The following is a 55,495-nucleotide window of genomic DNA, read 5'->3' as shown; positions in this document are numbered from 1 at the left end:
CGCTGCGTCGATGCCGCGCGCTAGACCGGAGACCACGACATGGCCGGCCTCACCCAGTTGTTGCGACAGGCCGCGCGCGATGCGCTGGCCGCCCGCCGAGGCGATGCGGGCGCCGACCACGCCGATGCAGGGACGGGACAGAAGGGCGATGTCGCCGCGCGCCCACAGCAGGGGCGGAGGCGGGTCGACCGCCGCCAGCAGGTCGGGATAGTCGCAGTCGCCCAACAGGATCAGACGCGCGCCTCTACGCTCGCCCGCCGCCAGTTCGGCCTCGACGCGCTCGACGGGGGGCAGGGCGTAGCCGTCGCGGCCGCTGCGTCGCGCCAGATCAGGCAGGGCCTCGACCGCACGGACGGCCGAGCCGAACCTTTGCAGCAGTTGAGAAAACGCCACGGGACCGACGCGGTCGGTGCGGGCCAGCCGAAGCCGGGCGAAGCGCTCGGCGTCGGACAGCGGGGTCAAGCCTTCTTGGCCCCGATCTTGGGCTCGGCGCCCTTCAGCAGCCGGGCGATGTTCTCATGGTGACGAATATAGATCAGGACGGCGGTGAAGACGGCCAGGATCAGGATGGGCGCAGGGGCGGGCAGGCCCAGCATGGCCAGGGGCAGAAGCGCATAGAAGGGCGTCGCCGCGGCCGCGACCAGCGCCGCCAGCGAGGAGTAGCGCAGAGCGAAGGCTGTGATCAGCCAGGTCGCCGCCGCCATCAGGCCCAGAGGCCAGCAGGCGGCCAGGATCAAGCCGAAGAAGGTCGCGACCCCCTTGCCGCCCTTGAAGCCCAGCCAGACGGGGAAGAGGTGACCCATGAAGGCCGCCCCGCCGGCGATGGCGCCCGCAGCTTCGCCGAACAAATGCCGCGCGATCAGCAGGGCGACCGCGCCCTTGCCCGCGTCGAGGATCAGGGTGGCGATAGCCAGGTCCTTGCGTCCGGTGCGCAGCACATTGGTCGCGCCGATATTGCCGGAGCCGATATTGCGCACGTCCCCTGCGCCCGCAGCGCGGGTCAGGATGACCCCGAACGGGATTGAACCGAGCAGGTATCCGCCAATCGCGACAAGCCCGAGCGTGAGAAGCGCCGGTGCGGCTAGATCCTGCAAGTGATTCGCTCCCGTTTAGCGTGCGTCGTGGACGATGCGTCCACCAACGACCGTGAGCAAGACCTTCCCTTGCAGGCGGCGGCCATCGAAGGGAGAATTCTTCGATTTGGAACGCAGTGTGGCCGCATCGACCACAACCGGAGCGCCCGCGTCGAACAGGACCAGGTCCGCCGGCGCGCCAGCCGCGAGAACGCCGGCGTCCAGACCCAGCAGACCGGCGGGGCCCTGGGTCAGCGGGCGCAGCACGTCCAGCAGGTCCAGCCCGTGTTCGTGATGCAGCATCAGGGCGGCGGGCAGCAGGGTTTCCAGACCCACGGCGCCGGGCGCGGCCTCGGCGAAGGGGCGGCGCTTGTTCTCGGCGGGTTCGGGCGCATGGGCCGAGGTGATGGCGTCGATCAGACCGTCGCGTACGGCCTCGACCAGGGCCTGCCGGTCGCTCTCGGGGCGCAGCGGCGGGTCCAGCCGGTAGAAGGTTCGGTAGTCGCCGATGTCGATCTCATTGAAGCAGAGGTGGTTGATCGACACCGAGGCCGAAACCTCAAGGCCCCTAGCGCGAGCGCGGGCTAGGGTCTCCAGCGCGCCTTCGGTCGAGATCTGATCGACCAGGAAGCGTGCGCCGGTCTGTTCGACCAGGGCCAGGTCGCGCTCCAGCTGAATGCGCTCGGCGATGGCGGGGGCGCCGGACAGACCCAGGCGGGTGGCCAGTTCGCCCGAGGTCGCCACCGCACCCTCCGACAGCCAGGGCTCGGCGGGACGGCAGGCGATCAGGGCGTTGAAGGCGGCGGCGTAGCTCATCACCCTTTGCAGGGTGCGGGTGTTGACGATGACCCGGTCGCCGTCGGTGAAATAGAGGGCGCCGGCTTCGTGCATCAGGCCGATTTCGGCCATGCGCTGGCCGTCGCGGCCTTGCGTCGCGGCGCCCGCCGCGCGGACGTTGACCAGATCGAGGGCCGCGCCGCGTCGCTGGATGTGGTCGATCAGCGCGGGATCGTCGATGGCCGGGTCGGTGTCGGGCTGGACCACGATGGTGGTGACGCCGCCCGCCGCCGCCGACAGGCTGGCCGATTTCAGGGTTTCCTTGGGCTCGTTGCCCGGTTCGCCGGTCTTGACCCGGATGTCGATCAGGCCGGGGGCCAGGCAGCGGCCCTGGGCGTCGATGACGGTGACCCCGTCGGGACGCTGGATGGCCTGGCCGTGGACGACCTCGACGATGCGGCCGTTCTGGATCAGGACCGCCCCGGGGCCGTCATAGTCGCTGGCGGGATCGAGGAGGCGGGCGTTGATGATGGCCAGCGTGTTCGGAGCGGCGGTCATGCGGTGGCTCCCGCGCGGCGGTGGGCGAGGGCGGCCAGGACGGCCATGCGGGCGGCGACGCCCATCTCGACCTGATCCTGGATCAGGGAGACGGTCAGGTCGTCGGCCACGTCGGAATCGATCTCGACCCCCCGGTTCATCGGACCTGGGTGCATGACCCTGGCGCCCGGCGCGGCCCAAGCCAGTTTCTCGCGGTCCAGACCCCAGAAGCGGAAATACTCGCGCGTCGAAGGGATCAGGGCCCCGGTCATGCGTTCCAGTTGAAGGCGCAGCATCATGACCACGTCGCAGCCGGCCAGACCTTCCTTCATGTCGTGGAAGACCTCGCAGCCCCAGCGGTCGGCGTCGCCGGGGACAAGCGTGGGCGGGCCGATCAGGCGGACCCGCGCCCCCATCATCGACAGCAGGGCGACGTTGGAGCGGGCCACGCGGCTGTGGGCGATGTCGCCGCAGATGGCCACCGTCAGGCCGCCGACGTCACCGAATGCGCGCCGCAATGACAACAGGTCCAGCAGGGCTTGCGTCGGGTGTTCATGGCGACCGTCGCCGGCGTTGACGACCGCGCAGCCGACCTTTTGCGACAGCAGGTCCACGGCGCCCGACGACGAATGGCGAACCACCAGAATTTCCGGCTTCATGGCGTTCAGCGTCACCGCCGTGTCGATCAGGGTCTCGCCCTTGGCGACCGAGGAGGCCGAGACCGGCATGGTCACCACGTCGGCGCCCAGACGCTTGGCGGCGATCTCGAACGAGGAGCTGGTGCGGGTCGAGTTCTCGAAGAAGAGGTTCACGACCGTCTGGCCGCGCATCAGGTCGATGCCCTTGGCCGACTGTCGGTTGAAGTCGACGAAGGCGTCGGCGAGATCCAGCAGCGCCAGGGCGGCGGGCGGGTTCAGATCGCCGGCGGCGAGGAAGTGATCGCGGGGGAACGGCGTCAGTCGCTCCTCGATGGTTTCGGTGACGGAAGCGGCATGGGTCATCGAGACGCCGCTATAGAGCCGACTCTGCCTCAGGGGAAGATGAGGCAGGGAAGATCAGGCGGGGATCAGAGGCGCAGACGGTCCAGCGCGCCCTGCAAAATCCAGGCGGCGGCGGTGCGATCCACCACGTCAGCGCGGCGTTTGCGGCTCAGGTCCAGCTCGTCGATCAGGAAGCGCTCGACCGCCGTCGTGGACAGGCGCTCGTCCTGGAAGGCCACGTTGACGGGACGCAGGCGTTCCAGATTACGGGCGAAGGCGCGGCAGGACTGGGCGCGCGGGCCTTCGGAGCCGTCCATGTTCAGCGGCAGGCCGATGACCAGGGCGGAGACGTTGCGGCCGTTCATCAGCTTGACCAAATGCTCGGCGTCCTGGCTGAATTTCACCTTGCGGATCAGCTGCAGCGGGCTGGCGATCATGCGGCTGGTGTCAGACACGGCCACGCCAATGGTGTTCTCGCCCAGATCGAGCCCCATCCAGGGCGTGTCGGGCGGGCAGGCGGCGGGCAGGTCTGTCAGGTCGAATACGGGCACGGCCTCCCCATATTGCAATGCGGAACGCTTGTCGAAGCCGCATCGGGCGGTTAACCCACGACAGGAGTCAGTCGGGGCGACTCCCGCGCGCCCCGGCTGGATGAATTTCGGAGATTTCCATGGCTATCGACGCCGCGACGGTGCGCAAGGTCGCCCACCTCGCCCGCATCAAGACCCCCGAGGACCGCTTGGAGCCGCTGGCCCAGGAGCTGAACGGCATCCTGAACTGGATCGAGCAGCTGAACGAGGTCGACGTGCAGGGTGTCGAGCCGATGACCTCCAACGTCGCCCAGCCCCTGCGTCTGCGCGAAGACGTCGTCACTGACGGCGCCAAGGTGGATGCGGTCCTGTCGAACGCCCCGAAGTCGGCCGACGGCTTCTTCGTCGTGCCCAAGGTCGTGGATTAAGTCATGAGCGATCTGACCAAGCTTACCCTCAAAGACGCCGTTGACGGTCTGAAGGCCAAGACCTTCTCATCGGAAGAGCTGACCCGCGCCTTCCTGACTAATATCGAAGCCTCGAACCCGACGCTGAACGCCTATGTCGAAGTGACGGCGGACAAGGCGCTGGAACAGGCGCGCGGCTCCGACGCCAAACTGGCCAAGGGCGAGGGTGGCGACCTGGAAGGCGCTCCGCTGGGCATCAAGGACCTGTTCTGCACCGAGGGCGTGCAGACGACCGCCGGCTCGAACATGCTGCGCGGCTTCGTGCCGCCCTATGAATCCACCGTCACCGCCAATCTGTGGCGCGAAGGCGCGGTCATGCTGGGCAAGCTCAACATGGACGAGTTCGCCATGGGCTCGGCCAACGAGACCTCGGCCTTTGGTCCGGTGAAGAACCCCTGGAAGGCCAAGGGTTCGGACGCTGAACTGACGCCGGGCGGCTCGTCGGGCGGTTCGGCCTCGGCGGTGGCCTCTGATCTGTGCCTGGCCGCGACGGCCTCGGACACCGGCGGCTCGATCCGTCAGCCCGCCGCCTTCACCGGCACGGTCGGCATCAAGCCCACCTACGGCCGCGCCAGCCGTTTCGGCATGGTGGCCTTCGCCTCGTCGCTGGATCAGGCCGGCCCGATCACCAAGACGGTGACCGACGCCGCCATCCTGCTGAAGTCCATGTGCTCGTTCGACGCCAAGGATTCGACCAGCCTCGACATCCCGACCCCTGACTGGACCCAGTCGGTCGGCCAGTCGGTCAAGGGCCTGCGCATCGGCGTTCCGGCGGAATACCTGATCGACGGCATGTCCGAAGAGATCAAGGCGCTGTGGCAGCAGGGCGTGGCCTGGCTGAAGGCCGCAGGCTGCGAGATCGTCGAGATCAGCCTGCCGCACACCAAGTACGCCCTGCCGGCCTACTACATCGTGGCCCCGGCCGAGGCCTCGTCGAACCTGGCCCGCTATGACGGCATGCGTTTCGGCCACCGCGCCGAGGACTTCTCGTCGCTGGACGACCTCTACGCCGCCTCGCGCGCCGAGGGCTTCGGCAAGGAGGTTCAGCGCCGCCTGACCATCGGCACCTATGTCCTGTCGGCGGGCTTCTATGACGCCTACTATGTCAAGGCGCTGAAGGTGCGTCGCCGCATCGCCGAGGACTTCGACAATGTCTGGGGCAAGGTGGACGCCATCCTGACCCCGTCGACCCCAACGGCGGCGTTCAAGCTGGGCGACAAGCAGATCGACCCGCTGACCATGTACCTGAACGACGTCTTCACGGTGACGACCAATCTGGCCGGTCTGCCGGGCATCTCGGTGCCCGCTGGCTTGAGCAGCGATGGTCTGCCGCTGGGTCTTCAGGTTATCGGCAAGGCCCTTGATGAGGCGACCGTCTTCCAGGTCGCGGCCGCACTGGAAGACTCCGCCGGTTTCGTCGCCAAACCGGCCAAGTGGTGGTGAGCATGTCTGACAACAAAACACTGATCAAAGGTCGCACCGGCGACTGGGAAATCGTCATGGGGCTGGAAATCCACGCCCAGGTGGCGTCGAAGGCCAAGCTGTTCTCGGGCGCCGCTGTCGGTTTCGGCGCCGGGCCGAACGAGCAGGTGTCGCTGGTCGACGCCGGCTTCCCCGGCATGCTGCCGACCCTGAACAAGCACTGCGTCGAGCAGGCGGTGAAGTCGGGTCTGGGTCTGAAGGCGCAGATCAATCGGAAGAGCCAGTTCGACCGCAAGAACTACTTCTATCCCGACCTGCCGACCGGCTATCAGATCAGCCAGTTGTATCACCCCATCGTGGGCGAAGGCGTGGTCGAGGTGGAGGCCGAGGACGGCAGCTTCTTCAACGTCGGCATCGAGCGCCTGCACCTGGAGCAGGACGCGGGCAAGCTGATCCACGACCTGTCGCCGACGGAATCCTACGTCGATCTGAACCGGGCGGGCACGGCGCTGATGGAGATTGTCTCGCGCCCCGACATCCGCACGCCGGAAGAGGCGGTCGCCTATGTCAAGAAGATCCGCACCATCCTGATCTATCTCGGCACCTGCGACGGCGACATGGAGAAGGGCAACCTGCGCGCCGACGTCAACGTCTCGGTCTGCCGCGTGGGCAACTACGCCAAGTTCAAGGAAACCGGCGACTTCGGCTTCCTGGGCACGCGCTGCGAGATCAAGAACGTCAACAGCTTCCGCTTCATTTCTCAGGCGATCAATTACGAGGCGCGCCGCCAGGTCGAGATCCTCGAAGATGGCGGTTCGATCATTCAGGAAACCCGTCTGTACGATCCGACGGCGGGCGAAACGCGCTCAATGCGCTCCAAGGAAGAGGCGATGGACTATCGCTACTTCCCCGACCCCGACCTGCTGCCGCTGGAGCTGGACCAAGCCTGGATCGACGAGATCAAGGCCAACCTGCCCGAACTGCCGGACGAAAAGCGTCGTCGCCTGATGGCCGACTATGGCCTGTCGCAATACGACGCCGTGGTGCTGATCTCGGAGCAAGCCAAGGCCGACTACTTCGAGGCGGCGGCCAACGGGCGTGACGCCAAGCTGGTGTCCAACTGGGTGACGAACGAGGTCTCGGCGCGTCTGGCCGCCGACGGCAAGGACTTCAGCGAAAACCCGTTGCCGGCCGCGCACGTCGCCCAACTGGTCGAACTGATCGAGACCAACGTCATCTCGTCCAAGATCGCCAAGGAAGTGTTCGACTACGTCTGGAACGGCGAAGGCTCGCCCGCCGAAGTGGTCGAGAAGCACGGCCTGAAGCAGGTGACCGACACCGGCGCCATCGAGAAGGCCGTGGACGACATCATCGCCGCCAACCCGGACAAGGCGGCTGCGGTGGCGGAGAAGCCTCAGGCTCTCGGCTGGTTCGTCGGCCAGGTGATGAAGGCGACGGGCGGCAAGGCCAACCCGGCCGCCGTCAATGATATCCTTAAATCAAAGCTTGGGCTTTGATTTATGAGTCTCCCTGGGGGCTTTGGCCCCCAGACCCCCGGTTGTCGCTAACGCTCGCGACGCGGTCGCTCGATGCTTGAGCGACAGGATGTGCATGCATCGCAGCCCACTAAAAAGGCCCCGGGGATTGCTCCTCGGGGACCTTCTGCTTTTGTGACGCCTACCAGTTCCAGGCGTCGCGGACGACTTCGACGATGTAGCCGTCGCGGTCGTCGATCAGATAGATGGTGTTGTCGACATAGACCCAGCGGGTTCCCGGAGGCGGGTAGCCCAGGCCATAGGTCCGCCAGTCGTTGACCTGATAGCGCCAGAAGATCTCGGGCAGATACTGGCCGATCTGGTACTGTCGGTTCCAATAGGTCCGCGGCACGCTGTAGTAGCCGTAGCCGGGCGCGAAATAGAAGCCGAGCCGCACGCCGTTCCAACCCCGGAAGCGGCTGTCGTTGCGCCACCAGTCGCTGCGGTGGCGACGATCCCAGTCACGCCGCCACTGGTCGCGGTTCCAGCGATTGTGGAAGTCGCGATAGTCGCGGTCTTGGTTCCAGTTCGGCCGGTCGGGCCGATCCGGGCGGTTGGGTCGATCAGGTTGATCAGGACGGTTCGGGCGATCCGGTCTGTTCCAATCCGGGCGGTCGGGCCTGCCCGGACGGTTGGGCTGCTGGTTCCCGGGACGGTCGGGTCGATTCCAGTCAGGCCTTTCTGGCCGGTTCGGTTGATCCGGGCGATTGGGCCGAGCTGGTCGGTCGCTCTCAGGTCGGGCCGGCCGACCGGGCTGCTGGGCCCCGGGACGCTCCGGTCGCGTATCGGGGCGATCCGGCCGGTCAGGTCGGTCCGGGCGACCTGCCTGGTCCGGACGAGGCGTCTGCGGTCGCCCCTGATCTGTGGGTCGCGTCGGCCGGCCGGGACGCTCCCCGTCCGGGCGGCTGGGGCGCGACGGACGCGGCGCATCGGGGCGCTCGGCGCGAGGACTGTCGCGCCTCTGTTGAGGCGAGGCGAATTGCTCGCTGCGTTCTGCACGATGTTGAGGGCGCTGGCGCGGTCCGTCTTCGGACTGTGCCTGTTGCGGCTGCGCCAGGGCCGCCACTGGCGCGAGGGCCGGAAGGGCGAAGCTGGCGATGGCCGTGAACACCATCAGGGAACGTTTCATGGTCTTCTTCCTCGCACGCCGAGAGGGGCGGCTTGAGATTTAATCTGGCGCCGACGCCATGAACCACGGCTGAACGCTGATCGACAGGAACCTACAGAAAAAAGAACGAAAAGCCCCGCAAAGCTGAGCTTTGCGGGGCTGATCCTAGGTCCTGCGTCAGGTCTAGTAGACGTCGTGCAACACGCTGGCGATCAGACCGGTGGCGACCGCGATCAGGAGGATGTCGTTATTGGCGTGGACATAGCGATAACCGCGGGGCGCCGGACGCAGGTTGTAATAATAGGGGTCGCTGACGTAGTAACCGCGATAGGCAGAGGGCAGATAGGCGCCCTGACGCCAGCGGTAGCTCTGATAGCGCGGATCGACGCGGTAGTAGCCTCGGCCTGGCGCATACCAATAGCCGTTGCGGGCGCCGCGATAGTCGCGGAACTCGGGACGGCCACGCCACCAGTCGCGGTTGTTGCGGTCCCATCGGTCGGCGCGTTGGTCCTGACGCCAGTCGCGGCGGTCATCCCGGCGATCCTGACGCCACTCCCGGCGATCGTTGCGTTGATCCTGTCGCCATTCGCGACGATCGTTGCGGTCGTCCCTGCGATCATCGCGGCGATCCTGACGATATTCGCGATGATCGCGGTTCTGGGCCTGGGCCGCCAACGGCGCGGCCGTCGTGGTCAGCGCCAGGGCGACGATGGCGGCCTTGGTGAGGCGGTTCATCTGTACGTCTCCGTGGTCTGGGCGCCGAAGAAAAGCTGCGGACGCGCCGTTGAACAGGAGGGCAGGATCGATCGCAGCGCATGAACTCGTCCTGAACATTGGTGTCAGGTTTGCGCCTTGTCTGTTCATCTTGCGCGGGCCATGTCTGGCCTCTCACGCGAGCAGAAAGCGACAATGATGAACGCGCCCATCGAGCTCTGGTACTGGCCCACGCCGAACGGCTGGAAGATTTCCATTGCCCTAGAGGAAATGGGCTTGCCCTATGTGGTCAAGCCGGTGAACATCGGCGCTGGCGAACAGTTCGCGCCGGCGTTTCAGGCCCTCAGCCCCAATGGCCGGATGCCCGCCATCGTCGATCCCGAAGGCCCAGACGGGCAGCCGCTTTCGATCTTCGAGTCCGGCGCCATCCTGCAATATCTGGGCGTGAAGTCGGGACAGTTCTATCCGACCGATGCGCGCGCCCGGGTCGATGTCGATCAGTGGTTGTTCTGGCAGGTCGGAGGCCTGGGACCGATGGCCGGTCAGACGCATCATTTCCGTCAGTACGCCCCGGCTATGATCAAGGATCAGCGGCAGATCGCCTACGGTGTCCAGCGCTACACCAACGAGACGCACCGGCTCTACGGCGTGCTGGACCGGCGGCTGGCGGATCGGGACTATGTCGCGGGCGACTACTCTATCGCCGATATGGCGATCTGGCCGTGGATATTGCCGGCGCATCAAGGACAGGATCTGGCGGAGTTCCCGCATCTGGCGGCCTGGATGGATCGCGTGGGCGCGCGACCGGCGGTCAAGGCGGGCAGGGCGGTGGGCGAGGAATGGCGCGCCAACCTGGCCGCTTCCGGCAAGGCGGCCGAGGATGCGCGAAAGCTTCTGTTCGGCCAGCGGGCGCGTTAACTTTAACTTCAAACCGCTGGTATTTGAATGGCGTTCGAAAGGCAGGGTCAGAATGACCAACGCCCGGAGGACTGGCTATGATCGCGCATCACACCGCGCCTGAGGCTCTTGAGACTGCGGCCTTGCCGCTGCCCACCATTGATATGGACGGCGACGCCCTGTTCCGACTGGGACTGGCCTATTCCGCCGGTCTGGACGGATGCCCCATCGATCGGGTCTCGGCCCATATGATCTTCAACCTGGCGGCCATGAAGGGCTCGGTCGAGGCCCGCATCTATCGTCGTGAGATGAGCGAGGAGATGGAGCACGACGAGATCGCCGAGGCCCAGCGCGCAGCACGGCGCTGGATTGACGCAGGTTCGACTACGCTCGCCGCCTGAAGTCGTTGCGGACGGCTGGACCGGGCGACCACGTCGGGTTATGCACCCGGCAAGACAAGTCGCCGAAGGATTCCGCCATGCTCGCTCGCATCTATCGCCCGGCCAAGACCGCGATGCAGTCGGGCAAGGCCAAGACCAACGACTGGCGTCTGGAGTTCGAACCGGCGTCGGCGCGGACGCAGGACCCGCTGACGGGCTGGACCAGCACCACAGACATGAATGGTCAGGTGCGTCTGACGTTCGAGACCAAGGAAGAGGCGATTGAATACGCCGAACGCCACGGCATCGCCTTCCGCCTGCACGAACCGCAGGATGCCCCGCTGATCCTCAAGGCATACGCCGATAATTTCGCCGCCAACCGCAAGCAGTCCTGGACCCACTAGGTCCGATTGCGGCGGTCGCGGCCGAAGGCGCCCATAGCTCAACCGGATAGAGCACCCGCCTTCTAAGCGGGATGTTGCAGGTTCGAGTCCTGCTGGGCGCGCCATGCCTCAAGACCTTTTTCCAGATCCGCGATCAGGTCGGTGGGATCTTCCAGCCCCACGTGGAGCCGCAGCAACTGACCCGGCAGGGCGGTTTCATGCTGGCGATAGGCCAACTGCGGAGTCTCGTGGGTGATCAGGCTTTCGAAGCCGCCCCATGAATAGCCCATGCCAAACAGGCTGAGCGCGCTCATCAGAGCGTGGGCCCACGCCTTGTCGCCGCCCTTCATGACGACGCCCATCAGGGCCGCCCCGCCGGAATAGTCGCGTCGCCACAGGTCGTGGCCGACCGAGCCGGGCAGGGGCGGGAAAAGAACGCGCTCGACCTCTGGCCGGGTTTGCAGCCATTCGGCGACCTGCAGCGCGGACTTGAGCGCCTCATTGTAGCGCAGCGGCAGGGTGCGCAGGCCCCGCAGCGCCAGCCAGGCGTCGTCGGGCGAAACGTGCCAGCCCATGTCCTCGATGGTATGTAAAATGGCGCGGGCGACCTGGTCGTCCTCAACCGCAATAGCGCCCATCAGCAGGTCGGAATGGCCGGCCGCGTATTTGGTGACGGCCTGGACGCTGACGTCCACTCCATGCGCCAGCGGCTGGAAAGCCAGACCCGCCGCCCAGGTATTGTCCATCACCGTCAGTACGCCGCGGGCCTTGCAGGCCTGGGCAAGGGCGGGGACGTCGACGATCTCGAAGGTCAGGGACGAAGGGGATTCGATCAGCAACAGGCGGGTTTGTTCGCCACACAGCGACAGGATGTGCGAGGTGGAGGCGCCCGCAGGATGGAAATGGGTGGTGATCCCTCGCGCAGCCAGGTGACGGGTCAGGAAGCGGCGGGTGGGGCCATAGACGGCGTCGCTGGTCACCACCTCGTCGCCGGGGCGCAGCAGGGCCAGCAGGGGGACGGTCACGGCGGCGAGACCTGAGGGGACGAGGAAGACCTGGTTGGCCTCCTCCAGGTCGGCAAGCGCCGCTCGCAGTTCGCGGGCGGCGCTGGTCCCGTCCAGGCCGTAGATGGGCCCCGGCGTCGAATCCTGCATCGATGCCGGATCATCGCTGAGCATGGTGGAGGCGCGCTCGACCGGCGGATTGACGGGCCGACGCCCCTGACCGCGTCGCGTTGCGGAGGCGATCAGGCGGGTACGGTCGGAAAGGCGAGGCATAAGGGCTCCAGCGGGTTGCGGTTCTGGGCCCAGAGGGCTCTAAAGTAAGCGGGGGCGCAAGCGGACGAGGGCAACGGAATGCGGGCGGCGAGGATCGTGACGGGAATATCGCTGGCGCTATTGCTGGCGACAGCGGGCTGCGAGCGTCCAGCCGAAACCGATCAAGCCCCAACGACGCCTACCTCTCGGCCAACCACGACTGTCATGCCGGCCGACGTCGCCAGTCCGACCCTGGCCGCGATCAAGCAGCGCGGGCGTCTGAATTGCGGGGTGAATCAGGGGCTGGTGGGGTTCGCCTTCACGGATAATCGCGGCGCCTGGCGGGGCTTCGACGTCGACTTCTGTCGCGCAACGGCGGCGGCGATATTCGGCGATCCGAACGCGGTCAGATTTGTGCCCCTGACCGCCGAGCAGCGGTTCGAGGCCCTGCGCGACGGGCGCGTTGATGTCCTGTGGCGCAATACATCCTGGACCATGAGCCGCGACGCTGGCGGCGAACTGAGCTTCGCGGGCATCAACTACTATGACGGACAGGGCTTTCTGGTTCGCCGCGCGCTGAACCTCAACAGCGCCTCCGAGCTCAACGGCGCGAGGATATGCGTCCAGTCGGGGTCGACCACCGAACTGAACGTCGAGGACTATTTCCGCACACGCGGGATCGAGTTCCGTCCGGTTGTCGTCAAGACCGAGGAAGAGGCCCGGCAGGCCTATGCCCGTGAGGAATGCGACGCCTTTACCGCCGACATATCGGCCCTGGCGGCGGCGCGGACGACGCTTGCTAATCCGCAACAGCACGCCGTCCTGCCCGACGTCATTTCCAAGGAGCCGCTAGGCCCGGTCGTGCGGCGTGGCGATGACCAGTGGACGGCAGTGATCCGCTGGACCTTAAACGCGCTGATCCTTGGCGAGGAACTAGGCGTGACCAAGAGCAATGTGGCGGGGTTGCAGCGTGACAGTCAGGATGCACGCATCCGGCGGCTGTTGGGGGAAGAAGGCGAATTCGGTCCTTCGCTGGGCCTGCCTCGCAGTTGGGCGCGGGATGCTATCGCGGCCGGCGGCAACTATGGCGAGATTTTTGAGCGGAACCTTGGCCAGCAATCAGCGCTGAATCTGGCCCGGGGACTGAACGCCCAGTGGAGCGCAAGGCCGAGCGGGCTGATCTACGGCCTGCCCATTCGGTAGAGGCCTGTTGGGGAAAATGGGGGACGCATGACCACGACGACCAAGAAGAATCTGCCGCTTCACGTGCTGATGCTCATCGGCTTCGTCCTTGGATTGTTCGGCGGCCTGATGGTCAACCTGACCGTCGGCGGCGACGCACCCTGGGTTCTGTGGTTGACGTCCAACATCACCGGACCCGCGGGGCAGATTTTTCTTCGTCTGCTGTTCATGCTGGTTCTGCCCCTGCTGTTCTCGGCGCTGGTGGTCGGCGTGGCCGAGATGGGAGACCTGAAGACCCTGGGGCGGGCTGGGACCAAGAGCCTGCTGTTCACAGTCTTCATCTCCGCCATTGCGGTGCTGATCGGCATGGTGATGGTCAATGTCTTCCGCCCTGGCGACGGCGTGGACCCGGCTCTGGCTCAGCAATTGCTGGAGCAGGGCCGCAGCGGCGCGGCCTCGATCGTCGGCAGCGCCCCTGACGCCGTGCGGGCCGGCGACTTTTTTCTTGACCTAGTCCCGGCCAATGTCTTCACGGCGGCGGCGCAGAACGAGATTCTGCCGGTCATGGTCTTTGCCCTGCTGTTTGGCATCGGGCTGGTGTTGGCCAAGAGTCCGGCGACCGATCGACTGCAGCAGACGATCGAAGGCCTGTTCGAGGTCATGATGACGCTGATCAACCTGGTCATCAGACTGGCGCCAATCGCCATCGCCTGCCTGATGTTCAATCTGGCGGCGCTGTTCGGCTGGGAATTGCTGGTGCGGCTTGCCGCCTTTGTCGGCGTAGCGGTCGGGGCCATGGCGATTCACATGTTCGTCGTCTATCCGATCTGCATCGCGACTCTTGGCGGGATGTCTCCGCTGAAGTTCTTCCGGAACATCCGGGAGGCCATGGTGGTGTCCTTCTCTACCGCTTCATCCAACGCCAGCCTGCCGATATCCTTGCGTGTGGCGGAGCAGAACCTGGGCCTGCCCCGCAAGATCGCCCGTTTCGTCCTGACGGTGGGGGCTACCGCCAACCAGAACGGCACCGCCCTGTTTGAAGGCGTTACCGTGCTGTTCCTGGCGCAGTTCTTCGGAGTGGACCTGAGCCTCGGCCAGCAGTTCATCGTCATGCTGGTCTGTATCCTGGGCGGGGTTGGCACGGCGGGCGTGCCGGCGGGGAGCCTGCCGGTCATCGCCATGATCCTGGCCATGGTGGGCGTGCCGCCGGAAGGGATCGGTCTTATCCTGGGCGTGGATCGCTTCCTCGATATGTGCCGAACCTCGCTGAATGTGACCGGCGATCTGGTCGTGGCGACAGTGGTGTCGCGCGGCGAAAAGGATGAGGGAGCCGTCCAGCCGACGCCTGCGTGACGGGTCAGCCGACCTCGACAGCGACGTCTTCGCGTGAGCCCCATTCGGCCCATGAACCGTCATAGAGTCGTGACCGCAAGCCCAGCTCTTCCAAGGCCAGACTGAGGATGGCGGCGGTGACGCCCGATCCGCAGGTGGTGATGACCGGCGGGCCCAGATCAACGCCGGCGTCTCGGAATGCGGCTTCGAGGGGCGCACCACGCTTCATCGTTCCATCCGCGTTCAAGAGTTGTCCGAAGGGCAGGTTGAGCGCGCCGGGCATATGTCCAGATCGCACGCCGGCACGCGGTTCGGGCGCTTCGCCGCGAAAACGCGGCGCGCCGCGCGCGTCCACCACCTGAATGCGGCCGCCTAAAGCCTGCCTGACCTGTTCGAGATTGACGACAGCGTTCGCCTCGAAAACGGCGTGGAAGTTTGAGCTTTTTCCGGAAGCGATAGCGCCGCGTTCCAGAGGCCGCCCCTCGGCGCGCCATTTCGGCAAGCCGCCATCCAGCACCCGCACGCAGCCGGCGCCCATGATACGCAGCATCCACCAGACCCGCGCCGCCGAGAACAGGCCTTGGGCGTCATAGACAACGATGTGGTCGCTCTCGCCGATCCCCATCTCGCCCATGGTCTCGGCGAACGCCTGGGGGGTTGGCAGCATATGAGGGTAGGGGCTGGCAGGGTCTGAAACGGCCTCCAGATCGAGAAAGGCCGCGCCTGGCAACCGCTCCGCCTGGAAGTCTGCGTGGGCATTCCGGCCATCCAGCCACCAGCTGGCGTCGATGATCCGCAAGTCTGGCGCGCCGAGGCGATCCGCAAGGTCCTGGGTCGAGATGAGAGGGCTGGGTGAGGGTGTGCGCATGGGACCAAGATAACACAGGCTACGCAGCCGTGTGGTCAGGCGCTGAGTCGCCCTGTAGGTTGCGTAGCTGAGGGTTCGACGCCACCTGTCGGACGCAAAGTTGCGCCACAAACCGCGACTTTATCGATTCAAACAGCCGAAAGCGCCGCCGTGAACCATCCCAACGCCGTCATCGAACTGTCCGCTGGTCTGAAGAAGCCCGTCGTGATCGGCGGCGGCGGCCGCATCGTCTTTATCGCCGGCCCCTGCCAGATGGAAAGTCGTCAGCACGCGCTTGAGACGGCGCATCGGTTGAAGGAGATCGGCGAGCGGCTGAACGTCGGCATCATCTACAAGACCAGCTTCGACAAGGCGAACCGCACCAGCGCCACGGCCGCACGCGGCATCGGCCTGAAGGACGCCCTGCCGATCTTTGCTGAAATCCGCGAAGCCACCGGCCTGCCGACCCTGACCGACGTCCACTCCGAGGCCCAGTGCGAAGGCGTGGCCCAGGCCGTGGACGTGCTGCAGATCCCGGCCTTCCTGTCGCGTCAGACCGACCTGCTGCTGGCCGCCGCCGCCACCGGCAAGGCGATCAACATCAAGAAGGGGCAGTTCCTGGCCCCCTGGGACATGAAGAACGTCATCGCCAAGGTGGTCGGCGCGGGCAACCCCAACGTCATGGCCTGCGAGCGCGGCGCCAGCTTCGGCTACAACACCCTGGTCAGCGATATGCGGTCGCTGCCGATCATGCGCGAGATCGGCTGCCCCGTCGTCTTCGACGCGACCCACAGCGTGCAGCAGCCGGGCGGGCAGGGCACGTCCTCGGGCGGTCAACGCGAGTTCGTGCCGGTTCTGGCGCGCGCCGCCGTGGCCGTGGGCGTGGACGCCGTCTTCCTGGAAACGCACGAAGACCCCGACAACGCTCCGTCGGACGGCCCCAACATGGTGCCGCTGGACCAGTTCGAGGCCCTGGCCGCCGAACTGATCGCCTTCGATGACCTGGCTATCAAGGTCGGCGCCAAGGCGCCGATGGCGAACCTGGCCTGAATCCGGTAGTTCGGCGTCATGGCTGAACGATCACTGGATTTGGGCGCGCTGCAGGGTCTGCTGGCGCAGGTGCATGAGTTGAAGGTCGCCTGCGTGGGCGACCTGATGCTGGACCGCTATGTCTATGGCGAGGTCAGCCGCATCTCGCCCGAGGCGCCCATCCCTGTCCTGCGCGCGCGCCGCACCGTGGCCATGCCCGGCGGCGTGGGCAATGTGGCCCGTAACGTCGCCGCTCTGGGCGGGCAGGCCCGACTGGGCGCGGTCGTCGGTCAGGATGCGGCGGGCGCCGAGCTGTCCGATCTCATCGCCGCCGAGGACCGGGTCGAGGACGCCTTGGCCCGTCCCGAGGGCGCGGCCACCATCGTCAAGACGCGCTTTGTCGCCGCCGGTCAGCAACTGCTGCGGCTGGACGACGAGCCGCCCGCAGCCGGCGGCTATGGCGAGAAGGCGGTGTTCAAGGACGCCAAGGCCATCCTGCTGTCCGACTACGCCAAGGGCGTGGTGGACGACGCCCTGATCGCGGCGGCGCTGTGGGCCGGTCGGGAATACGGCGCGCCGGTCATCGTGGACCCCAAGGGGCGCGACTTCGCCCGTTATGGCGCGGTCGATCTGATCAAGCCCAACGCCAGCGAGCTGGCTGGGGCCACCGGCCTGCCGGTTGAGACGGACGCAGAGGTCGAGGCGGCGCTGGCGGCCCTGCTGGCGGCCACCACGGCCAAGGCGGTCGTCGTCACGCGGGCGGGCAAGGGCATGACCCTGGCCCGTCGCGGCGGGACTGTGGTGCATTTCCCTGGTCGGGCGCGCGAGGTCTATGACGTCTCCGGCGCCGGCGACACCTCGCTGGCGGCCCTGGGTCTGGCGCTGGGCGCGGGCGGGTCGCTGGAGACGGCGGTGCAGTTCGCCATCCTGGCCTCGGGAGTGGTGGTCGGCAAGAGCGGTACGGCGGTCGTCACGCCCGCCGAACTGATCGAGGCCGAGATGAGCCAGCACGCGGCCCTGGCCCAGGCCAAGGTCACGCCGCTGGACGAGCTGTCGGATCAGGTCGAGGCGTGGAAGCGTCAAGGACTGACGGTCGGCTTCACCAACGGCTGTTTCGACATCCTGCATCGCGGTCACGTGGCCTATCTGGCCCAGGCGCGCGGCTGGTGCGACCGGCTGGTGGTGGCGCTGAACACCGACGCCTCGGTGCGCCGCCTGAAGGGGGAGGGGCGGCCGGTCAATGATCTGGACAGCCGCGCCGCCGTGATCGGCGGTCTGGCCAGCGTGGATCGGGTGACGGCCTTTGACGATCCAACGCCCATGGCCCTGATCGAGCGGCTGCGGCCCGATGTCCTGATCAAGGGCGCGGACTACACCAAGGACAAGGTGGTCGGCGCGACCGAGGTCGAGAGCTGGGGCGGCGTCGTCCGTCTGGCCGATTTCGCCGACGGCTATTCCACCACGAAGACCATTGAAAAGATGACGACTGGAGCCGCCGAATGACCCCGCGTATGATCGTTGTGACTGGAGGCGCGGGCTTCATCGGTTCCAACATCGTGGCGCGCCTGTGCGAGAGCGACGCCTGGGACGTGGTGGTTTGCGACCGGCTGGAGACGGCCGATCTCGCCAAGTGGAAGAACATCGCCAAGCACCCGATCGCGGACCTCTGGGCGCCCGAGGAACTGTTCGAGCAACTGGAGCGTCACGCCGAGCGGATCGAGGCCGTGGTGCACATGGGCGCCATCTCCTCGACGACCGAGCCGGACGCAGACCTGATCCTGCGCACCAACTTCAGCCTGTCGCGCGAGATCTGGGACTGGTGTGCGCTTCGCGACGTGCGGATGATCTACGCCTCGTCGGCGGCCACCTATGGCGACGGTGAGACGGGCTTCGAGGACCGCGACGATCCTGAGAGCCTGAATGCGCTTCGTCCGCTAAACGCCTATGGTTATTCGAAATACCTGTTCGATCAGTACGCCGTGCGGCAGGCGGATCGTGGTCAGGCGCCGCGTCAGTGGGCGGGGCTGAAATTCTTCAACGTCTATGGTCCGAACGAGGGCCACAAGGGCGGGATGAAGTCGGTCGTGGCCCAGATCTGGCCCAAGGTGCAGGCAGGCGAGACGGTCAGCCTGTTCCGCTCGCACAACCCCAACTATCCCGACGGCGGCCAACTGCGCGACTTCGTCTATGTCGACGACGTGGTGAACATCATCGATTGGCTGCTACAGACGCCGGACGTGTCGGGCGTGTTCAACGCCGGCTCGGGTCAGGCGCGGTCCTTCGCCGAACTGGCGCGCGCCACCTTCGCGGCGGCGGGCAAGGAGGCGTCCATCGCCTATGTGGATATGCCCGAGGCGATCCGCGATCGGTATCAGTACTTTACCGAGGCCAGCATGGACCGCATCCGGGCGGTCGGATTCAACGGCCAGTCGACGCCTCTGGAAGAAGGCGTGCGTCGCTATGTTCAGGACTTCCTGTCGCAGTCGGATCCCTATCGATGAAGAGGCCTAGCCTGACCTTGCGCCAATGGGTCGGCTACACGGGCTTTGCGCTGGTCGTCATTCTGGTGGCCGCCGTAGCCGTCTGGCGCGGCGACATCCTCAAGGCCGGGCTGGACCCACAGGTTCCGTTCCAGACCTATGAACCGCCAGCCGCGCCGGACTACCGGCAAGCCGCTGCTTGGGCCCTGCGCGACGCACGGGCGCCTGGCGCCGGCGACGCCGCCATCTTCTTCCTCCAGTCGACCACCTATGACGGCGGGTCTGGCTGGAACGGTCCGATCGGGGACCGCAAGGCGGACGCCTATCTGAAACGGGTGGTGATCCCCAACTACGCCGGACCGTTCGCGCGCGCCGGCGCCATCAGCGCACCGCGCTATCGCCAGGCTAGCCTCTATACCCGCCTGACCCTGCGCGAGGACGCGCGCGAAGCCCGCGCCTTCGCCTACGGCGACGTGGAAAAGGCGTTGGATCAATGGCTGGCCGTCCACCCTCGCGAGCCGATCATTCTGGCGGGCGTGGAGCAGGGGGCGGATCTGATCGCCCGTCTGGTGCATGAGCGCGTGGCCAAGGATGCAGCGCTGCGCCAGCGTCTGGTCGCGGTCTATCTGATGGACGCCATCGTTGATTTGAAACAAACGGCGCCGATCGCAGCCTGCCATGTACGAGATCAAACGGGCTGCGTCGTCGGCTGGTCCCAGGTGGGCGAGGGCGATGAGGGCGCCGCACGTCGTCGGTTGCGTCGCGCCTTGGTCTGGAATGATCGCGGACAACTGGTCGAACTAGGCGACCGTCCGTCGCTTTGCGTGAACCCGGTGTCGGGCAGCGACGACGGCATGGTGGTTCCAGCGCGACGGCATCTGGGCGCCGCCAACGCCACGGGCCTTGAATGGGGCGTGCGACCGGCCTTTATCGACCGGCAGATCGCGACGCAGTGTCGGGACGGCCTGTTGCGCCATACCGTGTTGAAGTCGGAATCCTTCCGGGAGTTCAGCGGCTGGGCCGACCGTCGCAAGGCGCGCCCCTACAACCTGTTCTATGCTGACATCGAGGCCGATGCGGTGGCGCGGCTGGCGGCTTGGAAGGCGAAACAGACGCCCGCCGCCTAGTCGACGCCAAGTCTGTCGTTGCGCCAATCGAACAGAGCCTCCAGCACCCGCACGGCCTCGCCGCGCGGACTGGTCAGGTCGGGGTCGCGGGCCAGCATAAGGCGGGCGTCGTCGGACGCGGCCAGCATCAGCGAGCGATGCTTGATCGGATCAGCAAAGCGGTAGGCGGGGAAGCCGCTTTGTTTCAGCCCCAGAGGGTCGCCGCCGCCGCGCAGGCGGAAGTCCTCCTCGGCGATTTCAAAGCCGTCTTCGGTACGACGCAGGGTCTCCAGCCGCTCGCGTGCGGTTTCCCCAAGAGCGCCGTCCTGACCGCCATACAGCAGGATGCAGGAACTGGACTTGGCGCCGCGCCCGACGCGGCCCCGCAGTTGGTGCAACTGGGCCAGGCCGAAACGGTCGGCGTGTTCGATGACCATGATTGAGGCGTTGGGCACGTCCACGCCGACCTCGACGACCGTTGTGGCGACCAGCAGCGGGATGCGGCCCTCGGCAAACTCGGCCATCACCGCCTCGCGTTCGGCGCCGGGCATCTGGCCGTGAGCCAAGCCGACCTCGACCTGAAGGATGCGGCGCAGGTCGGCGGCGCGTTCCTCGGCGGCGGCCAGATCGATGGCTTCGGACTCGGCCACCAGAGGGCAGATCCAGTAGGCTTGCGCGCCGCTGTCGATGGCCGCCTTCAGCCGTTTGGCGACTTCACCGATGCGGACCAGAGGCACGACGGCGGTGGCGACGGGCGTGCGGCCCGGCGGTTTTTCCATCAGGCGGCTGACTTCCAGTTCGCCGTACTGGGTCAGCTCCAGCGTGCGCGGGATGGGGGTGGCCGACATGGTCAACAGGTGGACGCCGCCAAGGCTCGGGTCGCCCTTGGCCTGAAGTCGCTGGCGCTCGTTGACGCCGAAGCGGTGCTGTTCGTCGATGACGGCCAGGGCCAGGCGTTTGAACTGCACCGCGTCCTGGAACAGGGCGTGGGTGCCGATGGCGACCTGGGCCTCGCCCGAGGCCAAGGCGGCCAGGCGCTTGCGTCGCTCGGCTTGCGTGTCGCGGCCGGTCAGCAGAATGGTCGTGATCCCGGCGTCTGCCAGCATGGGCGCGAGCCGCTGATAGTGCTGACGCGCCAGGATTTCAGTCGGGGCCATCAGGGCGGACTGGAAGCCGCTGGAGGCCGCGTCGGCCAAGGCCAGGGCCGCGACGGCGGTCTTGCCCGAACCCACGTCGCCTTGCAGCAGCCGGCCCATCTGCTCGCCGGAGGCCAGGTCGGCGCGGATTTCCTCGATGGCGCGGGCCTGGGCGCCGGTCAGGGTGAAGGGCAGGGCGGCCAGCATCCGCTGCGAGGCCTCGCCTGCCGTGATCCGTGCGGCAGGTGTGACCTGACGCGCGCGGCGACGGCGCGCCAGGGCCAGTTGGTGGGCGAACAACTCGTCATAGGCCAGACGCTGACGCGCGGGGGCCTCGGGCGTCAGGTCCATTTCGGACGTGGGTGCGTGCAGGCTCTCCAGCGCCGCGCGCCAGCCCGGCCAGCGCCGCGCCGACAGCCAGGCGGCGTCTTGCCACTCGGCCAGCTCTGGAGCAGCGGCCAGCGCGCCCTGCGCCAGCTTCCTCACCACGCGCGAGGTCAGGCCCTGCGTCGCCGGATAGACAGGCTCGGACAGAGGTATTTCGTCCGCCTTGTCCAGCGGCAGGATGTAGTCGGGGTGCGCGATCTGCACCTCGTTGTTGAAGCGCTCGACCTTGCCCGTCACCAGCCGCCGCTCGCCGCGCGGCGCCAGGCTCTCGATATGGCGGGGCGAACCCGCAAACCAGATCAGATGGACGAAGCCGGTGTCGTCGGACGCCCGCATCTTCAGCGGGCCGCCAATCTTGTGCGGCGGGATCAGGCGGTCGATCAGAACGTCGAAGATGCCGATCTCGCCCTCGACGGCGGCGGCGGCGGTCGTGCGGCGGCGCTGTATGATCCCCGACGGCGGCAGGAACAGCACATCGCGCACCAACTGACCCGCCAGCTTGTGCACCAGAGGCGCGCTTCGAGGCCCCACGCCCTTGAGGGTGGAGACGTCCGCAAACAGGGGAAAGAGAATCTCGGGCCGCATTAGCCTCAGCATAGCTGGCGAAAACGGAACGGGAACGCTATCTGATCGAACTCTTCACATGAACGGACCGGGCAAGGAACCGCGTGGCCGAAATTGACGCACGTTCAGAGGATGCTCTGAAGCACCAACGCCTGGGCCGGATCTCGTATCGCGCGTGGCGACGCGGCTTCCGCGAAGCCGACATGGTGCTGGGCCCCTTCACCGATCAGGTCGGTCCGACGCTCAGCGATGAGGAACTGGATCAGCTCGAGACCCTGCTGGATGAAGAGGATCAGTACCTCTACGCCTGGATCATCGAGAAGGAGCCGACCCCGCCTGAGTTCGACGGGCCGATGCTGGCGCGCATCCGGACATTCATGCGCGAGCACGTTGCGGCGGAAGTGGCCAAGGGTATCGGTTGATGAGTGAGGCGATGGCGCGGCGTGACGTCGAACTGGGCGGCGCGCCCGAGGGGCTGGACGCGTTGGTCGTCGCCGAACGGCTGAGGGCCCAGGGCGGCGTCGGTCTGCTGGTGGCGCGCGATTATCAGCGCGCGGGTAATTTCACCCAGACACTCGGCTTCTTCGCTAAGGACATTGAAGTTCTTGAATATCCGGCCTGGGACTGTCTGCCTTACGACCGGCTGAGCCCGACCGCTTCGGTTGCGGCGCAGCGGATGGCGACCCTGACGCGGCTGGCCCAGCGCGATCCGTCGGACGCCAGGCCGCTGCTGGTTGTCGCCACCATCGCCGCCGTGACCCAGCGGACGCCGCCGCGACAGGCCGTGAACGGGGCCGGGTTCGAGGGCCGCGTGGGCCGGGATCTGGATACGGCGGCGCTGGAACGCTACGTCTCAGCCAACGGCTATGTCCGCGCCTCGACCGTGTCGGAACGCGGCGAATACGCCATCCGCGGCGGCGTGATCGACGTCTTCCCGCCGGGCTTCGAGGAGCCGGTGCGTCTGGACCTGTTCGGGTCCGAGCTGGAATCCATCCGCGCCTTTGATCCCGAGACCCAGCGGTCGACCAAGCAGCTGAAGCAGGTCTCGCTGCTGCCGGTGTCCGAGGTGCTGCTGGACGCGCAAAGCATATCCCGGTTCCGCAGCGGCTATCTGAACCTGTTCGGCGCCGCGGGTGATGAGCCGATGTACGCCGCCGTCAGCGAGGGGGCTCGCCGTCAGGGGCTGGAGCACTGGCTGCCGCTCTTCTACGATCGGCTCGACACCCTGTTCAACTTTCTGCCGGATACGGCTCCTGTCTTCCTCGACAGTCAGGTCGAGCAGGCCCGCGCCGAGCGTTGGAGCCTGACGACCGACGCCTATGAGGCGCGCAAGGAAGCGGCCAAGGGCAAGGGCGGGGCGGCCTATCGCGCCCCGGCGCCGCGCAGCCTCTATCTGGACGAAGGCGAATGGAACAGCGCCCTGGCCGGTCGCGCCGTGCGCCGTCTGTCGCCGCTGGCCGCCGATGCGACGCGGGGCGGCGAGGACGCCGGCGGGCGTCTGGGCCACAGCTTTGCCGCTGAGCGCACCCAGGACAGCGTCAACCTGTTCGCCGCCGTGGCCCAGCACGCCGAGCGGTTGAAGGCCGACGGCAAGCGGGTCCTGTTCGCCTCGTGGAGCGAGGGCTCTTCCGAACGTCTGGCGGCCATGCTGTTGGATCACGGGCTGGAACACGTCCTGCCGGTGCGAGATTGGGCCGATGTGCTGGCCTCGCCGAAAGACATCTATCTGCGCGCCGTCCTGCCGGTCGAGCACGGCTTCGTCACGGACGAGGTCGCGGTGATTTCCGAGACCGACATCCTGGGCGACCGCCTGGCGCGGCCCCGGCGCAAGCGGCGGGCCTCCAACTTCCTGGCCGAGGCCTCGGCCCTGACCGCGGGCGATCTGGTCGTCCACCTGGATCACGGCATCGGGCGCTATGAGGGCCTGAAGACGCTGGAGATCCAGGAGGCGCCGCACGACTGTCTGGAACTGCTCTACGCGGGCGACAGCAAGCTGTACCTGCCGGTCGAGAACATCGACCTGCTGACGCGCTACGGAACCGACGCCGACGGGGTGCAACTGGACCGTCTAGGCGGCGCGGGTTGGCAGGGCCGCAAGGCCAAGGCCAAGGAGCGCCTGCGGGCCATGGCTGAGGGCCTGATCGCTCTGGCCGCCAAGCGCGCCATGCGGGTGTCCGACGCCATCGTGCCGCCGTCCGGCCTGTTCGACGAGTTCTGCGCCCGCTTCCCCTATGAGGAGACGGACGACCAGTTGAACGCCATCGGCGACGTGCTGGAGGACCTGGGCAAGGGCACGCCTATGGATCGTCTGATCTGCGGCGATGTCGGCTTCGGCAAGACGGAAGTGGCCCTGCGCGCCGCCTTCGTCGTGGCCATGACGGGCCAACAGGTGGCCGTCGTCTGTCCGACGACCCTCCTGGCGCGTCAGCACTACAAGACCTTCAGCGAGCGCTTCGCGGGCTGGCCGATCACCGTGCGGCACCTGTCGCGCATGGTCACGGCCAAGGACGCCAACGAGACGCGCGCGGGCCTGAAGGACGGCACGTTCGAGATCGTCGTCGGCACCCACGCCGTGCTGGCCGAGCAGGTCGGTTTCCGCGATCTGGGCCTGGTGATCGTCGATGAGGAGCAGCACTTCGGCGTCAAGCACAAGGAGAAGCTGAAGTCCCTGCGGGCCGATGTGCACCTGCTGACCCTGACGGCGACGCCCATTCCGCGCACCTTGCAGATGGCGCTGTCGGGCATCCGCGAGATGTCGATCATCGCCACGCCGCCGGTCGATCGTCTGGCGGTGCGGACCTATGTCACGCCGTGGGATCCGGTTCTGGTGCGCGAGGCCCTGCTGCGCGAGAAATACCGCGGCGGTCAGGCCTTCTATGTCGCGCCGCGCCTGAAGGAACTGCCGGAAATCGAGAAGTTCCTGCGCGAGCAGGTGCCCGAAGTGAAGTTCGTCGTCGGCCACGGCCAGATGACCCCGACCCAGCTGGAAGACGTGATGAGCGCCTTCTACGACGGCAGCTATGACGTCCTGGTCTCGACCACCATTGTCGAGAGCGGCATCGACATTCCGACGGCCAACACCCTGATCGTGCACCGCGCCGACATGTTCGGCCTGGCCCAGTTGCACCAGATCAGAGGCCGTATCGGCCGGTCCAAGGCGCGGGCCTTCGCCTATCTGACGACAGATCCCAAGCGCCCCTTGAGCTTGTCGGCCGAGAAGCGTCTGCAGGTGCTGCAGTCGCTGGACAATCTGGGCGCCGGCTTCCAGCTGGCCAGCCACGATCTGGATCAGCGCGGCGGCGGCAACCTGCTGGGCGATGAACAGTCGGGCCATATCCGCGAGGTCGGGGTCGAGCTGTATCAGCAGATGCTGGAAGACGCCGTCGCCGAATTGCGTGAGCAGGGCGAGGCCGTGGCCGACCGGGGCTGGTCGCCATCCATCAACGTCGGTGCGGCGGTATTGATTCCCGAGGCCTATGTGCCGGATCTCAATGTTCGCCTCAGCCTGTACCGCCGTCTGTCGGACGCCGAACGCAGCGAGGACCGCGAAGCCCTGGCCGCCGAACTGATCGATCGGTTCGGCCCGCTGCCGAACGAGGCGCAGCAGCTTCTACGCATCGTCGGCATCAAGGCCAACTGTCGCACGGCCTGCATCGAACGCATCGACATCGGGCCCAAGGGCGCGGTTCTGACCCTGCGCAACAACAGCTTCCCCAACCCGATGGGGCTGGTCGGTCTGATCCAGAAGAACCAGGCCTTCTGGAAGATCCGCCCCGATCAGAAGATCGTGGTGAAGGGCGAGTGGCCCACGCCCGACGACCGTCTGAAGGTCGCCGAGCGGATCACCGCCGATCTGGCGCGCGTTGCGGGAGCCGCTTAACCGCGCCCCTTGATCTGCCGAATGAGGGCGCCGAACAGATTGACGTAGTCGTCGGTCCAGGGCCGAACCTCGGTCGGGGCCAACTTGCGCCAGCGGCCATCGGCCTTGAAGTCGGCCAGGCCTTCGGCGGTCGGAGAGATGACCAGGGCCTCGGTCGAGGCCTCGGCCATTTCAGCGGCATCAGGTCGTTCGACGTAGATCTGATGCAGGTCGGCCGCGCCCAGCTGACGGGCGGCGGCGACCGCCGGCATGGTGATCTCGAGGTTGCGGTTGGACAGGTGCAGCACCACCACGCCGTCGGGTTTCAGCAGGTCCAGATAGCCCCGTATGGCTTCTACTGTCAGCAGATGGGTCGGCACGGCGTCGGAAGAGAAGGCGTCGATGACCAGAAGGTCATAGGTGCCAGGCGCTTCTCTCGCCATCGTCAGGCGAGCGTCGCCGAGGACCGTGCGGATCGGGCCATCGGCGCAATTCGAGATAAATGTGAACCACGACGGATCGCGTGACACGCGGTCGACCATGGGGTCGATCTCGAAGAAGGTCATCTCATCGGCAACGCGTTTATAGGCCGCCATGGCTCCTGAGCCCTGACCCACGATGCCGATCTTGGCGGCAGGGGAACGCCCCTGGATGCGCTGGGCCGCCTGACCCAGCGGTGTCGATGTCGCGTAGTACATGGTGGGGCTGCAGGCGAAGCCGGGCGCGCGGGCCTGGGCGCCGTGCAGGGTGGTGCCATGCATCAGCACATGGACATCGCCGCCCATGGCGTCGTCGCGCGTGATCGCCACGCGCATGACGCCGAAGAAGCTGCGATCGGACAGGTTCCAGTCATAGCCCCGGCCAATATGATGGGCGGACATGGTCATGACGGCGATGATGGCCGTGAACATCACGACTCGATCCCGAATTAGAAATGCGCAGACCGCGCCGACGCCGAGGATGAGCTGGGCCGTCTTCGTCAGACCGAATTCTGTGAAGACGCCGCGCATGGAGGGGCTGTAGCGCATCATCTCGAACAGCAGGGGCACGGAGATGGCGATGGTGAGGGCGGCCGCCATGAGCCAGATCTCGCGCTTGGCGGGACGACTGCCGAGCCAGGGCCGCGCCAGACAGGCCAGGACCAGCACCAGTGGATATTCCAGCACTGTCTCGAACACCGCGGGTGCGATCAGAGCGGTGAAGGCGCCGCCCACGACGCCGCCGAACGACATCAGGAGGTAGAATTCCGTCAACCGATCCGGCGCCGGACGACGCGCAGCCATCTGCTGATGACACATCAGGGTCGTAAAGAAGAAGGCCGCCAGGTGGAGGACGAGCAGAAGAATCCATTGACCGGTCGCCATGCCCACCAGGGCGGTGATCATGATGATGAGCGTCGCCTGCAACATCAGGGTGATGTGCAGCGGAATCCATGGCCGGGTCTGGAAGGCGATCACGAAGGTCAACAGATAGAGGGCCAGCGGGGCGACCCATAGGAAGGGCGCCGAGGCCACGTCGGTCGAAAGGTGGGCGGTGACTCCCAGCATCAGGCTGGACGGTGCAGCGGCCAGCAGGACCAGAATGCCTTTTTCGCGCCACGACAGGGGCGGGCTCACAGCCAGGGGGGCAGGTTCGGGCGTGTTCTGGATACGACGGCGCCAAACCACAGCCGCCAGTCCCACCACCAGCAGGAGGAACAGGACATAGCCGCCTGTCCAGCCTGTCCTCTGGCTCGACAACGACATCAGCGGCTCGATCAGGGCCGGATAGGCGAGCAAGGCCAGAAAGCTGCCAAGGTTGGAGGCGGCGTAGAGGACATAGGGATTCTGGCCATCGGCATGGCCGGCGCGCACGCGCGCGTACCAGGCCTGCAACAGCGGCGCGGTGGCCGACAGGACGGCGAACGGAGCTCCGACCGACAGGGCCAGGGTCGCCAGCAACCAGGCGCTAGGCGCAGCGGGATCAGGCTCGCCCAGCATGCCGCTGATCTGCAGCGGCAGGAACAAGGCTGCCGCCAGAAGCAGGGCGAGGTGGATCGCGGCCTGCCACTTCAATAACCGAACGCGCTGCAACAGGTGGGCGTAGCCGTAACCGATCAGAAGCGTGGTCTGGAAGAATACCATTGAGGTATTCCACACCGAGGGTGATCCCCCCAGCATCGGCAGGACCAGCTTGGTCACCATCGGCTGGACGACAAAAACGAGTGACGCCGACGTGAATATGGCGACGGCGAACAGCGCGGGTGTTATCGCGTCGCCCTTGCGAAGGGCCGTCGTCATGGTGGAATCGGTCATTAGCGATCCGCTGGCACTGGCGTTGTCGTCCGACTCGCCCCCTGGCGGCAGGTTTAGACCGACTCGCGGATGGAGCGCACAGTCATGTTGCCGCAAGATATCGAGGCGTCGGCGGCCGCCGTGATCCAGGCGGCGCTGAAGGCGGGGGTGATGGTCGCCACGGCGGAAAGCTGCACCGGGGGGCTGGTGTCCGCTGCGCTGACTGCAATCGCCGGCTCGTCTGCCGTGCTGGACCGCGGCTTTGTCACCTACAGCAATGAGGCGAAGGCCGAGCTTCTGGGTGTTTCTGACGCGCTGCTGAGCGAGTTCGGGGCGGTATCGGAGCCTGTCGCACGGGCCATGGCCATGGGCGCGGTCGCGCGATCAAGGGCCGCGGTGTCGGTATCGATCACCGGCGTGGCAGGGCCCGGCGGCGGTTCGGTCGAAAAGCCCGTGGGTCTGGTGCATTTCGCCGCCGTCGCCCGCGACGGCGCTGTGGTGCATGTCGCGCGACGATTTGGCGACATCGGGCGTGGAGAGGTGAGGATGGAAAGCGTCCGTATCGCGCTGGCTTTGCTTCTGGACGCGGTGTCGACTTGAGCGAGGTCCTCATCGATGCAAGAGGGCACCGCTGCCCGGTGCCGAGCCTGAGGCTGCGCAAGGCGATGGAAGGCCTGGCCCCCGGTGTTCGATTGACCTTGCAGGCGACCGATCCGATGGCCCGGATCGACGTGCCCTATCTGATGGCGGATCTCGGCGGGGTGGTCTGTGACGTCAGTGAGCAGGACGGGGTGCTGACAATCACAGTCGAGACTGGCGCCGCTCCGAAAGGTTGACGATCGATCCGGCGGTTTCGATTTCCGGCTCTTCCGGCTTCCAGGCGATTTCCAATTCGGTGGCGAAGGCGCCGCCATAAAAGATGGCGTTGACGTTCCACGACAGCCAGATCAGCAGCACCACGACAGCGCCGACCGAGCCGTAGGTCGCACCCAGTTGAGCGATCTGTTCAACATAGATGGCGCAGAGCCACGAGAAGAAGCTGGACATGACGGTGGCGATCAACCCGCCCATGATCGCCGCCTTCCACGCCACCCGGGTCGCATGGGACATGGCGTAGCGATAGAGCATGGTCAGGCCCAACCACAGGCCCAGCGCCGGCCATAGGCCGTCCAGAGGCAGGACCAGCAGGCCGACGGGATCCTGGGCATGGGTGTGCTCCAGCAGCCGTGAGGTCACGACCGCGCCAGAGACGATGGTGAACAGGACGAAGGCGGCCAGGGCGACGAGAAAGGCCAGCATGTTGAACTTGAAGAAGCCGTGCGGCTCCGTCTCGTCGTGAATCAGGTTGAGCCCCGCGAGCAAGGCCTTGAAGCCCCGGTGGGCGGCATAGGCGCCGATCACCAGCGCCAACGCGCTCTGCGCCGATACCGTGCGCGCCGAGGCGTTCGCCAGTCGGTCAATCTCGTTCAGGAAGATGGAACGCGCGGCGTGCGGCACGACGTCGGCAAGAGCCGCCGCCTGTTCGCTCACCTGACCGATTGAAAGGACAACCTTGTAAAAACCGATGAGGATGGCGATGGCGGGAAAGACCGCCAGCAGAGCGAAAAAGGAGACCCCGCCCGTATAGAGCATGACGTCACGCCCCCAACTGCGGGTAAAAGCGCGAACCGCCAGCTTGCCCCAGAAAAGGGGCAGGGCCGTCAATCGGATTTGTTGGTTCAAGCCAGGGCCTCGGCAGTCGTCAAAGCGACCGATTAACCTCATTCGGTCCAGGGTGGAACCCTAGGGCGGTTGCTTTGGGTTTGGTCCGTCGTCCGGCGCGCTTGCCATTGCTAGATCGGGGCCGTGGTCACTATCATGAGCCGTGCCTGGAGTATCGGCGTCGGGGGCGAGCCGTTCAGGCCGGGGGAGAGAAGTTTGGATTCCGATCCGCGCGTATTGATCGTCGCCGTCGACGACGCCTTGGTGGGGCCGCTGTGTGAAGGGCTGGACCGTCTGGGATGGCCCACCATGACAGCGCGGACGCTTGAGGCCGCATTGCATGCCCTGACCGACTTGACGGTTGACGCCGCCATTGTGGAGGCGCGCGGGCTGGACGGCCCGGCGGTTGTTGCACGGCTGAGAGATGCCGCAGCACCTCGCTATCTGCCAATCCTGCTCATCGACGCCGGGGAGGCCGCCACTAGCGGCGCGGATCTGACAATGTCGTCGCCGCCGCATCCGGCCCAGGCTGCATTGCGTCTGGATCAACTTACGCGGGCTGGGATCGCGGAAGAAGAATTCCGGCTGAGGCAGGCGACATTCGCCGCCCACGGCGTGACGCTGCAAGCACCCGATGTGGGCGAAACGCCCTTGCAGATCTTGACCGCAGGTGCGGCGGATCGCCGATTTCTGGCCCTGTCCAACGCCTTGATGGCGGCGGGGGCCGAGGTGGTCGCCGCGCCGACGCCCTACACAGCCTTTGACTACCTGCACGAGCGCGCCTTTGACGCCGCCATACTTTGGGGTGGCCAGGAACATGCGCCTGCGCTGTCGATCGCCTCTGGCATGAAGCGCAATACGCGTCTCTATCATATCCCGCTGGTCCTCTATCTGCGCGGCGCTGGCGAGGTAGAACTGGCCGATCTGTTCCGACGGGGTTTTGCTGACGTGGCGGCGGCGGAAACACCGGAGGACGAGACGGCCGGGCGGGTGCTGGCTCTGGCGCAAAACCATCGACGCCGTCAGGCGATTCGCCGCGCGCTGGATTCAGTGCGCGGATCGGATCTGATGGACGCCGCCACGGGCCTGTTCACGCGCGATCTGTTCGCATCACACCTGGCGCGGGTGGCCGAGGGCGCGCGGTCGCGCAATCGCGCCCTGTCGGTCTGCGTTCTGAGAGTAGCCGAGCGTGAGCCGGTGTCCCAGGCGCGCGGCGGCGGCTGGCTGGACCGGGCCATGCCTCAGATCGGCGCCATGGTGTCGCGTCTGGTGCGGGTCGAGGATACGGCCGCGCGTTTGGGGCCTGAATTGTTCGCCCTCGTGCTGCCGGCGACGGGCGGCGGCGCGGCGCGGCTGGCGGCGGAACGAATCTCGGCGGTCATCGCCTGTACGGCGTTCGACGCCGGCAAGGACCGCTCGCCATTCGTGGTCGAGTTCGACGTGGGCGTGGCCGAAATGCAGGAGAGCGAAACGCCCGCCGCCGTTCTGGAACGGGCGTCGGCCGACCTGCCAAGAAACTAGCCCGGCGTCTCTACCAGCACTACTGCCTGAGCGGCGAGGCCCTCGCTGCGGCCGGTGAAGCCCAGACCCTCGGTCGTGGTGGCCTTGACGCTGACCGCATCCAGCGGAAGGTTCAGCAACTCGGCAAGGCGCTCGCGCATGGCCTGACGGTGCGGCTTCACCTTGGGTTGTTCACAGATCAATGTGACGTCGACATTGACGATCCGCCCGCCGCGCGCAGCCACGCGCTCGGCGGCGTAAACCAGGAAGCGGTCGGAAGAAGCGCCCTTCCACTTCGGATCGCTGGGCGGGAAGTGGTCGCCTATGTCGCCGTCGGCGATGGCGCCGAGGATGGCGTCCGTCAGGGCGTGCAGGCCCGCGTCAGCGTCGGAATGACCGATCAGGGTCTGGTCGTGCGGGATCTCGACGCCGCAAAGCCAGACGGATGTACCCGGTCCCCATCGATGGACGTCATAGCCTTGGCCTATGCGGATGGTCTTGGGCAGCAGGGCCTCGGCCATGGCGAAATCCTCAGGATAGGTCAGTTTCATCAATCGGGCGTCGCCCTCGACCAGCCGGACGCGGCCCCCGGCGCGTTCGACCACGGCGGCCTCGTCAGTGGGGGCGTCGGCGTAGGTCCAGGCGGTATAGGCGTCGCGGATGGTCTTCAGGCGGAAGGCTTGCGGCGTCTGGGCGCGCCACAGGCCGTCGCGATCGACCCCGCCGACGACCAGGCCTTCGACGCCGCGACGCAGGCTGTCGGACACGGGCAGAGCGGGCAGGGCGCCGTCGGCCTCGTTCATGGCCTCCAGCAGGCGGTCGATCACGGCCGCGCTGAGGAAGGGGCGGGCCGCATCGTGGATCAGCACCGGAACATCGTCGGCGCACTCTAACGCGGCGAGACCGGCGCGAACCGAGCCGGCCCGCGTGGCGCCGCCTGCCACCGCTCTCCAACCCGACAGACCGATCAGGGCCTCGGCGGCGCGCGGCTCGGCGCCGGGGGCGACCACGACGACGACCGAATCGGCGCCTGCGGCCAGCAGGGCCTCCACCGACCAGCGCACCATCGGCCGGCCGCCGACGGCCCGCCACTGCTTGTCTCCACCGGCCCTGGAGCCCGAGCCGGCGGCCACTACGATTGCTGAGAATGCCATGTCGGCCTTCTAAGCGCCCCAGTTCCGCTTGACGAGAGGCTCAACAGTCGGCGGTAAGGGCGGCATGAACGCAGGATTGCAAATCGGAGACGTGCGGATCGCCGGGCGGGTGCTGATGGCCCCGATGACCGGGATCACGGACCTGCCGTTTCGGCTGCTCGCATCTAAGCTGGGCGCAGCCTATGTGGCCACAGAGATGGTGGCCTCGGCCGAACTGGCGCGCGGTCGGCCCGACGTGGTGCGCCGGGCCGCGGTCGGCGGCGGTCTGCCGCTGACGGTGATCCAGTTGGTGGGCCGCGATCCCGAGACCATGGCCGAGGGCGCGCGTATGGCCGAGGCGGCGGGCGCGGACATCATCGATCTGAATTTCGGCTGCCCGGCCAAGGAAGTGACCGGATCGGCCTGCGGCTCGGCCCTCATGCGGACGCCCGATCTGGCCTGTCGTCTGATGGAGGCGGCGGTCAAGGCTGTCAGCCGCCCGGTGACGGTCAAGATGCGGTTAGGCTGGGACGATGAGAACCGTAACGCCGCCGAGCTGGCGCGCCGGGCCGAGAGCCTGGGCGTCCAGGCGGTCACGGTCCACGGCCGCACCCGCAAGCAGTTCTATACGGGTCAGGCTGACTGGAGCGCAGTGGGCGAGGTCAAGGCGGCCGTGTCCTCAATCCCCATCATCGTCAATGGCGACATCATCACGGCAGACCAGGCGCGTGAGGCCCTGGCGCAATCGGGCGCGGACGCCCTCATGCTGGGCCGCGGCGTTTACGGTAGACCGTGGCTGGCGGCGCATCTTGACCGTGCGCTGGCCGACGGCACGCAGTTGCAGGAGCCGGGTCGCGAGGAGCGGCTGGACATTGTCGTCGAGCATCTGCGGGCCTCGGTCGCTTTCTACGGCCTGCCGCTGGGGCTGAAAATGTTCCGCAAGCACCTTGGTTGGTACGTCGAGCAGGCGCCCTGGCCGGAAGACCCGCTGGAACGGCGCGCGGCCAAGGCGCGGCTCTGTCGCCTGGATACGCCGGAGGAGGTCGAGCATGGGCTCTCGGCGCTTTGGTTGCCTGCGGTGGATCAATTCAGCAACTCGGGTGTTGAAAATCTGCCACAGCTGGTCGAAGCTGCGAGGTAATGACGGATACCCCCGCCACGCAGACTGAAGGTCAAAGCTCCGAGCGATCGCTCTGGGGGCGGCTTTCTGGCAGTCGCGTGCGGGCTCTGTTCGGCACGGCCTACGCCGTCGCCTTTCTGATCACGGCCGCAGCGATTTGGCTGGTCGCCATTGCGCCTGGCGCAACGGCGGGCGGCGACGCGCGCACGGCTGCTAGTCGCGCAGTCCTGTTCATCCTTCTGGGCAATCTGGTGCTGATAGGCGGCCTGGCGGCGGTGATCGGCGGACGCGTGCTGCGCCTGACGCAAAATCGAAATGATCCTGGAGCGCGGCTGCATCTGCGCTTCGTCACCCTGTTTTCGCTGGTGGCGGTCGTGCCGGCGGTTCTGATCGCTCTGGTGTTCGGCGTTCTGGTCAATCGAGGCGTGGATCAGTGGTTCAGCACCAATGTCCGTTCGGCGGTCGAAAACGGCGCCGAGATCGGGCGCGCCTATGTAGCCGACGTCGGCGCAGGACTGGAGGTCGATCTGGAGACCATGTCCACCGAGCTGGGCGGGGTGCGCACCCTTTTCGACAACCGGATCCAGTTTTCGCGTGCCTTGGCCCAGATCGGCGACTTCTTCGGCTATCCGGCGCTTTATATTCTGGACGGTGATGGCGCGGTGTTGGCCAGTGGTGAGCAGCCCGGCGCGCCGCCCTATGTCGCGCCGCCGCGCGAAGCCTTTGAAACCGTGGCGGCGGGCGAGGTCGCGCCGACGACCGTGACCGAAAACCCCGACATGGTGCGAGCCCTCTATCCGCTGCCCGACTACGGCAAGGCCTATCTCTATGTCGTGCGGCCGCTGGCTCCCGGCCTGATCCAGAGAATGCGTAATGGCGAGGAATCCATCGCCGCCTATCGAGCCGCTGAGGAAAGCCGGGCGCGGATCCAGGCGGCTTTTGCACTTAGCTATCTAGAGACCGCATTGCTGGTGCTGGTGGGGGCGGTCTGGCTGGCCATGTCGGCGGCGAGCTCGATTTCGGCGCCGATCGGCCGCCTGGTGAAGGCGGCGGATCAGGTGGCTGGCGGTGATCTGAGCGCCCGCGTGGATAACACGGGGGCCCCTTCCGAACTGGTCGTATTGTCCGAAGCCTTCAACCGGATGACGGGAGACATCATGGCTCAGCAGGCGGCGCTGAAGGCCGCCAGCGACGATGCTCAGGGGCGCAGCCGTTTCATCGAGACGGTGCTGTCAGGCGTCAGCGCGGGGGTCATCGGTCTGGATCGTCTGGGCCGGATCTCCGCCATCAACGATAGCGCCAGTCAGCTGTTGGCGGTCAGCGTCGCCGAGGTTCAAGGTCGTCTCCTGGCGGAGGTGGCGCCGGAACTGGCCGAGTTGTCCGAACGGGCGGAAGCGCATATCGAGGAAGACATCGATGTCAGCCGCTATGGCGAGACGCGCCGCCTGCGAGTCCGCATCGAAGGCGGGCAGGGCGGCGAGATGGTGCTTACCTTTGACGACATCACTCGTCTGGTGACGGCCCAGCGAAACGCCGCCTGGCGCGACGTGGCGCGCCGCATTGCTCATGAGATCAAGAACCCGCTGACGCCGATCCAGTTGTCGGCGGAAAGGCTTCGACGAAAATATCGCGCTCAGGTGGGCGACGACGTGGAAGTTTTCGATCGCTGCACAGAGACCATCATCCGTCAGGTCGGCGACATTGGCCGTATGGTGGACGAGTTCTCGTCCTTCGCCCGGATGCCCGCGCCGCGTTTCACCCGTGAGAACCCGGCCGAGATGCTTCGCGAGGCGGTCTTCGCCCAGCGTGTTGCGGCGGCGGACATCGGTGTGGAACTGATCGAGCCCCTGCCTGACGTGGTGCTGCAATGTGACGGCCGAATGGTCGGACAGGCCCTGGCTAACATCCTGAAGAACGCCGGCGAGGCCGTTTCCGCCAAGCGGCAACGGGAGCCGTCGCAAGCGGCGACGACGGGTATTATCGCGCGGCTGACGGTGGATGGAGGTATCGCCACCTTCGCCATCGAGGACGACGGGATCGGTCTACCCGCCAAGGATCGCGATCGTCTGACCGAACCCTACGTGACGACGCGCGAGAAGGGCACGGGCCTGGGCCTGGCCATCGTCAAGCGTATCTGTGAAGACCACGGCGGCGAGCTGAAGCTGGCCGACGCCGAAACATTGTCAGGCGCCCGCGTTTGCCTGATTTTTCCCCTGACCCAAGACAGCAAGGCTGCTCACCGTGCCCCCGGCGCGGCGCGAGCGGCGGAGTAGAGAGGCGTCATGCGCAATACCGGTGCCGACATTCTGGTCGTGGACGACGAAGCGGATATCCGCGAACTGGTCTCTGGCCTGCTCGAGGATGAGGGCCATTCGGTTCGCGTCGCCGCCAACTCGGACGAGGCCCTCGCCGCGATACGGGCGCGTAAGCCCTCGCTGGCTGTGCTTGATATCTGGATGCAGGGCGGGGGTCTGGACGGGCTGGAACTGCTCGACGTGGTCAAGGGTCTTGATGAGGACCTGCCTGTGGTCATGATCTCGGGCCACGGCAATATCGAAACCGCCGTCAGCGCCCTGAAACGCGGCGCCTATGATTTCATCGAAAAGCCGTTCAAGTCGGATCGGTTGGTGGTGGTGGTCGAACGCGCGCTGGAAGCCGCGTCTTTGAGGCGTGAAAACCGTCGTCTGCGGGCCCAGACCATGGCGCCGACAGGGCTCATCGGAAAATCTGCGGCGGCGCAGTTGCTACGGGGCACCATCGCCAAGGTTGCGCCGGCTAACAGCCGCGTCCTGATTTCTGGCCCCCCGGGCTCTGGCAAGGAACTGGTGGCGCGGCAGATTCACGACGCCAGCCCGCGCGCCAAATCCGAGTTCGTGGCCATCTCGGCCGCAGGGATGACGCCTGAACGTCTCGATGTCGAACTGTTCGGCGAGGAGGGCGGCGACGGGCGTCCCCGCAAGATCGGGGTGTTCGAGCGCGCCCACAACGGCACCCTCTATCTGGACGATGTGGGCGACATGCCTCGCGAGAGCCAGAGCCGTATCCTGCGTGTGCTGGTCGAGCAACGCTTCCGTCGCGTGGGCGGCGAGCAGGATGTGCAGGTCGATGTGCGTGTCGTGACCTCTACCGCGCGGGACCTGAAGATCGAAATCGCCGAGGGACGGTTCCGCGAGGATCTGTTCCACCGCCTCAACGTCGTGCCCATCCGAGTCCCGCCGCTGTCCGAGCGCCGCGAGGACATCAGCGAACTGATCGAATATTTCGTCGACAACCTGTCGGCGTCGCAGGGCTTGCCGCATCGTCGGGTGGCGGATGACGCCCTGGCGGTGCTTCAGGTTCATCCCTGGCCCGGAAATGTTCGCCAGCTTCGCAATAACGTCGAGCGGCTGCTGATCCTGGCGACGGGCGACCCGGACGAAGCGATCACCGCCGACATGTTGCCGCAGGAGGTGGCGTCGTCGGGCGGGGCCTCGTCGCTGGGCGCCGACCGCATCATCGCCCTGCCTCTGCGCGAGGCGCGCGAAGTGTTCGAGCGGGACTATCTGGCGGCGCAGATCATGCGTTTCGGCGGAAATATCTCGCGCACGGCCGCCTTCATCGGCATGGAAAGATCCGCGCTGCACCGCAAACTGAAGTCGCTGGGCGTTTCGCCCGCCCGCGGCGGAGACGACGAAGAGGGAGAGGGGGCCTGATGTCCAGAATTGCCTACGTCAACGGGACCTATCAGGCCCACAACGGCGCCACGGTTCACATCGAGGACCGCGGTTTCCAGTTCGCCGATGGCGTCTATGAGGTCTGGTCGGTATTCGACGGCAGGCTGGCCGATTTCGAAGGCCACATGAGCCGTCTGGCGCGCAGCCTGACCGAGCTGCGAATCCCCATCCCCATGACCGCTCAGGCCCTGGAGCGCGTGCTCAAGGAGACCATCCGACGCAACCGGGTGCGCAACGGCATCGTCTACCTGCAGGTCACGCGCGGCACTTCGCCGCGCGATCACGCCTTCCCGAAGGATACGCCGCCCAGCGTCATCGTCACCTCCAAGACCATCGACCTGTCCAAGGGCGAATCCCTGGCGGCCAAGGGCGCGGCGGGCGTGACCATGCCCGACATCCGCTGGGGCCGTTGCGACATCAAGACTGTGGGCCTGCTGCCCAACGTTCTGGCCAAGCAGGCCGCGCGTGAGAAGGGCGCCTATGAATGTCTGATGGTCGATGACATGGGCTTGGTGACCGAGGGTTCGTCCACCAACGCCTGGATCGTTGACGAGAACGGCAAGTTGCGCACCCGCGATACCCAGGCGAATATCCTGCGCGGCATCACTCGCACGGCCATTTTGAAACTGGTCGAGGCCGAAGGCATCGAACTGGACGAACGCCCTTTCAGCGTCGACGAAGCCAAGCGGGCAAGGGAAGTCTTCGTCACAGCGGCCAGTTCCTTCGTCATGCCTCTCGTGTCGCTGGACGGCGCGAAGATAGCGGACGGCAAGCCCGGCCCCATCGCGACGCGTTTGCGCGAAGTCTATCTTGAACAGGCGCGTCGAGAGGCCATTTAGGGCGTTGCCGCGACTGCGAAGGCGCGTCTAAGGTTACGTGCGGACCGACGAGTCCGCACCGGCTGCCAGCCGGCGAAAAAGAACCAAGAACAGGACCAACCTGCCATGTCGCAAGACAAACGACAAAACCTTCAGGACACCTTCCTCAACAGCGTCCGCAAGACCAAGACGCCGCTGACCATCTTTCTGGTCAATGGCGTCAAGTTGCAGGGCATCGTGACCTGGTTTGACAACTTCTGTGTGCTGCTGCGTCGCGATGGCCAGTCGCAGCTCGTCTATAAGCACGCCATTTCGACCATCATGCCCTCCGCGCCCGTGCAACTGTACGAGCCGGACGCTGAAGAAGACTGATTGACCTCCAAGCATATCGACCACACCGTCCCGCTGATCCGGGCGGTCGTCATTCATCCCGATCGCCGTTCAGACAGCCCTAGACTGGCCTCCGAACGGCTTGAGGAAGCGGCGGGCCTGGCCCGCGCGCTGGACCTCGACGTCCGCGCCGAAGAGATCGTGCGCCTGCGTTCCACCGCGCCCGCGACCCTGTTCGGCTCGGGCAAGGTCGAGGAACTGGCTTCACTCGTGCGCGCCGCCGACGCCGAGGCCGTCGTCATCGACGACGACCTGTCGCCGGTGCAGCAGCGCAATCTGGAGAAGGCGTGGGAGGTGAAGGTCATCGACCGCACCGGCCTGATCCTTGAGATTTTCGGACGTCGCGCGCGGACCAAGGAGGGGCGGCTGCAGGTCGAACTGGCCCGGCTGGACTATGAGCGCTCGCGCCTAGTCCGCACCTGGACCCACCTGGAGCGCCAGCGTGGCGGCACAGGCTCGACCGGCGGTCCGGGCGAAACCCAGATCGAACTGGACCGGCGCCTGATCGCCGACCGCATCGTGCGTCTGAAGGCCGAACTGGAAGAGGTGCGTCGCACGCGCGGTCTGCATCGCAAGGCCCGCAAGAAGGTCCCGTTCCCGTCGGTGGCGCTGGTCGGTTACACCAATGCCGGCAAGTCGACCCTGTTCAACCGGCTGACCGGGTCCGAGGTCTTCGCCAAGGACCTGCTGTTCGCCACCCTGGACACGACCCAGCGCACCATTCGCCTTCCGCAGGGCCGCCCGGCCATCATCGCCGATACTGTGGGCTTCATCTCCGACCTGCCGCACGAACTGGTCGAAAGCTTCCGCGCCACGCTGGAAGAGGTGGGCGAGGCCGACCTGATCCTGCACGTCCGCGACATCGCCTCCCCCGACAGCGACGCCCAGGCCAAGGACGTCGAGGCGGTGCTGGAGCAGATCCCGACGCCGGAAGGCAAGACCCGCCGCATCCTGGAAGTCTGGAATAAGACCGACCTTCTGGACGCCGACGTGCGAGAGGCGGTTCTGGGGCAGGCCGAACGTCTGGCGCGTGAGGGCAAGGCGGTCGCCGTCTCGGCCTGGACGGGCGAGGGGATCGAACCCTTGCGCGAGACCATCGCCGCCCTGATCGACGATGATCCCGAGACGCGCTTGACGCTGCAACCGGATCAAGGCGAAGCTCTGGCCTGGCTGTACGAGAACGGTCGCGTGACCTTCCGCGATACGGACGCTGACGGTCGGACCTATCTGGTTGTGAGACTGCACCCGGCGGCGCTTGGACGGCTGGAGCGGCTCTACCCCGACATCGTCGACTGATCCCATGCATGTGATCGAGACCATCCTCTTCCTGCTTCTGGCCGTGGTGCTGTCGGGCTGGGTGGCGCGGATCACGCGGATCGCCCTGCCTCTGGTGCAGATCGCGCTGGGGGCAGGCGTGGTCTTGATCACAGGCGAAGCGGTAGATCTGCGGCCTGACATCTTCTTCCTGCTGTTTCTGCCGCCGCTACTGTTCGTGGACGGTTGGCGTATCCCCAAGGAGGCCCTGTTCCGAGACCGGGTAGTCATTCTGGAACTGGCGCTGGGTCTGGTGGTCTTCACCGTCGTGGGCCTGGGCTTCCTGATCCACTGGATGATCCCGGCCATGCCGCTGACCGTGGCCTTTGCCCTGGCCGCCATCCTGTCGCCGACCGATCCGATTGCGGTCTCGGCCATCGCCTCGCGCTCGCCGATACCCAAGCGCCTGATGCATATCCTGGAAGGCGAGTCGTTGCTGAACGACGCCACCGGCCTGACCTGCATGCGGATCGCCGTCATTGCGGCCACGACCGGCGCCTTCTCTCTGACCAGCGCCGTTGGAACCTTCGCCTGGTTGGCGTTGGCGGGTGTGGCGGTCGGCGTGGCTGTGACCCTCGCTATCGGCTTGTTGAAGGGCTGGATCAGCCGTCGCTGGGGCGAGGACGTCGGCGGTCAGATCCTGATCAGCCTGCTGATCCCGTTCGCCGCCTATCTGGCCGCTGAGGCGGTCCACGCTTCCGGCATTCTGGCGGCCGTGGCGGCCGGCGTGACCATGAGCTTTACCGAGCGTCAGGGTTCGGCCATGGCGGCGACGCGCATCCGGCGCGCCGTCGTCTGGGACACGGTGCAGTTCGTGGCCAACGGTCTGATCTTCGTCATCCTGGGTGAACAGATGCCGTCGATCATGGCGCGCGCCGCCGAGGTTATCCAATCGACCCATCACAAGGAGGTCTGGTGGCTGGCGGTCTATGTCGTCGCCATCGTGGCGGCGCTGGCGACCCTCCGCTTCGTCTGGGTGTGGACGTCGCTGAAGCTGACACTGTTCCGCAAGCGCGGCAAGAACGCGCCGCCCAAGGTCGGCTTGCGGCTGGTGGCCGTCATGTCGCTGGCGGGGGTGCGCGGCGCCATCACGCTGGCGGGCATCCTGACCCTGCCGTTTGTGTTAGGCGACGGCACGCCAATGCCCGCTCGTAACTTGGCTATCTTCCTGGCGGCGGGGGTGATCATCGTCTCCCTGGTGCTGGCGACCGTGGCCTTGCCGCGACTGCTGAAGGGCATCGAACTGCCGCCCGAGCCGTCGCATCTGGAGGAAGAAGATCGTTCGCGCGTCGCCGCCGCCTCGGCCGCCATGCGGGCTATCGAAGATCGGCAGCACGCCATGGCCGAGGGGCGGAACAACCCGGACCTTTATGCCGAGACGGCCGCCCGGTTGATGGAAGTCTATCGTCAGCGCATCGAGGCGCGCACTCATGTCGAGGGGGATGACGTCACGCTGGCCCGGCAGGCGGATGAGATCGAGCGTCACCTTCGTCTGGCTGGTCTCGGGGCGGAACGCGCGGAACTGGTGCGGCTGGGACGGATGCGACTGGTCGATGAAGAGACAGCACGCAAGTTGATCCGCGAGGTGGACCTTCAGGAACTGCGCTACGTCTGAGGCTCGGTTGCGATCCAGGCTCCCAGGTCAGCATAGCTGTGGAACACCTGATGCGCGCCTGCGCTTGCAAGGCCCTCAGCATGACCGTTGCGAACGTGTCCGCCGGCGCACAGCCCGGCAACCGTCATACCCGCCGCAACGCCTGCGAGGGCGCCGGTCGGGCTGTCCTCTATCACCAGCGTGCGGGACGGGGCCACGTTCATCACCCGGGCAGCGAACAGGAACAGGTCGGGATGCGGCTTGCCCCGGTTAACGTGGACGGCAGCGCTGAAAATCGGTCCGTCGAAATCCTCATAAGCATTGAAGCGGCGCAGGCCCATTTCGATCCAGTCAGGCGGGCTGGACGACGCAATGCAGCGGCGCTCGGACCGCGCATCTAAAAAGGCTTCGAAGCCAGCGACACTTCTGAGCTCGCGTCCTGCGCGCTCATGACAGCGCCGGGTCCATTCTTCACGCACCCCAGGCGGGCAGGGCACGCCTAGCCGCTCGGTTATGATAGCTTCGCAATCCAGCCACCGCTTGCCGAGATAGCTGGCCAAGGCGTCATCCAGTGACGTCGGCAGGCCGATTTCGCTGAGCAACTCAGCCATGATGGCGTTGTTCAGCAACTCGCTGTCAGCAATGACGCCGTCATAGTCGAAGATTATGAGGTCAAACGGACCGTTCATCCCGCCCCTTTGGCTGCCTTCTCCGCCGCCTTGGCGGCGTCCCACAGGGCGTCCATTTCGGCCAGGTTCGACTGTTCCGGGGTGCGGCCGTCCTTGGCCAGTGCGGCTTCGATGAAGCCGAAGCGGCGGATGAATTTGGCGTTGGCGGCGCGCAGGGCGTCTTCGGGTTCGACCTCCAGCTTGCGCGCCAGGTTGGCGACGACGAACAGCAGGTCGCCCAGTTCCTCGCGCGCCTTGTCCTTGTCGCCGGCGGCGATCTCGACGCGCAACTCCTCGACCTCCTCGGCCAGCTTGTCGAAGACCTCGTCGGTGGAGGGCCAGTCGAAGCCGACGCGGCCCGCGCGCTTGGTCAGCTTGGCGGCGCGGGTCAGGGCGGGCAGGCCGACCGGAACATCGTCCAGCACGCCGTGCTGCGCCTTGGCCTGGCGCTCTGCGGCCTTGATGTCCTCCCATCGGGCCTTCTGGGCCGAGCCGCTGGGCTTGGCGTCTTCCTCGCCAAAGACGTGCGGGTGGCGGCGGATCAGCTTGTCGGCCATGGCGTCGGCCACGTCGTCAAAGGCGAAATGCCCGGCTTCTTCGGCCATGCGGGCGTGGAAGACGACCTGAAACAGCAGGTCGCCCAGTTCGACCTTCAACTCCTCCATGTCGGCGCGCTCTATGGCGTCCGCGACCTCGTAGGCCTCCTCGATCGTATAGGGGGCGATGGTCGCGAAGGTCTGCTCCACGTCCCAGGGGCAACCGCCGTTCGGATCGCGCAGGCGAACCATGATCTCTTTCAGGCGGTCGACGGATTGGGTCATTCAGGCGGTCCCGGCGTCGCGGGCCGCCAGGGCCGCGCGGATTTCATCGTGCCGCTGGGGCGTCAGGGGATAGCCCTTCAGCACCCAGGCGGCCGCCGCCAGTAGCAGGCCCGGGACGGCGATGAACAGGATTTGCAACGCCAGCAGCGAAAACTCGCTGTTGCCCTCAGGTCCCGGCAGAGCCTTGAACCCCACCCATTGCAGGATGAGGTAGGGGACCAGGGCCACGACGTGGCCGATCTTGGTCGTGGCCGACAGGATGGAGAACATCAGGCCGGTGCGGTCCACGCCCGTCTCCAGGCGAACCTCGTCGCCTGCGTCCGCCATCATGGCCCGCAGCAGGAACAGACCCGCTGCATAGGGCAGGCCGGCGATGAACATGACCACGGCGGTCAGGGCGAAGTTGCCGCCGGGGACCAGGGTGGCGGCTATATAGAGGCCGGCGAAGATCAAGCTGGCCACGGCCAAAGCGCGGTCCTTGCCGATCCTGGTCGCCAGCCAGGCCCATATCGGCGCCCCGACCAGCCCCGCCACGAAATAGAACAGCATGAAGAGCGACGCCTGGGTGTGGTCGTAACCCTTGATCTGACCGAAGAAAAAGAACAGCAGGGAGCCGGTGATGCCGGGGGCGACGCCCAGCAGCAGGTCGGCGATCAGCAACTGGCGCACCGTCTTCATCTTGAACAGGGCCAGATAGGCCTTGGGCCCGCCATGCGGCGCAGCGCCGACGTTCATCGGTTCCGGCACGACAAACATGGCGAGACCGATGGTAACGGGCAGGGCGATCAGGATGGCCCAGCCCATGATCCGCACGCCGTCGGCGTAGTCGCCGATGCCGGTCTTCACCACCACGGTCGGCAGGATCAGGATCAGGATGACGCCGATGATGTTGAACACCTGCCACCAGCCATAGACACGGCTACGCTGGTCGTATTGCGGCGCCAGAACCGCCGCCCAGCCCAGCTGGCCCAGAGTGCCGATGGAGAAGCCGAGGTAGAGGACCAGCAGCCAGGCGAACAGATAGGCGGGGCCCGCGCCCGGCTGGACCAACACGAACATCATCAGCGCCGACAGCATCAGGATCGGCGTCGAGACGATCATCCAGGGGCGATAGCGGCCGAACCGCGTCTTGGTCTTGTCCATGCCCCAGCCGATGAAGGGGTCGAAGATGATGTCGATCAGCCGCACCGCCATGAAGACGGCGGCCACCACGCCCAACTCCAGCCCGACGTGCGTGGCGTAGAATTCCGGCAGGGTGACGGGCAGGGCGACGCCGAAGGCCGCCAGCGGCAGGCAGGGCCCCGAAAAGGCGGCCAGAATAGCGTTGGAGCGACGGGGAGCGTCAGCGGCGGCGACAGATGACATCAGGGGTCCGAACATGGTCGGCCTGAGTCGGCCGCAGCTTCACCATGCCGGTTTTCTGCCAACAGGCGAAGACGCCCTTGCGGTTCCCGGGAAGCTGAGGCCTGCTGTCCCTATGTCAGTGCGATTTGCGATCCTTGCTGCGGCGTTTTTCGTGGCTCTCGGCGGCGCCGGAGCGGCGAAGGCCGACGCCCAGATTTGCGACCGGCCCACAAGCGCCTGGGACAGCGCGGCCCAGGCCAACGGGATTTCGCTCTACACCCTGGAATGGTCGCCGTTCGGGGCGCCGGAATGGGGATGGGAGACCTATACGCCCCTGATCCAGCGCGAGATCGGGTCGCCGTGTGATCCGGCGTCGCCCGCCTTCGCCGAGGCCCTGGCCGGGTTTCAGGCGCGCTATGGACTGGTGGCGACGGGCCAGTTCGATCAGCCGACCTTCCAGGTGTTTCGCGGTCTGTGGCAGGAGCGGCGCCCCTTCGTCATGGCGCGGGTGAGGGGGGAATGTCCCGAGCCGCCGCCGATCAGCCTGCTGGCCTATCTGTCGCCGCAGGAAGAGCATGCCGAGAGGATGACGCGTCTGCTGCGCCGCGACGTGCTGGACGCCTATCGTCGCATGGCCGCCGCCGCCCGCGCCGAGGTGCCCGCCATCGCCGCCGATCCCGAACTGATGCAAATCTTCTCGGGATTCCGTGACCCAGAGGCCGACGCCGCGCGATGCGCCGCACAAGGGAACTGCGACGGCCTGCGTCGCGCCGCCTGTTCGCCGCATCGGACCGGAACGGCGATCGACATTCATGTCGGCCATGTCGCCGGCATGGGGGTGGATTCCACCGACCCGATGAGCCGTCGCCATATGGCTCAGGGACCAACCTATCGCTGGCTGGTGGCCAATGCTTCCCGTTTCGGGTTCACCCCCTATGTGTTCGAGCCTTGGCATTGGGAGTGGACTGGCGATGATACGGCCGCTGGCGGACGGTGAGGCGGCGCTGGCGCGCGAGGTCTTCGGTGCGGCGCTGAGGCTGGACGATATCCGCTTCCTGGGTTCGCTCTGGCCGTTCGACCGGGCCTTTGTGCCGGGCCGCTGGTTCAGCCGTGAATGGATCGTCTGGCCGAAGAAGACGCTGGAGCCCGACTTGTCGCGCGCACCGCTGCGGACCCAGGCCGTCTTCGTTCATGAACTGGTCCATGTCTGGCAGGCGCAGAACGGTCTGAACCTGCTGATGAGCAAGCTTCGGGCGGGCGACGGGCCCGCCGCCTACGCCTATCCGCTGGACGACCTGTGTGAGTGGAGCGGGCTGAACATCGAGCAACAGGCCATGGTGGTCGAGCACCGGTTCATCCTGTCGCGCGGCGGACGGGCGCCGGCCGATCAAGCCTTTTACGATCGGGTCTGTCCTCTGGCCCGCCGCATGGAAATTTGACGACGGGGTCTTGCGGCGCTGCGACAGCACGCTAAATCAGGCACTGATGCAGTTGCTTATGCGTCAGCCAGATTTAGCGGAGCGTTTGATGCCCAGGATTCTCGTCCTCTACCACTCTACCTATGGCCATATCGAGCAGATGGCTGAAGCCGTCGCCGAGGGCGCTCGCCGCGTGGACGGCGCCGTGGTGGACGTCAAGCGCGTGCCGGAAACGGTTCCGACCGAACTGGCGCAGAAGTCGGGCTACAAGCTGGATCAGGCCGCACCGATCGCGACGGTGGACGAGCTTGAGAATTATGACGCCATCGTCATCGGCGCCGGCACCCGCTTCGGCACGGCCGCCTCGCAGATGCGGGCATTCCTGGATCAGACCGGCGGCCTGTGGTTCACGGGCAAGCTGATCGGCAAGGTCGGCGGCGCCTTCACGGCTTCGGCCACCCAGCACGGCGGGCAGGAGACGACCTTCAGCGGCCTGCACAACTTCTTCCTGCATCAGGGCATGGTCGTCGCCGGTCTGCCCTACGGCTTCCAGGGCCAGATGAACATGGACGAGATCACGGGCGGTTCGCCCTATGGCGCCACGACCCTGACCAAGGGCGACGGCTCGCGTATGCCCAGCGACAACGAACTGGACGGCGCCCGCTACCAGGGTCAGCATGTGGCGGAAATCGCCAAGAAGCTGCACGGTTAAGATCATGCGCCAGCCCGCCGTCTTCTTTGGCCACGGCTCTCCTATGAACGCCTTGGGCGGGCCCTATGCGGACGCCTGGCGCGCGCTGGGAAAGGAGGTCGGCAAGCCCAGGGGCGTTGTCATGATCTCGGCCCACTGGGAGACGCGCGGGCTGGGTGTCACGGCGCAGGAACAGCCGGAAACCATCCATGATTTCGGAGGTTTCCCGCCCGAACTTCACGCCATGCAGTATCCCGCGCCCGGATCGCCCTCGTTGGCGGGCCGGGTGGCGGAGTTGACTGGGGCGCAAGCGACGACCCAGTGGGGTCTGGATCATGGCACATGGTCGGTGCTGGCCCATGTCTGGCCGGCTGCCGATGTGCCCATCGTCCAGCTGTCGCTGGATCGGACGCTGGATGCGCGCGGCCATTATGAGCTGGCGAAGGCGCTGCGGCCCTTGCGGGACGAAGGCGTCCTCATCGCCGGTTCCGGCGACTTTGTGCACAATCTGCGGACGTGGAAGCGGGCGGGCGGCGAGCCCTATGACTGGGCTGCCGACTTCAACGAGGCCGTGAAGCGGGCCTTTGTCGCCGGCGACCATGAGGCGCTGATCGACTGGGTGAATCTGGCGGAACAGGCCCAGCTCAGCGTGCCGACTGACGAGCACTATCTGCCATTGCTCTACGTCGCGGCCCAGCAGGCGTCGGACGAAGCTGTGAGCTTTTTCAACGACGTGATCGAGGGCGGATCGATTTCGATGACCGGCGTCCGGATCGGCTGATCCAGGCGCCGGTCAGGACGTGTCAGCGGCGACGACCGCGCATTGTGCTGTCGAAAGAGATCGGGCCGGGCCCCGCAAAGAACAGATACAGGAAGACAAAGCAGTAGAGCGCCGCCAGCTCGCCCCCGTTGCCGATCGGGTAGGGGCCCTGCGGCGCATGCACCATCCAGTAGGCCACGGCGGTGAAGCCCGACAGGATGAAGGCGACCGGGCGGCTGAACAGGCCCAGAATGATCAGGACGCCGCCAACCAGTTCGATCGGGCCTGACCAGCCCGACAGCGTGGAAAGGCTGGAAACGTCGAACCCGCCGCCATTTCCACCGGGCGGGAACCCCAGGATTTTTTGCGCACCATGCTGAAGGATCAGCAGGCCGGCCACGATCCGCAAAACGCTTAGAAAACGCGGAGCCCAGCCAGCAAAAGACGCTGCAGTCGCCATATACTTCCTCCCGATAACGCTCGACCGCCGTGACCGGGGACCGGATCGACGCAAGGCGCAAAGGCTGAGGTTAGGCGAAGCTGTGCGGTCTGCAAGTCGTCTTGATCAAGCCGCCTTCAGCGCATCCTCCACCAGTTTCTGGATCGCGACATAGTCAGTCTTGCCCGTGCCCAGAACCGGAATGATCGCGATCTTGATGATCTTTTTCGGTACTGCCAATTCGGGCGCGCCATTGTCGCGCGCCCATTCCGACAGGCGGGCGGATTCGGCGCCTTCGTTGTCGGTGACCAGGATCAGGCGTTCGCCCTTCTTGCTGTCGGGCACCGACACTGCGGCGTGGCGATGTTCCGGCCAGACCGCCCCGGCCATATCCTCTACCGCCAGAAGCGACACCATCTCCCCGCCGACCTTGGCGAAGCGTTTAACGCGGCCAAGGATGGTGATGTAGCCTTCGGCGTCGATATCGACGATGTCGCCGGTATCGTGCCAGCCGTTTTCCAGCGGCTCAATGCCCTGGGGATTGTTCGGCGAGATATAGCCGGCCATGACGTTCGGACCGCGCAGATACAGACGGCCGCCGCCATCGATGCCTTCGACCTTGTCGAGGCGATATTCCATGCCGGGCAGGATCTGCCCGACGGTTCCCGGGCGGTTCCGGTCGGGATGGTTCACGGCGACCACAGGCGCAGCCTCGGTGGCGCCATAGCCTTCCAGCAGTTCGACGCCGCCGAACTTGGTGTTGAACATCTGGCGGGTCTCGTCGCGGACCTTTTCGGCCCCCGCGACGGCGAATTGCAGGGTGGCGAAGTCGCCCGGCTCGGCCACGCGCGCGTATTGGTTCAGGAAGGTGTCGGTTGCGAACAGGATTGAGGCCTTCACCTGAGGCAGTAGGTCGGTGATCTGTTTCGCGTGCAAGGGCGAGGGGTATTCGAACGCCTTCATCCCCTGCAGCAGAGGCAGGATGACTCCCCCGGTCAGGCCGAAGCAGTGGAAGGTCGGCAGTGGGTTGAACATCACCCATTCAGGCTTCAGGTCGATATGGGCCGCGACCTGACGGGCATTGGCGACCAGGTTCTTCTGGCTCAGCACGACGCCCTTGGGCGCACCGAAGCTGCCTGAGGTGAACAGGACCACGCCCGGCGAATCCGGGTCGGTTTTCACGCGGAAACGGCGCGGGGCCATGCCGGCGCTGAGGCCGTACAGCTTGTCCGCGAGACCGATGGTTTTACGCACGTCGTCCAGCCAGACGATCTCGGCGACCTCGCCAAGGGCGGTCATCAGGTCGTCCAGCTTGGCCTGGGTGACGAAGCGTTTGGCCGACAGAATCTTGCTGACGCCAGCCGTCTTCAGGGCCGCCTTCAGATTGGCCTCGCCCGAGGTGAAGTTCAGCATGACCGGCACCCGCCCAAAGGCGTGCAGACCAAAGAAGGTCACGACCACGCCCGCGCTGGACGGCAACAGGACGCCGACGCGCTCGCCCGGCTGGGTCATGGCGGCGATCTTGCGGCCCAGCACGAAGGACGCGCGGATCAGGCCGGTGTAGGTCAGGGGGTGACGATCCTGGTCTTCCAGAATCTCCTTGTCGCCATACCGGGCGCGCGCGTCGATCAGCGCGTCGAACAGGGATTCGTCGTAGACCTTGGCTTCCAGGGCTGCCCGCAGCAAGCACGTCCTCCTTCGGAGAGCTCTGACACGGCTCTCTCGGTTACAAGAGGCCGGAACCTAGTGACGTAACGTCGCCTTGAAAAGATGCGTAACGTCGCGTGAACGTCGCATCTCCATCACTGAAACTGTCTGTGGCTTGCCATTGGCGGTCGGAAAGCCGACATACCGCCCTTCTGCACAGGAGCCAGACCGCCGGCTATGGTCACGCTGATCGACACCCTGACGAAGAAGCCTTCAGAGCTGCGTCACCCGGAGAAACAGAACCGCCCGGAATCGGCGGTGCTGAAGAAGCCTGACTGGCTGCGCGTCAAGGCGCCCGGCTCGGGCCAGTACAACGCGACCAGGGACATCGTCCGCTCCAAGGGGCTGGTGACGGTCTGCGAGGAGGCGGCCTGCCCGAACATTGGCGAGTGCTGGAGCCAGAAGCACGCCACGCTCATGATCATGGGCGATACCTGCACGCGGGCCTGCGCCTTCTGCAACGTCAAGACGGGCCTGCCGCAGGCCCTGGACCCGGAAGAGCCGGCAAAGGTCGGCCTGGCGGTCCAGCAGATGGGTCTGAACCACGTGGTCATCACCTCGGTGGACCGCGATGACGTGTCCGACGGCGGCGCCGCCCACTTCGCCGAAGTGGTGCGTCAGATCCGCCTTCAGGCGCCCAACACCACGATCGAAATTCTGACGCCAGACTTCCTGCGCAAGGATGGCGCGGCCGAGGTCATGATCGACGCCACGCCCGATGTCTTCAACCACAACCTCGAGACCGTTCCGCGCCTCTATCTGAAGATCCGCCCTGGCGCCCGCTACTTCCACTCCCTGCGTCTGCTGCAGATGGTCAAGGAGCGCGACCCGAACCAGTTCACCAAGTCCGGCATCATGGTCGGCCTGGGCGAGACCAAGGAAGAGGTCATGCAGGTGATGGACGACATGCGCTCCGCCGGCGTCGACTTCATCACCATCGGCCAGTACCTCCAACCGACGCGCAAGCACGCCGCCATCGACCGCTTCGTCACGCCCGAAGAGTTCAAGGCCTATGAGGCCATCGCCCGCGCCAAGGGCTTCCTGATGGTGTCGTCGTCGCCGCTGACGCGGTCATCGCACCACGCCGGGGACGACTTCGCCCGCCTGAAGGCCGCGCGTCAGGCGCAGGCAGGCCGTTCGGCCCGCTAAGCCCTGAATGGCGGTCCATCGCGTAACGCGCATTCTTCCCTATGCGCCCGAAGATCTGGCGAACATGGTCGCCGACGTCGCTGCCTATCCGGCTTTCGTGCCCTGGATCACCTCCATGCGCGTCTGGAACCAGCGCGAAGAGGCGCCGGGCGTGCGTCTTCTGGACGCTGAGGCGGGCGTGGGGTTCGCTTTCCTGAACGAACGGTTCTCGACCTGGGTGCGGCATGACATCCACGCGCCCAAGGTCGAGGTCGGCCTGATCCGCGGGCCGTTCAAGCATCTGAAGAACCGCTGGGAGTTTCATCCGCATCCCGAGGGGGCGCGACTGGAGTTCTTTATCGACTTCGCCTTCAAATCGCGGATGCTGGACATGATGTTGCATGCGAATTTCGACAGGGCGGTCGACAAGCTGATCCACTGCTTCGAAACGCGGGCCAAGGCCCTGTACGGAAAGGGCTAGCCCCATGAACGCGACCTTCGACTTTGATGCGACGGTCGTGGGCGCGGGGGCGGTGGGCTTGGCGTGCGGACGCGCGCTGGCCAAGCGAGGCCTGACGGTTCTGGTTCTGGAAGCCGAGATCGCGATCGGCCAGGGCGTGTCCTCGCGCAACTCAGAGGTCATTCACGGCGGGCTCTATTATCCGACGGGCTCGCTGAAGGCGAAGTTCTGCGTCGAGGGGCGGCGCGCTCTCTACGACTTTCTGAGCAGCCGCAAGATCGACCATTGGAAGTGCGGCAAGCTGGTCGTGGCGACCGAGCAGGCCGAGGTGGCGCGCATCGAGGCCATCTTCGAGCAGGCGACGACAAACGGCGTCGAGGGCCTTGAGCATCTGACCGGCGGCCAGGCGCGGGCGCTGGAGCCCGAACTGAATGCCCACGCCGCCATCCTGTCGCCCGAGAGCGGCCTATTCGACAGTCACGGCTATATGCTGGCCCTGCAAGGCGAGATCGAGGACGCGGGCGGATCGGTCGTGCTCTCCACGCCGTTCGAGCGGGCCGAGCCTCTGCCTGGCGGCGGTTTCCGCATCACGGCGGGCGGAGAAGGCGGGGCGGTGCTGACGTCCCGCCTGCTGGCCACGGCGCCTGGCCTGTCATCCCAGAGCGTTGCGGCGGCCATCGACGGCTATCCCGCCATCGACATTCCGATGGGCCATCTGGGCAAGGGCATCTATTTCCGGCTGACGGGACCTGCGCCCTTCAACCGCCTGATCTACCCGCCCCCCATCGCTGGCGCGCTCGGCACCCATTACCGCAAGGATCTGGGCGGGCAGGGGGTGTTCGGGCCCGACTTGGCCTATGTCGAGACCGAAGACTATTCCGTCGATCCGGCCAAGGCCGAGGAGTTCGCGCATTACATCCGCCGCTTCTGGCCCGGCGTGACGGTCGGGCGTCTGACGCCGGACTACGCAGGCATCCGGCCCAAGCTGCACGGGCCGGGCGAGCCGCAGCCGGACTTCCAGCTTCACGGGCGCGAGCATCACGGCATCGACGGCCTGATGGCTCTGTTCGGCATCGAGAGCCCCGGCCTGACCAGTTCCCTGGCAATAGGCGAGGCCGTGGCGGAGGCTTTGAGCAAGGCGTGACCGAGCGCGAGAAGATGCTGGCCGGGCTGAACTACGATCCCGGTGATCCCGAACTGGTCGCAGGGAGAGCGCGGGCGGTCGGCCTAACCATACGCATCAATCAGGAGCCGGATCGAGAGAAGCGACGCGCTCTGGTCAACGAACTGGTCCGCGCGTCAGACGGACGAGCTGCGATCATGCCGGGCTTCTTCTGTGACTACGGCGACAACATCCATCTGGGCGCGCGAGCCTTCGTCAACACCAACAGCGTCTTTCTGGACTGCGCCGAGATCGTCATCGGCGACGACTTCCAGTGCGGCCCCGGCGTGCAACTTCTGACGCCTGAGCATCCTTTGGGTGCGGCGCAGCGGCGCTCGGGCGTGGAAAGCGCCCGTCCGATCCGTCTGGGGAACGACGTCTGGGTCGGCGGCGGGGCGGTCATTCTGGCGGGCGTGACCGTGGGCGACCGCGTCGTTATCGGCGCCGGGTCCGTCGTCACAAAGGATGTGCCGTCCGATGTGGTGGTCGTCGGCAACCCTGCCCGCGTGATCAAGACCCTGCCGAGCGGCGCCTAGTCGAAGGCTGACAGCGGGATCGAAACCAGGCTGAAAGGCAGGACCGCATCGCCTGAACCGCGACGGTTCAACTGGCTGTTGGCGACGATGAGACGGTCGCCGCGCACGGCGATGGTCGCGGGCCATGCCAGTTCGGCCGGCTTGATCCGCCTTGCTTCGGCGGCCGTGGCCAGGTCGGCCGACAAATCCAGAGCCACCACCTCGCCCGCGGATTGACGTACCAGGAACAGCCGCTGGCCGATCAGCGCCAGGCCGTCGCCGCCGTCCAGGGCCGAATCGCCCGTGTCGATAGCGGCCACCTCACGCGTGCGGGTGTCGATGCGGAACAGCCGTCCTGTCTTCATCAGGACAACGATCAGATACCTGCCGTCCGGCGTGGCGACGATGCCGTTGAGGTTGGGTTCCTCTCCGTATTGCAGCGCCGTGCCCTCGAATGAAAGCCAGGGTTCCAGAGCCGCGTCGGCGATTGCATCCCTGGCGACCCGCCACAGGACGGGACGCAGGGTGTCGGTAAAATAGGCCGCATCCTGCGTCAACGCGACGTCGTTGATTAGCGAGGGGCCTTCTGGCGTGGTGAAGCGCGCCAGTCGCTCGCCGGTGGCGATATCGACCACATGCATGGAACCGGTACGCGCTCCCGCGACCCAGAGACGTCCCTGGCCATCCGCCTTGAGCCCCAGCGCCACCGAAACCGGTTTGGCGGGCGGCGAATCACCCAAGCTCAGCGGATCGGCGACGCGGACGGCGGCGCCGGTGTCGGCATCGACGCGAAACACGACCCCTGTATTGGCGCTGTTGGTGTAAATCGCACCGGTCGTGGGATCGACGGCTACGCCTTCGGGATAGGCCGCGGCGTCAGGAAGCGGCAGAACGGCCACGCCTGACTGAGCGAATGCAGGCGTGAAGCCAAGCAGGGCGGCAAAGGCCAGGCTGGCGGCCGAGGTTGCTGTCCAGAATTTGCGCATCATGTCCTCCCGTGACATCGGTGTCAGGACCTTGCCGCAGACGGTCTGGAACCGCCACCCTGCAGTGCTTGGCTGATTGTCGCGGCACGGGTTGAAATCGATAGCGTCTTCATGCATAAGCCCGCCCTCGCGTGGCGGCTCTTATCGGGGGGCCGGCACTGTATGTTTTCGCGTCTTCACGGCGCACCGACTTATGAGATTGAGACGGACATGGCCGTTCCGAAGCGCAAAGTATCACCCTCGCGTCGCAATATGCGCCGTGCACACGACGCCCTGGGCGCCAACTCCTACGTCGAAGACAAGGATACGGGCGAGCTCAAGCGTCCCCACCACATCGACCTGAAGACCGGCACCTATCGCGGCCGTCAGGTCATTACGCCGAAGGAAGACTAGTCTTCTTTCCGGCTTCGGCTTCGGTCGGACGATGAACTAAACGGCGCGCGATGACATCGCGCGCCGTTTTCGTGCGTTGTGTCCGGTGAAGTTTCACCACTGGAGCGCCCCGCATGATCCGTAACGCCGTCCTCTGTTCCGTCGCCCTGCTGGCCTTGGCCGGCTGCAACGCTCCCGAATCCGCCAGCTCTCCCGAGGCGACTGCGCCGGCTGCGGCCGCGCCGGCAGTCACGCCCGATGCGGCCTCCGCCAACGTGTTGACGCCGCTGGGCTATGGTCCGCTGAAGATCGGCATTACCCAGGCTGATCTGGATGCTGCGGTCGGACCGCCGCCCGCCAACGCTGCGGAAGCTGAGCCGTCGGGGTGCCGTTACTACCACCCGCCTCGCGCGGCCGAGGGCGTGCTGGTCATGGTGGAGAACGGGACCTTGACGCGCGTAACCGCCACAAAGGACGCGACGATCAAGACCGAGGACGGCATCGGCGTTGGCGATGATGGCGAGCAATTGAAGGCCAGGTACGGCGCAGCAGCCACCGTCACGCCGCACAAGTATCAAGGCTCGCCCTCGGCCTACGTCACCATCTGGCCGGGCCGGGCTGACCTGCAGGGAGCTTACGTCACCGAATCGACCGCTCGCGGGCTGGTGTACGAGATCGGTCAGGACGGCAAGGTGGCCTTCATCCACGCTGGCGGGCCCAGCATTCAGAACGTCGAAGGGTGCAGCTGACGCTGAAAACAGGGAAGGCGCGCAGTCTGGTTGGCGATTCGGCGACGGCTGGTCTAAACCCGCCGTTGCACCTTCTTCTCTGACAGAGCGCCTTTCCCATGACCGATATCGCCGACATCGTCGCCCGCCAGATTCTCGACAGCCGTGGCAACCCGACGGTCGAGGTCGACGTCACCCTGGAAGACGGCAGTTTTGGCCGCGCCTCCGTGCCGTCCGGCGCCTCGACAGGCGCGCACGAAGCCGTTGAGCTGCGTGACGGCGACAAGGAGATGTGGGGCGGCAAGGGCGTTCAGAAGGCGGTCGACGCCGTCAATGGCGAGATCTTCGACGCTCTGTCCGGTATGGACGCCGAAGATCAGCGCCGTCTGGACGAGGCTCTGATCGAGCTGGACGGAACTGATAACAAGGCCCGTCTCGGCGCCAACGCCATCCTCGGCGTTTCGCTGGCAGCGGCAAAAGCCAGCGCCATCAGCTCGAACCTGCCGCTGCACCGCTATATCGGCGGCGTGTCGGCCCGCGTGCTGCCGACCCCGATGATGAACATCATCAACGGCGGCGCCCATGCTGACAATCCGATCGACATCCAGGAGTTCATGATCCTGCCGACAGGCGCCGAGACCTTCTCGGACGCCCTGCGGATGGGCGCTGAAATCTTCCACGCCCTGAAGAAGGCGCTGAAGGATGCCGGTCACAATACCAACGTCGGCGACGAGGGCGGCTTCGCGCCAAACCTGGCCT

The 55,495-nt window shown here is 66.1% G+C and carries 54 protein-coding genes and 1 tRNA gene (2 of these 55 running past the window's edge); 36 read left to right on the top strand and 19 right to left on the bottom strand.

The features are described from left to right. The 5 genes from dprA to ruvX form a co-directional block, all read right to left on the bottom strand. Positions 1-462: the beginning of a DNA-processing protein DprA gene (gene dprA, locus ACOZBP_RS02930; protein ID WP_422674961.1), read on the bottom strand. Its footprint begins 624 nt before the window's first position; 462 of the gene's 1,086 nt are visible here — the first part of the coding sequence; its start codon is at positions 460-462; its stop codon lies beyond the left edge, outside the window. After that, positions 459-1,094 carry a glycerol-3-phosphate 1-O-acyltransferase PlsY gene (plsY, locus tag ACOZBP_RS02925; RefSeq protein WP_422674960.1) on the bottom strand — a complete coding sequence of 212 codons (636 nt, stop codon included), beginning with the start codon at positions 1,092-1,094 and terminating at the stop codon, positions 459-461. Before plsY ends, dprA begins: the two co-directional genes overlap by 4 nt. Positions 1,095-1,109: 15 nt before the next feature. Next, on the bottom strand, positions 1,110-2,408 hold the full coding sequence (gene pyrC / locus ACOZBP_RS02920) for a dihydroorotase (protein WP_422674959.1): 1,299 nt from the start codon (positions 2,406-2,408) through the stop codon (positions 1,110-1,112). Further along, positions 2,405-3,388 (bottom strand): aspartate carbamoyltransferase catalytic subunit, encoded by a 984-nt coding sequence (locus ACOZBP_RS02915; RefSeq protein WP_422674958.1) that lies wholly within the window; start codon positions 3,386-3,388, stop codon positions 2,405-2,407. Before ACOZBP_RS02915 ends, pyrC begins: the two co-directional genes overlap by 4 nt. Before the next feature lie 65 nt (positions 3,389-3,453). Beyond that, complete coding sequence (gene ruvX / locus ACOZBP_RS02910; RefSeq protein WP_422674957.1) at positions 3,454-3,918, bottom strand: Holliday junction resolvase RuvX; 465 nt, start codon at positions 3,916-3,918, stop codon at positions 3,454-3,456. A gap of 119 nt (positions 3,919-4,037) precedes the next feature. Between ruvX and gatC the strand changes: the two genes are divergently transcribed. The 3 genes from gatC to gatB are packed head-to-tail and all read left to right on the top strand — an operon-like array spanning position 4,038 to position 7,303. Next, positions 4,038-4,325, top strand: a complete 288-nt coding sequence (gatC, locus tag ACOZBP_RS02905; RefSeq protein WP_105563565.1) for an Asp-tRNA(Asn)/Glu-tRNA(Gln) amidotransferase subunit GatC — start codon at positions 4,038-4,040, stop codon at positions 4,323-4,325. A 3-nt stretch (positions 4,326-4,328) separates the two neighbouring features. Continuing rightward, positions 4,329-5,807 (top strand): Asp-tRNA(Asn)/Glu-tRNA(Gln) amidotransferase subunit GatA, encoded by a 1,479-nt coding sequence (gene gatA / locus ACOZBP_RS02900; protein WP_422674956.1) that lies wholly within the window; start codon positions 4,329-4,331, stop codon positions 5,805-5,807. 2 nt (positions 5,808-5,809) lie between these two features. Next, a complete protein-coding gene (gatB, locus tag ACOZBP_RS02895) occupies positions 5,810-7,303 on the top strand; it encodes an Asp-tRNA(Asn)/Glu-tRNA(Gln) amidotransferase subunit GatB (RefSeq protein WP_422674955.1) in 1,494 nt (497 codons plus the stop codon). A 160-nt stretch (positions 7,304-7,463) separates the two neighbouring features. On the opposite strand, the gene ACOZBP_RS02890 is transcribed toward gatB, so the two are convergent. Both ACOZBP_RS02890 and ACOZBP_RS02885 read right to left on the bottom strand, forming a co-directional pair. Next, positions 7,464-8,450 carry an RcnB family protein gene (locus tag ACOZBP_RS02890; protein ID WP_422674954.1) on the bottom strand — a complete coding sequence of 329 codons (987 nt, stop codon included), beginning with the start codon at positions 8,448-8,450 and terminating at the stop codon, positions 7,464-7,466. A gap of 162 nt (positions 8,451-8,612) precedes the next feature. After that, the gene (locus tag ACOZBP_RS02885; RefSeq protein WP_422674953.1) at positions 8,613-9,164 is read right to left on the bottom strand and encodes an RcnB family protein; all 552 of its coding nucleotides are present in this window, start codon (positions 9,162-9,164) and stop codon (positions 8,613-8,615) included. Between the two features lie 177 nt (positions 9,165-9,341). Here ACOZBP_RS02885 and ACOZBP_RS02880 point away from each other — a divergent pair, with 177 nt between their 5' ends. The 4 genes from ACOZBP_RS02880 (at position 9,342) to ACOZBP_RS02865 (ending at position 10,928) form a co-directional block, all read left to right on the top strand. After that, on the top strand, positions 9,342-10,061 hold the full coding sequence (locus tag ACOZBP_RS02880) for a glutathione S-transferase N-terminal domain-containing protein (protein ID WP_422675479.1): 720 nt from the start codon (positions 9,342-9,344) through the stop codon (positions 10,059-10,061). 77 nt (positions 10,062-10,138) lie between these two features. Next, positions 10,139-10,441, top strand: coding sequence for a sel1 repeat family protein (locus ACOZBP_RS02875; RefSeq protein ID WP_422674952.1), 303 nt, complete (start codon positions 10,139-10,141; stop codon positions 10,439-10,441). Between the two features lie 77 nt (positions 10,442-10,518). Continuing rightward, positions 10,519-10,824: an ETC complex I subunit gene (locus ACOZBP_RS02870; RefSeq protein WP_422674951.1), complete on the top strand. Its 306-nt coding sequence runs from the start codon at positions 10,519-10,521 to the stop codon at positions 10,822-10,824. 27 nt (positions 10,825-10,851) lie between these two features. Continuing rightward, positions 10,852-10,928 (top strand) — tRNA-Arg (locus tag ACOZBP_RS02865). On the opposite strand, the gene metC is transcribed toward ACOZBP_RS02865, so the two are convergent. Then, positions 10,887-12,080, bottom strand: coding sequence for a cystathionine beta-lyase (gene metC / locus ACOZBP_RS02860; RefSeq protein WP_422675478.1), 1,194 nt, complete (start codon positions 12,078-12,080; stop codon positions 10,887-10,889). The genes ACOZBP_RS02865 and metC overlap by 42 nt on opposite strands. A 204-nt stretch (positions 12,081-12,284) precedes the next feature. Here metC and ACOZBP_RS02855 point away from each other — a divergent pair, with 204 nt between their 5' ends. Together ACOZBP_RS02855 and ACOZBP_RS02850 are read left to right on the top strand one after the other, a co-directional pair. Further along, a complete protein-coding gene (locus ACOZBP_RS02855) occupies positions 12,285-13,262 on the top strand; it encodes an amino acid ABC transporter substrate-binding protein (protein WP_422674950.1) in 978 nt (325 codons plus the stop codon). 27 nt (positions 13,263-13,289) lie between these two features. Next, positions 13,290-14,594 (top strand): dicarboxylate/amino acid:cation symporter, encoded by a 1,305-nt coding sequence (locus ACOZBP_RS02850; protein ID WP_422674949.1) that lies wholly within the window; start codon positions 13,290-13,292, stop codon positions 14,592-14,594. A 4-nt stretch (positions 14,595-14,598) separates the two neighbouring features. Here ACOZBP_RS02850 and sseA read toward each other — a convergent pair whose 3' ends face one another. Further along, on the bottom strand, positions 14,599-15,441 hold the full coding sequence (gene sseA / locus ACOZBP_RS02845; RefSeq protein WP_422674948.1) for a 3-mercaptopyruvate sulfurtransferase: 843 nt from the start codon (positions 15,439-15,441) through the stop codon (positions 14,599-14,601). Positions 15,442-15,591: 150 nt separating this feature from the next. Between sseA and kdsA the strand changes: the two genes are divergently transcribed. From kdsA to ACOZBP_RS02825, 4 genes are read left to right on the top strand one after another with little or no spacing between them, the layout of a single operon-like run. After that, positions 15,592-16,470, top strand: a complete 879-nt coding sequence (gene kdsA / locus ACOZBP_RS02840; protein WP_422674947.1) for a 3-deoxy-8-phosphooctulonate synthase — start codon at positions 15,592-15,594, stop codon at positions 16,468-16,470. Positions 16,471-16,488: 18 nt separating this feature from the next. After that, the gene (rfaE2, locus tag ACOZBP_RS02835; protein ID WP_422674946.1) at positions 16,489-17,952 is read left to right on the top strand and encodes a D-glycero-beta-D-manno-heptose 1-phosphate adenylyltransferase; all 1,464 of its coding nucleotides are present in this window, start codon (positions 16,489-16,491) and stop codon (positions 17,950-17,952) included. Continuing rightward, a complete protein-coding gene (gene rfaD, locus ACOZBP_RS02830) occupies positions 17,949-18,950 on the top strand; it encodes an ADP-glyceromanno-heptose 6-epimerase (protein WP_422674945.1) in 1,002 nt (333 codons plus the stop codon). Before rfaE2 ends, rfaD begins: the two co-directional genes overlap by 4 nt. Then, a complete protein-coding gene (locus ACOZBP_RS02825) occupies positions 18,947-20,056 on the top strand; it encodes a DUF3089 domain-containing protein (protein WP_422674944.1) in 1,110 nt (369 codons plus the stop codon). The genes rfaD and ACOZBP_RS02825 overlap by 4 nt, the downstream gene beginning before the upstream one ends. Here ACOZBP_RS02825 and recG read toward each other — a convergent pair. Beyond that, positions 20,053-22,143: an ATP-dependent DNA helicase RecG gene (recG, locus tag ACOZBP_RS02820; RefSeq protein WP_422674942.1), complete on the bottom strand. Its 2,091-nt coding sequence runs from the start codon at positions 22,141-22,143 to the stop codon at positions 20,053-20,055. The genes ACOZBP_RS02825 and recG overlap by 4 nt on opposite strands. An 83-nt stretch (positions 22,144-22,226) precedes the next feature. On the opposite strand from recG, the gene ACOZBP_RS02815 reads away from it, so the two are divergent. Further along, positions 22,227-22,544 carry a succinate dehydrogenase assembly factor 2 gene (locus tag ACOZBP_RS02815; protein WP_422674941.1) on the top strand — a complete coding sequence of 106 codons (318 nt, stop codon included), beginning with the start codon at positions 22,227-22,229 and terminating at the stop codon, positions 22,542-22,544. An 11-nt stretch (positions 22,545-22,555) separates the two neighbouring features. Next, a complete protein-coding gene (mfd, locus tag ACOZBP_RS02810; RefSeq protein WP_422674940.1) occupies positions 22,556-26,002 on the top strand; it encodes a transcription-repair coupling factor in 3,447 nt (1,148 codons plus the stop codon). Here mfd and ACOZBP_RS02805 read toward each other — a convergent pair. Continuing rightward, a complete protein-coding gene (locus tag ACOZBP_RS02805; RefSeq protein WP_422674939.1) occupies positions 25,999-28,275 on the bottom strand; it encodes a spermidine synthase in 2,277 nt (758 codons plus the stop codon). The genes mfd and ACOZBP_RS02805 overlap by 4 nt on opposite strands. 84 nt (positions 28,276-28,359) lie before the next feature. Between ACOZBP_RS02805 and ACOZBP_RS02800 the strand changes: the two genes are divergently transcribed. Beyond that, positions 28,360-28,854, top strand: coding sequence for a CinA family protein (locus ACOZBP_RS02800; RefSeq protein WP_422674938.1), 495 nt, complete (start codon positions 28,360-28,362; stop codon positions 28,852-28,854). Next, the gene (locus ACOZBP_RS02795; protein WP_422674937.1) at positions 28,851-29,090 is read left to right on the top strand and encodes a sulfurtransferase TusA family protein; all 240 of its coding nucleotides are present in this window, start codon (positions 28,851-28,853) and stop codon (positions 29,088-29,090) included. The genes ACOZBP_RS02800 and ACOZBP_RS02795 overlap by 4 nt, the downstream gene beginning before the upstream one ends. Here the strand turns inward: ACOZBP_RS02795 and ACOZBP_RS02790 are convergent. Continuing rightward, positions 29,056-29,886 carry a YihY/virulence factor BrkB family protein gene (locus tag ACOZBP_RS02790; RefSeq protein WP_422675477.1) on the bottom strand — a complete coding sequence of 277 codons (831 nt, stop codon included), beginning with the start codon at positions 29,884-29,886 and terminating at the stop codon, positions 29,056-29,058. The two genes, ACOZBP_RS02795 and ACOZBP_RS02790, sit on opposite strands and share 35 nt — an antisense overlap. A gap of 285 nt (positions 29,887-30,171) precedes the next feature. Here ACOZBP_RS02790 and ACOZBP_RS02785 point away from each other — a divergent pair, with 285 nt between their 5' ends. Then, positions 30,172-31,476, top strand: a complete 1,305-nt coding sequence (locus tag ACOZBP_RS02785; protein ID WP_422674936.1) for a diguanylate cyclase domain-containing protein — start codon at positions 30,172-30,174, stop codon at positions 31,474-31,476. On the opposite strand, the gene ACOZBP_RS02780 is transcribed toward ACOZBP_RS02785, so the two are convergent. Next, a complete protein-coding gene (locus ACOZBP_RS02780) occupies positions 31,473-32,609 on the bottom strand; it encodes a bifunctional 2-C-methyl-D-erythritol 4-phosphate cytidylyltransferase/2-C-methyl-D-erythritol 2,4-cyclodiphosphate synthase (RefSeq protein WP_422674935.1) in 1,137 nt (378 codons plus the stop codon). The two genes, ACOZBP_RS02785 and ACOZBP_RS02780, sit on opposite strands and share 4 nt — an antisense overlap. A gap of 64 nt (positions 32,610-32,673) precedes the next feature. Here ACOZBP_RS02780 and dusB point away from each other — a divergent pair, with 64 nt between their 5' ends. From dusB to ACOZBP_RS02745, 7 genes are all read left to right on the top strand, one after another. After that, positions 32,674-33,729: a tRNA dihydrouridine synthase DusB gene (dusB, locus tag ACOZBP_RS02775; protein ID WP_422674933.1), complete on the top strand. Its 1,056-nt coding sequence runs from the start codon at positions 32,674-32,676 to the stop codon at positions 33,727-33,729. Further along, positions 33,729-35,981 (top strand): ATP-binding protein, encoded by a 2,253-nt coding sequence (locus ACOZBP_RS02770; protein ID WP_422674932.1) that lies wholly within the window; start codon positions 33,729-33,731, stop codon positions 35,979-35,981. The genes dusB and ACOZBP_RS02770 overlap by 1 nt, the downstream gene beginning before the upstream one ends. A gap of 9 nt (positions 35,982-35,990) precedes the next feature. After that, positions 35,991-37,400: a sigma-54-dependent transcriptional regulator gene (locus ACOZBP_RS02765; protein WP_422674931.1), complete on the top strand. Its 1,410-nt coding sequence runs from the start codon at positions 35,991-35,993 to the stop codon at positions 37,398-37,400. Next, the gene (locus tag ACOZBP_RS02760; RefSeq protein WP_422674929.1) at positions 37,400-38,260 is read left to right on the top strand and encodes a D-amino-acid transaminase; all 861 of its coding nucleotides are present in this window, start codon (positions 37,400-37,402) and stop codon (positions 38,258-38,260) included. Before ACOZBP_RS02765 ends, ACOZBP_RS02760 begins: the two co-directional genes overlap by 1 nt. Before the next feature lie 105 nt (positions 38,261-38,365). Further along, complete coding sequence (gene hfq / locus ACOZBP_RS02755) at positions 38,366-38,611, top strand: RNA chaperone Hfq (protein ID WP_003164861.1); 246 nt, start codon at positions 38,366-38,368, stop codon at positions 38,609-38,611. Then, entirely contained in the window at positions 38,612-39,925 is a 1,314-nt protein-coding gene (gene hflX, locus ACOZBP_RS02750) for a GTPase HflX (RefSeq protein WP_422674927.1), read from the top strand. It abuts the gene before it with no gap. A 4-nt stretch (positions 39,926-39,929) separates the two neighbouring features. After that, positions 39,930-41,558 carry a Na+/H+ antiporter gene (locus ACOZBP_RS02745; protein ID WP_422674926.1) on the top strand — a complete coding sequence of 543 codons (1,629 nt, stop codon included), beginning with the start codon at positions 39,930-39,932 and terminating at the stop codon, positions 41,556-41,558. Here ACOZBP_RS02745 and ACOZBP_RS02740 read toward each other — a convergent pair. From ACOZBP_RS02740 to ACOZBP_RS02730, 3 genes are read right to left on the bottom strand one after another with little or no spacing between them, the layout of a single operon-like run. Next, positions 41,549-42,226, bottom strand: a complete 678-nt coding sequence (locus ACOZBP_RS02740; RefSeq protein WP_422674925.1) for an HAD family hydrolase — start codon at positions 42,224-42,226, stop codon at positions 41,549-41,551. The genes ACOZBP_RS02745 and ACOZBP_RS02740 overlap by 10 nt on opposite strands. Beyond that, the gene (gene mazG / locus ACOZBP_RS02735) at positions 42,223-43,026 is read right to left on the bottom strand and encodes a nucleoside triphosphate pyrophosphohydrolase (protein WP_422674924.1); all 804 of its coding nucleotides are present in this window, start codon (positions 43,024-43,026) and stop codon (positions 42,223-42,225) included. Before mazG ends, ACOZBP_RS02740 begins: the two co-directional genes overlap by 4 nt. Continuing rightward, positions 43,027-44,391: an MFS transporter gene (locus ACOZBP_RS02730; RefSeq protein ID WP_422674923.1), complete on the bottom strand. Its 1,365-nt coding sequence runs from the start codon at positions 44,389-44,391 to the stop codon at positions 43,027-43,029. A 151-nt stretch (positions 44,392-44,542) separates the two neighbouring features. On the opposite strand from ACOZBP_RS02730, the gene ACOZBP_RS02725 reads away from it, so the two are divergent. The 4 genes from ACOZBP_RS02725 to ygiD all read left to right on the top strand — a co-directional run bounded on the left by ACOZBP_RS02725 (position 44,543) and on the right by ygiD (position 47,260). After that, positions 44,543-45,367: a D-alanyl-D-alanine carboxypeptidase family protein gene (locus tag ACOZBP_RS02725; RefSeq protein ID WP_422674922.1), complete on the top strand. Its 825-nt coding sequence runs from the start codon at positions 44,543-44,545 to the stop codon at positions 45,365-45,367. Further along, positions 45,342-45,809 (top strand): hypothetical protein, encoded by a 468-nt coding sequence (locus ACOZBP_RS02720; protein ID WP_422674921.1) that lies wholly within the window; start codon positions 45,342-45,344, stop codon positions 45,807-45,809. The genes ACOZBP_RS02725 and ACOZBP_RS02720 overlap by 26 nt, the downstream gene beginning before the upstream one ends. 88 nt (positions 45,810-45,897) lie before the next feature. Beyond that, complete coding sequence (gene wrbA, locus ACOZBP_RS02715) at positions 45,898-46,500, top strand: NAD(P)H:quinone oxidoreductase (RefSeq protein ID WP_422674920.1); 603 nt, start codon at positions 45,898-45,900, stop codon at positions 46,498-46,500. Positions 46,501-46,504: 4 nt separating this feature from the next. Beyond that, positions 46,505-47,260 carry a 4,5-DOPA dioxygenase extradiol gene (ygiD, locus tag ACOZBP_RS02710; RefSeq protein ID WP_422674919.1) on the top strand — a complete coding sequence of 252 codons (756 nt, stop codon included), beginning with the start codon at positions 46,505-46,507 and terminating at the stop codon, positions 47,258-47,260. Positions 47,261-47,282: 22 nt separating this feature from the next. Here ygiD and ACOZBP_RS02705 read toward each other — a convergent pair whose 3' ends face one another. Together ACOZBP_RS02705 and ACOZBP_RS02700 are read right to left on the bottom strand one after the other, a co-directional pair. Continuing rightward, positions 47,283-47,699: a DoxX family protein gene (locus ACOZBP_RS02705; protein ID WP_422674918.1), complete on the bottom strand. Its 417-nt coding sequence runs from the start codon at positions 47,697-47,699 to the stop codon at positions 47,283-47,285. Between the two features lie 105 nt (positions 47,700-47,804). Beyond that, positions 47,805-49,361, bottom strand: a complete 1,557-nt coding sequence (locus tag ACOZBP_RS02700) for an AMP-binding protein (protein ID WP_422675476.1) — start codon at positions 49,359-49,361, stop codon at positions 47,805-47,807. Positions 49,362-49,562: 201 nt separating this feature from the next. Between ACOZBP_RS02700 and lipA the strand changes: the two genes are divergently transcribed. From lipA to ACOZBP_RS02680, 4 genes are read left to right on the top strand one after another with little or no spacing between them, the layout of a single operon-like run. Next, complete coding sequence (gene lipA, locus ACOZBP_RS02695; protein WP_422674917.1) at positions 49,563-50,534, top strand: lipoyl synthase; 972 nt, start codon at positions 49,563-49,565, stop codon at positions 50,532-50,534. Between the two features lie 7 nt (positions 50,535-50,541). After that, the gene (locus tag ACOZBP_RS02690) at positions 50,542-50,994 is read left to right on the top strand and encodes a type II toxin-antitoxin system RatA family toxin (protein WP_422674916.1); all 453 of its coding nucleotides are present in this window, start codon (positions 50,542-50,544) and stop codon (positions 50,992-50,994) included. 4 nt (positions 50,995-50,998) lie between these two features. After that, on the top strand, positions 50,999-52,117 hold the full coding sequence (locus ACOZBP_RS02685; RefSeq protein WP_422674915.1) for an NAD(P)/FAD-dependent oxidoreductase: 1,119 nt from the start codon (positions 50,999-51,001) through the stop codon (positions 52,115-52,117). Continuing rightward, positions 52,114-52,671 (top strand): sugar O-acetyltransferase, encoded by a 558-nt coding sequence (locus tag ACOZBP_RS02680; protein WP_422674914.1) that lies wholly within the window; start codon positions 52,114-52,116, stop codon positions 52,669-52,671. The genes ACOZBP_RS02685 and ACOZBP_RS02680 overlap by 4 nt, the downstream gene beginning before the upstream one ends. On the opposite strand, the gene ACOZBP_RS02675 is transcribed toward ACOZBP_RS02680, so the two are convergent. Next, entirely contained in the window at positions 52,668-53,639 is a 972-nt protein-coding gene (locus tag ACOZBP_RS02675; RefSeq protein ID WP_422674913.1) for a hypothetical protein, read from the bottom strand. The genes ACOZBP_RS02680 and ACOZBP_RS02675 overlap by 4 nt on opposite strands. Positions 53,640-53,846: 207 nt before the next feature. Between ACOZBP_RS02675 and rpmF the strand changes: the two genes are divergently transcribed. The 3 genes from rpmF to eno form a co-directional block, all read left to right on the top strand. Further along, complete coding sequence (gene rpmF / locus ACOZBP_RS02670) at positions 53,847-54,029, top strand: 50S ribosomal protein L32 (RefSeq protein ID WP_114816620.1); 183 nt, start codon at positions 53,847-53,849, stop codon at positions 54,027-54,029. A gap of 113 nt (positions 54,030-54,142) precedes the next feature. Next, positions 54,143-54,757: a hypothetical protein gene (locus tag ACOZBP_RS02665; protein ID WP_422674912.1), complete on the top strand. Its 615-nt coding sequence runs from the start codon at positions 54,143-54,145 to the stop codon at positions 54,755-54,757. Between the two features lie 98 nt (positions 54,758-54,855). After that, on the top strand, positions 54,856-55,495 hold the 5' portion of the coding sequence (eno, locus tag ACOZBP_RS02660; protein ID WP_422674911.1) for a phosphopyruvate hydratase. Its footprint extends 638 nt past the window's final position; only the first 640 of its 1,278 coding nucleotides appear in the window; its start codon is at positions 54,856-54,858; the stop codon falls past the right edge of the window.

Origin of the sequence: Brevundimonas sp. NPDC058933, assembly GCF_049315965.1 — a bacterium.
GTDB lineage: Bacteria > Pseudomonadota > Alphaproteobacteria > Caulobacterales > Caulobacteraceae > Brevundimonas.
Note: the sequence above shows the minus strand (reverse complement) of the source record. Positions and strands in the feature narration are given on the sequence as shown.

What these genes read in the sequence shown, in the direction of transcription:
- mfd (WP_422674940.1), top strand. Translation starts at nt 22,556, where the DNA reads ATGGCGCGGCGTGACGTCGAACTGGGCGGCGCGCCCGAGGGGCTGGAC.
- ACOZBP_RS02690 (WP_422674916.1), top strand. Translation starts at nt 50,542, where the DNA reads ATGGCGGTCCATCGCGTAACGCGCATTCTTCCCTATGCGCCCGAAGAT.
- ACOZBP_RS02875 (WP_422674952.1), top strand. Translation starts at nt 10,139, where the DNA reads ATGATCGCGCATCACACCGCGCCTGAGGCTCTTGAGACTGCGGCCTTG.
- ACOZBP_RS02765 (WP_422674931.1), top strand. Translation starts at nt 35,991, where the DNA reads ATGCGCAATACCGGTGCCGACATTCTGGTCGTGGACGACGAAGCGGAT.
- gatA (WP_422674956.1), top strand. Translation starts at nt 4,329, where the DNA reads ATGAGCGATCTGACCAAGCTTACCCTCAAAGACGCCGTTGACGGTCTG.
- ACOZBP_RS02870 (WP_422674951.1), top strand. Translation starts at nt 10,519, where the DNA reads ATGCTCGCTCGCATCTATCGCCCGGCCAAGACCGCGATGCAGTCGGGC.
- ACOZBP_RS02705 (WP_422674918.1), bottom strand. Translation starts at nt 47,699, where the DNA reads ATGGCGACTGCAGCGTCTTTTGCTGGCTGGGCTCCGCGTTTTCTAAGC.
- ACOZBP_RS02740 (WP_422674925.1), bottom strand. Translation starts at nt 42,226, where the DNA reads ATGAACGGTCCGTTTGACCTCATAATCTTCGACTATGACGGCGTCATT.
- wrbA (WP_422674920.1), top strand. Translation starts at nt 45,898, where the DNA reads ATGCCCAGGATTCTCGTCCTCTACCACTCTACCTATGGCCATATCGAG.
- gatC (WP_105563565.1), top strand. Translation starts at nt 4,038, where the DNA reads ATGGCTATCGACGCCGCGACGGTGCGCAAGGTCGCCCACCTCGCCCGC.
- ACOZBP_RS02770 (WP_422674932.1), top strand. Translation starts at nt 33,729, where the DNA reads ATGACGGATACCCCCGCCACGCAGACTGAAGGTCAAAGCTCCGAGCGA.
- ACOZBP_RS02720 (WP_422674921.1), top strand. Translation starts at nt 45,342, where the DNA reads ATGATACGGCCGCTGGCGGACGGTGAGGCGGCGCTGGCGCGCGAGGTC.
- ACOZBP_RS02855 (WP_422674950.1), top strand. Translation starts at nt 12,285, where the DNA reads ATGCCGGCCGACGTCGCCAGTCCGACCCTGGCCGCGATCAAGCAGCGC.
- ACOZBP_RS02805 (WP_422674939.1), bottom strand. Translation starts at nt 28,275, where the DNA reads ATGACCGATTCCACCATGACGACGGCCCTTCGCAAGGGCGACGCGATA.
- ACOZBP_RS02885 (WP_422674953.1), bottom strand. Translation starts at nt 9,164, where the DNA reads ATGAACCGCCTCACCAAGGCCGCCATCGTCGCCCTGGCGCTGACCACG.
- ACOZBP_RS02780 (WP_422674935.1), bottom strand. Translation starts at nt 32,609, where the DNA reads ATGGCATTCTCAGCAATCGTAGTGGCCGCCGGCTCGGGCTCCAGGGCC.
- recG (WP_422674942.1), bottom strand. Translation starts at nt 22,143, where the DNA reads ATGCGGCCCGAGATTCTCTTTCCCCTGTTTGCGGACGTCTCCACCCTC.
- ACOZBP_RS02880 (WP_422675479.1), top strand. Translation starts at nt 9,342, where the DNA reads ATGAACGCGCCCATCGAGCTCTGGTACTGGCCCACGCCGAACGGCTGG.
- rfaD (WP_422674945.1), top strand. Translation starts at nt 17,949, where the DNA reads ATGACCCCGCGTATGATCGTTGTGACTGGAGGCGCGGGCTTCATCGGT.
- ACOZBP_RS02825 (WP_422674944.1), top strand. Translation starts at nt 18,947, where the DNA reads ATGAAGAGGCCTAGCCTGACCTTGCGCCAATGGGTCGGCTACACGGGC.
- ACOZBP_RS02685 (WP_422674915.1), top strand. Translation starts at nt 50,999, where the DNA reads ATGAACGCGACCTTCGACTTTGATGCGACGGTCGTGGGCGCGGGGGCG.
- rfaE2 (WP_422674946.1), top strand. Translation starts at nt 16,489, where the DNA reads ATGGCTGAACGATCACTGGATTTGGGCGCGCTGCAGGGTCTGCTGGCG.
- ACOZBP_RS02675 (WP_422674913.1), bottom strand. Translation starts at nt 53,639, where the DNA reads ATGATGCGCAAATTCTGGACAGCAACCTCGGCCGCCAGCCTGGCCTTT.
- ACOZBP_RS02745 (WP_422674926.1), top strand. Translation starts at nt 39,930, where the DNA reads ATGCATGTGATCGAGACCATCCTCTTCCTGCTTCTGGCCGTGGTGCTG.
- ACOZBP_RS02800 (WP_422674938.1), top strand. Translation starts at nt 28,360, where the DNA reads ATGTTGCCGCAAGATATCGAGGCGTCGGCGGCCGCCGTGATCCAGGCG.
- dusB (WP_422674933.1), top strand. Translation starts at nt 32,674, where the DNA reads ATGAACGCAGGATTGCAAATCGGAGACGTGCGGATCGCCGGGCGGGTG.
- hfq (WP_003164861.1), top strand. Translation starts at nt 38,366, where the DNA reads ATGTCGCAAGACAAACGACAAAACCTTCAGGACACCTTCCTCAACAGC.
- rpmF (WP_114816620.1), top strand. Translation starts at nt 53,847, where the DNA reads ATGGCCGTTCCGAAGCGCAAAGTATCACCCTCGCGTCGCAATATGCGC.
- ACOZBP_RS02665 (WP_422674912.1), top strand. Translation starts at nt 54,143, where the DNA reads ATGATCCGTAACGCCGTCCTCTGTTCCGTCGCCCTGCTGGCCTTGGCC.
- ACOZBP_RS02760 (WP_422674929.1), top strand. Translation starts at nt 37,400, where the DNA reads ATGTCCAGAATTGCCTACGTCAACGGGACCTATCAGGCCCACAACGGC.
- pyrC (WP_422674959.1), bottom strand. Translation starts at nt 2,408, where the DNA reads ATGACCGCCGCTCCGAACACGCTGGCCATCATCAACGCCCGCCTCCTC.
- lipA (WP_422674917.1), top strand. Translation starts at nt 49,563, where the DNA reads ATGGTCACGCTGATCGACACCCTGACGAAGAAGCCTTCAGAGCTGCGT.
- metC (WP_422675478.1), bottom strand. Translation starts at nt 12,080, where the DNA reads ATGCCTCGCCTTTCCGACCGTACCCGCCTGATCGCCTCCGCAACGCGA.
- ACOZBP_RS02915 (WP_422674958.1), bottom strand. Translation starts at nt 3,388, where the DNA reads ATGACCCATGCCGCTTCCGTCACCGAAACCATCGAGGAGCGACTGACG.
- ACOZBP_RS02790 (WP_422675477.1), bottom strand. Translation starts at nt 29,886, where the DNA reads ATGCTCTATACGGGCGGGGTCTCCTTTTTCGCTCTGCTGGCGGTCTTT.
- mazG (WP_422674924.1), bottom strand. Translation starts at nt 43,026, where the DNA reads ATGACCCAATCCGTCGACCGCCTGAAAGAGATCATGGTTCGCCTGCGC.
- ygiD (WP_422674919.1), top strand. Translation starts at nt 46,505, where the DNA reads ATGCGCCAGCCCGCCGTCTTCTTTGGCCACGGCTCTCCTATGAACGCC.
- ACOZBP_RS02850 (WP_422674949.1), top strand. Translation starts at nt 13,290, where the DNA reads ATGACCACGACGACCAAGAAGAATCTGCCGCTTCACGTGCTGATGCTC.
- ACOZBP_RS02730 (WP_422674923.1), bottom strand. Translation starts at nt 44,391, where the DNA reads ATGTCATCTGTCGCCGCCGCTGACGCTCCCCGTCGCTCCAACGCTATT.
- sseA (WP_422674948.1), bottom strand. Translation starts at nt 15,441, where the DNA reads ATGCGCACACCCTCACCCAGCCCTCTCATCTCGACCCAGGACCTTGCG.
- gatB (WP_422674955.1), top strand. Translation starts at nt 5,810, where the DNA reads ATGTCTGACAACAAAACACTGATCAAAGGTCGCACCGGCGACTGGGAA.
- ACOZBP_RS02890 (WP_422674954.1), bottom strand. Translation starts at nt 8,450, where the DNA reads ATGAAACGTTCCCTGATGGTGTTCACGGCCATCGCCAGCTTCGCCCTT.